Origin of the sequence: Terrabacter sp. Soil810 (assembly GCF_001429645.1) — a bacterium.
In the GTDB taxonomy this organism is placed as follows: domain Bacteria; phylum Actinomycetota; class Actinomycetes; order Actinomycetales; family Dermatophilaceae; genus Terrabacter.
The window spans coordinates 364194-421864 of the sequence record NZ_LMSW01000012.1; the positions used below are offsets into that span (position 1 = coordinate 364194).

The window sequence follows — 57671 nt, forward strand, 5'->3', positions numbered from 1 at the left end:
GGGCGGCATTGCTCGAGCGCGCCGAGCCGGTGGACGACGACGACCTCGGTGCGCGCCGGGACGAACCCGACTGGGACGGCTGGGAGGAGGCCGCGGCACCCCGGCTGCTCCTGTCGCGCCTCGAGCAGGTCTGTCGCCTCACCCCGGCCGCCCATGCCGCGCCCCTGCTCTCGATCGTGGCCCACCTCGCCTGGTGGTGCGGTGACGGGGCACGTGCCGGTGTCGCCGTCGACCACGCGCTCGGGCTCGAGCCGGACCACTCCCTGAGCCGGGCCGTCCGCGACGCTCTCGACCACGGCGTCCGTCCCAGCAGGTGCGCCTGACCACGGGCCATGAGGCCTCGGCGCCGGTGGGTCGGAGTCCATGTCGTGGACCGGCCGATCTCGGCCCGGGGAGGCCTCGCGTATGGTTGGAGCAGGTCATGAGTACCAGCGACAAGCCCCGGCTCGCTGGTCGGCAACCCTCCTTCGCGGTGGGGTGCCCCGGGTGAAGACCTGGCCGCACCCGTCCCGGTGCGTGCAAGCGCGAGGACCGAGGAGTACCCCGATGACCGTCACCCACCGGAAGCAGAGCACGCGCCGGCCGCGGTTCGCGACCGCTGGCACCGGCCAGACAGGCGGCGCCGCAGCGACGCCGGACCATGCCGCGACGAGCCGTGTCGACGACCACACGACATGCGAGCCCCGTCGGCCCGACGGCGCCTGGCGCGACGGGGACCCCGTCGGTCGGCGGCAGTTCGCCGACATCGGCGAGGTCGAGCTCGAGCGCGGGGGCGTGCTGCCCGACGTCCGCATCGCCTACGAGACGTGGGGCCGGCTCAACGACGCGGGCGACAACGTCATCCTCGTCGAGCACGCCTTGACGGGCGACAGCCACGTCATCGGTGAGGCCGGCGACGGACACGCCTCGCCCGGGTGGTGGAACGCCCTCGTCGGTGCGGGTGGCCCGGTCGACCCCGAGCAGTGGTTCGTCATCGCGTCCAACGTCCTCGGGGGCTGTCAGGGAAGCACCGGCCCCGCGAGCAAGGCGCCCGACGGCCTGCCGTGGGGGAGCCGCTTTCCCTACGTCACCGTGCGCGACCAGGTCGCCGTCGAGCGCCGGCTCCTCGACGGGCTGGGCATCCGCCGCCTCGCCGCCGTCGTCGGGGGGTCGATGGGTGGGATGCGGGCGGTCGAGTGGGCGGTGACCTACCCCGACGACGTCGACCGCTGCATCGTGCTCGCCTCGACGGCGTACGCGACGGCTGACCAGATCGCCTGGTGCCAGCCGCAGCTGCTCGCGATCCGCAACGACCCCGACTTCGCCGGCGGGGACTACTACGACGGCCACGCGCGTCCCGACACGGGCCTCGGCCTGGCCCGCCGCATCGCGCACATCACCTACCGCACCGAGACCGAGCTGGGCGAGCGGTTCGGACGCCAGGCCCAGCTCGGCGAGGACCCACTGCGCGCGGGCGACCGCGGCCGCTTCGCCGTCGAGTCCTACCTCGACCATCACGCCGGCAAGCTGGCGCGTCGATTCGACGCGAACTCCTACGTCGTGCTGACCGAGGCGATGAACTCCCACGACGTCGGCCGCGACCGGGGTGGGCTCGAGGTCGCCCTCGAGCTCGTGCGCGCCGACTGCACGATCGTCTCGGTGGACACCGACCGTCTCTACCCACCCCGGCTGTCGGACGAGCTGCACGCCGCTCTGCCGGGTTCACGTCGCGCGCACATCACCTCCGAGTTCGGGCACGACGGCTTCCTCATCGAGGAGGACCAGGTGGGTCGCATCGTCCGGGACGCGCTCGAGCGTCGCCGCGGCTGAACCCGTCTGCGGCCCGGGCGGGTTCGCCGGTGTGTGCCGTCATCGCATGCCTTGGTCGTGCGCCCCGACGGTGACTCGGCGAGACTTCGCGCGGGACGCGCCGGACGCCTCGTTATCGGGTACGGTGCGAGCACTGGTTGTTTCCGTCCCAAGGAGGTCCGGGAAAGTGGCCATCGTCGTTGGTTATGTCGCCACCAAGGAAGGTCGCGCGGCGCTCAAGCGAGCCGCCGAGGAGTGCGTCCTGCGTGGCTCGAAGCTCGTCGTCATCAGCTCCCACCGGGGTGGCAAGGACTTCGACGCGAACGAGGCCAGCCAGTTCGAGAGCGAGCTCAGCCGCGTGCAGACGCTCCTCGAGGAGAAGGGGCTGGAGCACGAGGTGCGCCAGCTCGTCCGGGGCAACGACCCCGCCGAGGACCTCATCTCCGTCGCGGAGGAGGAGAAGGCCGACTTCATCGTCATCGGCCTGCGTCGTCGCAGCCCGGTCGGCAAGCTCATCCTGGGGTCCAACGCCCAGCGCATCCTGCTCGACGCGAGCTGTCCTGTGCTCGCGGTCAAGGGCGACTGACCGCCGTCGGCACGCTCCGGATGGGGTGCGGACCGTGACCTGCGCCTCGTCCGGCACGCGAGTTTGACGTGCGTTCGCTCGAAGGGCGTACGCCGTTTTATAATGTCCGAGTACCGGATCGCACGAGGCGCACCGAGAGATCGAAACAGGGATCGACTCCGACAGGCCAAGCTCTTCCGGCACCAACCCCCATTCTCGTTCGTTGTGATGATGCATGCCCGGATTCGGGTCGGTCATCTGACGAGACCTGTGACGAAAGGCGACTGCATCCGTGCCTAAGGCAACAACCGCTGGAGCTCCCAAGACCCTGCCGAAGGTGTTCCAGCACGAGGCGATCATGCAGCTCCTGGTCAAGGGCAGCACCAGCGGCACCATCACCGGAACGGAGATCGCGCGCGCCCAGGTCGATGCAGGACTCGACCTGAAGCAGATGAAGCCGGTCCTCACGACCCTCGAGGCCCACGACATCGAGATCGTCGTCGACGCGCCGCACTCCAGCACGACGAAGAAGACCCGTACAGGGACCAAGGGAGGCACTGTGGCCACCGCACGCAGCACCACGGCCGCGGCGACGAAGTCCGCGACGCGGACCACGACCGCGACGACGAAGACCGCCGCCAAGAAGACGACGGCCAAGGCAGCCCCGGCCCGAGCCGCCGCTGCCACCGATGACGAGCCCGCCACCGCCCCGAAGGCTGCTGCCGCGCGCACGGCCAAGAAGGCCGCGACCAACGCCGGTGTCGCCAAGGCCGCGGCCAAGCCCGTCGCCAAGAAGGCGGCCACCCGCAAGACGGCGGCCAAGAAGGCCGCGACGTCCGCCGACGGCACCGTCGCCGCCGATGGTGACGCCGACGACGCCGAGCCCGACGACGCCCCGGCCGCCGAGCTCGAGGAGGTCGTCGTCGAGGCCGTCGTCGAGGCCGTCGACGTGGACGACGACGCCGAGGACGGCGACGAGGCCACGCCGGCCGCCGCGGCCAAGCCCGAGGAGACCGAGGAGTCCGGCTTCGTCATCCGTGACGACGACGAGGACGACGCGCCCGCACAGCAGGTCGTCACCGCCGGCGCCACGGCCGACCCGGTCAAGGACTACCTCAAGCAGATCGGCAAGGTCGCCCTCCTCAACGCCGAGCAGGAGGTCGAGCTCGCCAAGCGCATCGAGGCCGGCCTGTTCGCCGAGGAGAAGCTCAACTCCGGCGACAAGATCGACATGAAGCTCAAGCGCGAGCTGTGGTGGATCGCCCAGGACGGCAAGAAGGCCAAGAACCACCTGCTCGAGGCCAACCTGCGACTCGTCGTCTCGCTCGCCAAGCGCTACACCGGTCGCGGCATGCTCTTCCTCGACCTCATCCAGGAGGGCAACCTCGGCCTCATCCGTGCGGTCGAGAAGTTCGACTACACCAAGGGCTACAAGTTCTCGACGTACGCGACGTGGTGGATCCGCCAGGCCATCACCCGCGCGATGGCCGACCAGGCGCGCACCATCCGCATCCCGGTCCACATGGTCGAGGTCATCAACAAGCTGGCCCGCGTGCAGCGCCAGATGCTCCAGGACCTGGGCCGCGAGCCCACCCCGGAGGAGCTCGCCAAGGAGCTCGACATGACCCCCGAGAAGGTCGTCGAGGTCCAGAAGTACGGCCGCGAGCCGATCTCCCTGCACACGCCGCTCGGTGAGGACGGTGACAGCGAGTTCGGCGACCTCATCGAGGACTCCGAGGCCGTCGTCCCGGCCGACGCCGTGAGCTTCACGCTCCTGCAGGAGCAGCTGCACTCGGTCCTCGACACGCTCTCGGAGCGCGAGGCGGGCGTCGTCTCGATGCGTTTCGGACTGACCGACGGCCAGCCGAAGACGCTCGACGAGATCGGCAAGGTCTACGGGGTGACGCGTGAGCGCATCCGCCAGATCGAGTCCAAGACGATGAGCAAGCTGCGTCACCCCAGCCGCAGCCAGGTGCTGCGCGACTACCTGGACTGACGGTTCGGCTCGCTCCACCGCGTGTGCGCAGGTCAGGTGCCCATTGGGCGCCTGACCTGCGGCATGTCCGGTAGCGGCCTCGACCCGTGCGGTGTCGGCCCGCAAGGACGGTGATGCCTCGCCATGTGGTCGAACAGGTGTTCGAGGATGCGCCACACTGGAGCCATGGCTGGCGGATCGGGACGGGGGCACGAGCACCCCATCCCGCCCACACCGCCCAGCCGCCGGCACTGCTGGGTCCGCGGCGGCCCCGACGCCCCCGGCCCACACCCGGGCATCGTGATCGAGTGGCAGCAGCGGGACGGGGTCTGGTTCGCTCTGGTCGCGTACCTCATCGAGACCGACCGCGTCCTGGTGCAGCAGTGGCTCTCGGCCGAGCTGCTCACGCGGATCGGGTGACGAGCGAAGGCCTCGAAGGACCACTGCGATTCAACGGCCAGCTCGGTCTTCATCGGTCATCCGAGCCGGGCGTTCGGGTCCTTCGCGGACGCGGCCATGTCCGTCCTCCGGCGCGCCTGCTAGCCGCCGACAACTCCGAGCACGCCGTCGAACCTCCCAAGGTAGGGCCACATGTAACGCGTACGGCCCGGCGGTTCTCTGGCGCGGGGCGGCTCGGGCGCGGTTTCATGGGGTGCGGGGTTCGACACAGCGACTGCGGAGGGCGACATGAGCACTGAAGGTCGATCATGAGCAAGCCGAACGTGGTGCCGGGGCGCCCCTCCCACGTCTCCGTCGACGCGGGCCGCCTCTGGACGGGTGGCCTCGCCACCGCGGTGGTGGCCGCCCTGACCTCCTGGGTTGGTGTCCTTCTTGCTCAGGGCGTGCTGGACGTCAGCCTGGCGAAGACGGCCGTCGTCCTGCACGTCAGCGACTCGCTCGGCCTCAACTACGCCGTGACCGCCTTCCTGGCCGCGGTCGCCGCGACAGGTGTCGCCCATCTCCTGTCGGTGACGACGCCCAGGCCTCGTTCCTTCTTCTCCTGGATCGTCGGGCTGACGACGGTGGCTGCCATGATTCTCCCGTTCACCCGTGACGGCTCGACTGCGAGCAGGGTCGCCGTCAGCATCATCAACCTCGTCGTCGGACTGTGCATCGGCTCGTTGCTCACGGCGGTGCTCTCGCGCACGGTCGTCGATGCGGAGCGTTCCTGGCAACGGCGCTGACGGCTCGGGAGGGCCCCACGACAGACCGTCGTGGGCTCCTTCGCGTATGCCGTGGGGGTGGAGTCCCGGGAGTGTGTGCCGTTCGCCGGGTCAGCGGCGCCGCGGGAGCAGGCGGTCGGGCAGCGACCGCCAGAACGAGACGGCGGCCCCGGGCCAGAAGAAGGACCGCGCCCGGGTCTGCCAGGCTCGGGTGTGCCCCACCTGGCGGCGGATCGAGCGGATGTCGTGGTGCAGCCGGAAGGCCTCCTGCGGCGTCGTGCGCTCCGGCCGGTCGTAGCGCGACTTCTCGAGCGTGGCCGTGACCCGCCGCATGGCGGTGGCGTTCTCCTCGTCCAGGTGCCCGGCGGAGACGTAGCGCTCCCGCAGCTGGCGCAGGGTCGCGCCCTCGGGCGCACTGAGCCCCAGGTCGCCGAAGTGCGAGGTGAGGTCGTCCCACTCGGCCTCGATGAGGTCCTGCTGGGTCACCGCGGCGCGCCGTCGACGCAGCCGGAGGAGCCAGGCCGTGATCGGCATGGCGAAGGCCGCGAGCAGACCGAGGACGAGCGCAGTCGCGAGGACGACGTTGCGCACGCTGAACACGTGCCCGAGGGAGTCGAGGAAGGACTCCTGGGGCCGCACGGGCGCGGCCGTGGCCGTCGTGCTCGTGCTGCTGGCCGAGGCCCCGCCGCTCGCGGTGTTGGTGTCGCTCACCTCGCGGCCACCACCCGTCGAGCCGGAGTCCGCACCGAGGACGGCATACGGCGGCGGCGTGCCCGAGCGGGCACCCGGGGTCGGCTCGAAGCGGAGCCAGCCGTAGCCCTGGAAGTAGAGCTCGGGCCAGGCGTGGGCGTCGCTCGCCCGGACGATGTAGCGCTCGCCCGAGAGCTGACCGGGCAGGAAGCCGATCGCCATGCGCGCCGGGATGCCTTGTGCGCGCGCCAGCATGATCATCGCCGTTGCAAACTGCACGCAGTAGCCGCGTCGGGCCTCGTAGAAGTTCTGGATCGGCTCGAGGAGGCGTCCCTGGCTGTCGCGAAGCGACTCGCCGAGGTCGAGCGAGTAGGTGTAGCGGCTCGGGTCGCGCAGGTGGTTCTGGATCGCGATCGCCTTGTCGAGCGGGTTGTCCTTGCCCTTGGTGACCTCGGCGGACCACTGCTCGATCAGGTCGCGCGAGCGGTCGGGGATGGTGAGGTCGTCGTCGGTGATGTCAGGGGAGTCCGGGGCGCCGGACTCGCGCAGCTCCGGCGGCGACGGTGCGATGTCGGCGTACGTCACCGTGTAGTTGCTCACCGCGCGGTCGACGCGGACGTCGCGCGTCACGGGGTCGACGCTCCACTGCGTGCCCGCCGCGTTCAGAGCGATGACGGGGTACGGAGCGGCGATGCGCGGTGCGGCGAGGGTGTTGTCCGTCACGGTGATGTCGTACTTGCGCATCTTGTTCGGCGGCGGGAGCGGCGCGGGGTTGTCGGGTCGCTCGCCGGTGGCCCCGGCGACGCTCCACTGCCCGCGCGAGTAGTACGACGTGGCGAGCACGCGCAGGGGAGCGCGGGTGAAGGCGGTGGTGGTGTAGGTCAGGACGGGAGACTGGTCCTGGTTGTTGAGGCTGCGCGAGAGGTCGAGCGTGTCGTTGAACCCGACGGAGCCCTCGCCGCCGCCACCGCCCGACCGGCCGAGCCCCTCGGTGAGGTAGCGCGGGGGGAAGTGTGGGATGACGGCCGGCACGAGGAGCGCGACGACGACGCCGACGGCGCCGAGCTTGAGCGCCCCCGCGGTGAACGAGCGCAGGGCCTCGCGGTCGTGCGCGGCCTCGTCGATCTGGCTCTGGTCCGCCGCGTTGGCGGTGCCCCAGCGGCCGAACTGGGCGCGAGCGGTCGTGTGCAGCATGACGAGCCACAGCACGACGGGCACGACGAAGTAGCGCAGCGCGAGCGCGGCGTCACCATTGGCCGCCGTGATGAGGTAGGCCGTCAGCAGGGGGAGCCCGGCGGCTGCCGGGCTGCGCCACGTCGCCGCCATGGCGTCGACCGCGATCGCGACGAGCGCGACGGCGACGACGAGGCAGAAGGTGATGCCGTCGTTGAGGGGAGCGGGCGCCGAGTAGCGGTTGATCGTCTCGAGGGCCTGCAGCCCGAGGGAGTTGGCGGCTTCGAGCGTGGCGGGTGTCGGCACCAGCAGGGTGAACGTCTCGCCGGTGTAGCGGGCGAGGATGACGTAGGTGGTGACGAGCACCTGGAGGAGCACGACGAGACCGCGGGAGCGGGTGAGCCCCCTCCCGACGAGTCCGAGACCCGCGACGAGGAAGACGATGAAGACCGCCTGCGGCAGCCAGGTCGTCTCGACGAAGAGGCTCGTGATCGGGTAGACCGCGGCCACGGTCGCGAGCGCGGCGAGGAGGGTGATCCTCCAGCGACGGCGGGTCATCGACTGCCTCCCACGGTGGCGGCCGTGAGCACGGCCCAGGCGTGCGCGACGTCCTCGTCGCGGTGGACGGAGACGGCTCGCCAGCCGGCGAGGCGCAGCGAGTCGACGTGTGGCCCGGCCTCGTCGGCGTCGGTCGTGCCGAAGCTGCGTGCGTCGAGGACGAGCGCCAGCCCGGTCGTGCCAGGCTGGCGCAGGCTCGCCACCCGGGACGTGACGTCACGTCCCGACGGACCGACGATGGCGACGAGGAAGCCACCGGCTGCGGCCAGCGCCTGGCCGGCGCGGAGGATCTCGTCCTCGCCCGTGTCGTCGCGAGGTCTCGCCACGGCGAGCACGTCGAGCATCTCCTCGGGTGTCATCGTCTCGGCCGCGCGTGACGTCTCGACCGTCTCGGCGCAGACGAGGTGCACGGCATACCCGGAGTCGCAGAGGTGCACGGCGACCGACGCGGCCGCGGTGATCGCCCACTCGAACGAGCTGCTCACGCCCGTTCCTCCGTGGGCGGAGGGCCGCGGGTCGATGAGGACGACGGCTCGCCGCTGCGCGGGGCGGTCCTCCTGGCGCACCATGAGGTCGCCGGTGCGCGCGGTCGCGGGCCAGTGGATGCGACGCAGGTCGTCGCCGTCGCGGTACTCGCGGATGGTGACGTCGTCCTCGCCGTGCAGCGCGATGAGGTGGGCCTGCTCACCCTCGGAGCCGACGCCCGCACTGGGCTGGCGGTTCGACGACAGCGGGTGCACGGCCGGCAGCACGACGAGGTCGGCGGTGCCCTCGAGCACGGCGTTGCGGTTGGCCAGGCCGAACGGGTCCTGGACCTGGACCCCGAGGGGGCCGAGGTGGTGGCGTCCGCGCAGGTGGGAGCGCACGGCGTAGTCGATCGCCCGCACCCGTCCCGGCGGGATGCGCCCGACGACGAAGCGCGGCCGGTCGCCCAGGACGTAGTCGAGGCGCTCCTCCGCGAGGAAGATCGGCGTCGTGTTGGTCGAGACGTTCTCGAAGGACAGCGTCACGTGGGCGTCCTGCCCGACGCTGATGCGTTCGGGGTGGGTGTGCCGCTCGATGCGCATGCGCGTCTTGCGGGTGCGCACGAGGACGGCGGAGATGAGGGGGAGCGCGACGAGGAGCACCCCGAAGCGGGTGAGGTCGCGGAAGCCGAAGATGACCCCGGCGAGCACGAGGACGGTGCCGGAGCCCATGAAGGCCCGGCCCCTCGTCGTCAGGACGCTGCGCAGCGAGCTCATGGGCGCGTGCCCCGACTCAGCGGGCTGAGGGCGGCACCGGCACCTGGCGCAGCAGGTCGGTGACCACCTCGGCGGTGGTGCGCCGGGCGAGCTGGGTCTCGCTCGACGGCATGAGCCGGTGCGCGAGGACCGGCCCGGCCAGCACCTGCACGTCGTCGGGGATCACGTGGTCGCGACCCTCGAGGGCGGCGTACGCACGGGACGCGCGCAGCAGGTGGAGTGCGGCACGCGGGGACGCGCCGAGCCGCAGCGCGGTCGTGGCCCGGGAGCGGGTCACGAGGTCGACGATGTACTGGCGGATGGCGGGGCTCGCGTGGACCTGGCTGACGGCATGCACGACGCGGTTGATGGTGTCGGCGTCGGTGACCGGTGTCAGGGCGTCGAGCGGCGAGCTCGACCCGTGGCTCTCGAGCAGGTCGAGCTCCGCACTCGGTGCGGGGTAGCCCATCGAGATGCGGGCCATGAAGCGGTCGCGCTGGGCCTCCGGGAGCGGGTAGGTGCCCTCCATCTCGATGGGGTTCTGGGTGGCCATGACGATGAACGGGGCCTGCAGGGTGTAGGTGGTCCCGTCGACGGTGACCTGGCGCTCCTCCATCGACTCGAGCAGGGCGGACTGGGTCTTGGGGGAGGCGCGGTTGATCTCGTCGCCGACGACGACGTTGGCGAAGATGGCGCCCGGCCGGAACTCGAAGCGGCGCGCGTCCTGGTTGAAGATGCTGACACCCGTGACGTCGCTGGGCAGCAGGTCCGGGGTGAACTGGATGCGGCGCACCGTCGCGTCGATCGACCGGGCCAAGGTCTTGGCGAGCATCGTCTTGCCGACACCGGGGACGTCCTCGATGAGCAGGTGGCCGCCCGCGAAGAGCACCGTGATGGTGGTGCGGACGACCTCGGGCTTGCCCTCGATGACACTGGTCATGGCGCCCATGAGCCGCTCGGCCACGTCGTGGATCAGGCCGAGGTCGGCCGCACCCGTGGTGGGGGTCGCACCCGAGCCTGCGCCCGGGCCCGGTGATGCCGTGGTCCCGAGCCCCGTGTCCGTCGTCGTCACGCTGTCCTCCGTCGTCGTCCCCATGTCGTGGCGCAGCCCTGCTCGTGGCGGACTGCGCAACCCGTCAGGTGATCTTCTCCCATGGACCCTCGACACCGGTAGGGCTGCCCCGGTCGTGACCGGATGGAGACCTGGACGAAGGCACGTGGGGGGAGGCCACCCGAGAGCGTCCCTGGCACACCTCCACTTTCCTCCACCTCCAACGTCCCGCGCGGGCGTTCGGTTCGGTTCGGTGCCCCTCGGGCCCTCTCCGAGCCCGCCGCCGAGCACGACTCGTGAGCAGCTCGCGTATGCCGTCCCGCCGGGGTCGGCCGCCGCGTCGGGGCGAGCGCAGGGCTGGGTGGCGCGCAGCGTCTGATCTGCTCCACTTCACTCCACCCCTTCTGACCTGCGAAAACACCGGACTCGCCGGGCCCATAAGGGGCAAGGTTCGTTGACGGTGGAGCAAAGTGGAGTATCGTGGCGCTCCAAGGTAGGGAATGGGGACGCCTTCGGGTCGACAAAGGGGAGGTGGCGGACCATGTTTCTCGGGACGCACACGCCCCGGCTCGACGAGAAGGGTCGGCTCTTCCTGCCCGCGAAGTACCGCGAGCGGATGGCCGGCGGGCTCGTGGTGACGCGCGGCCAGGAACGCAGCCTGTTCATCTACCCGATGGACGAGTTCGTCAAGGTCGCCGACCAGATGCGCCAGGCCCCGACGACGAGCAAGGTCGCCCGCGACTACATGCGCGTCTTCCTCTCCGGCGCGTCCGACGAGATCCCCGACAAGCAGGGCCGGTTCACCATCCCGGCCAACCTGCGCCAGTACGCCGGCCTCGACCGCGAGGTCACGGTCATCGGCGCCGGCGCCCGCCTCGAGGTCTGGGACAGCACGGTCTGGAGCACCTACCTCGAGCAGACCGAGCAGAGCTTCGCCGACACGGCGGAGGAGGTGATCCCCGGGCTCTTCTGAGCTCCGGACGACCACCGCCGCCAACGCCCACCCGCCGACCGACCGACACCGCCGACCGACATCCCCGACCGATCAGCACCTGAGTGCCGGCCTCCAGCCGCTCCACTCCCGGGACGACTTCCCCCGTCCCGGGCGAGGCAGCGGATGGGGACCAGCCCCCAGGTCGACCGCACCGCAGACCAGCACACCGACCGGCAGCCGATCAGCTCCCTCCACCTGATCGCCGCCACCCGGCCGACCGGCCACCACCACCACCACAGCAGCAGACGAGGCGGACCTCTATCCACCGCCAGGTCACATGAGTCACACCAGCCCCGTGCACCACAGGCGCACCAGAACGGGCCCGCAGCACGAGCGTGAGAGGGACGCACCATGAGCGATCGAGGACAGGCGCAGGAGCGCCACGTCCCCGTCATGCGCGACCGGATCCTCGACCTGCTCGCGCCCGCCCTCGAGCGGCCCGGCGCGGTGCACGTCGACGGCACGCTCGGCATGGGCGGCCACGCCGAGGGCGTGCTCGAGCGCTTCCCGGAGTGCGTCGTCGTCGGGATCGACCGCGACCGGGAGGCCCTCGCGCTCGCCGGTGAGCGGCTCGCCCGCTTCGGTGACCGCTTCCGCCCGGTGCACGCCGTCTACGACGACATCAAGGACGTCGTGGCCGACCTCGACGTGTCGGCCGTCGACGGCATCCTCTTCGACCTGGGGGTCAGCTCGCTCCAGCTCGACGAGACGGACCGTGGGTTCGCCTACCGTGTCGACGCTCCCCTCGACATGCGGATGGACCAGTCCACGGGCCAGACCGCCGCCGACGTGCTCAACACCTACTCGGTCGAGGACCTCACCCGCATCCTGCGCGACTACGGCGAGGAGCGCTTCGCCCGGAAGATCGCCAAGGCCGTCGTGCAGGACCGCGCCATCGAGCCGTACACGTCGTCCGGTCGGCTCGTCGACATGCTGCGGCGCGTCATCCCGGCGGCCTCGCAGCGTCAGAGCGGTCACCCGGCCAAGCGCACCTTCCAGGCCCTGCGCATCGAGGTCAACGACGAGCTCGAGGTCTGGCGTCGAGCCATCGACGAGGCGATCGACGTCCTCGCAGTCGGTGGCCGGATCGCCGTCCTGTCCTACCACTCGCTGGAGGACCGGGCGACGAAGCGCGCGTTCGCCGCCGGCGCCACCTCCAGCACCCCCGCAGGTCTGCCGGTCGAGCTCCCCGAGCACGCGGCATACCTCTCCCTCGTCACGCGCGGCGCCGAGGTGCCGAGCGACGACGAGGTCACCACCAACCCACGGGCCGCCTCGGCCCGACTTCGCGTCGCGGAGCGCGTGCGCGACACCTCCACGCACACCTCAGCCAGCAGGACCAGGAAGGGACCCACCCGATGAGCCAGATGACCGCCACGGCCCGGCCGCTCCGCGCCCCGCGGCGCGGCCCCGCCCCCACGCCACTCCGGGTCATCCCGAGCAGCATCACGCGCACCGGAAACGGCACCTTCGCCACGATCTGCATCGCGCTGCTCACCGCCGGGCTCATCGCCCTGCTCCTGCTCAACACCGCGCTCGCCCAGGGCTCGCTCGCGCTCGGCGACCTCCAGCGGGAGTCGGCGCGACTCAGCGACACCGCCGGCAACCTCCAGGAGGACATCGACCGTGCCTCGGCGACCGGCGCCCTCGCCCGTAGCGCCGCCGAGCTCGGCATGGTGCGGATGAACACCCGCGGCTTCATCGACCTCTCCAAGGGCACGGTCACCGGGGAGCCCGAGCCGGCGACGAAGAACAACGCCTTCCCGATCGTCACGAGCCCGACGCCTCCCGCCGTGACGGCCAAGGTCAAGAAGGTGCTCTCGTCCGCGACGAAGGCCAGCAAGGCGGCCTCGGCCAAGCCGGCCCAGGCCGCCACGCCGACGACGCCCGGTGCCAAGCCCGAGACCCCCGGAGCACCCACACTGGGCACGACGCCCGGAGCGTCGACGGGCCGGGCCACGGGCGCGCCCGCGGCGAGCCAGGCGGGGCAGGCGGGGCAGGCCCAGCAGACGACGGTGAGGTGAACCCGTGACGCAGAACCGGTCGACCGATCCACGACGGACCGGCCGCGGCGCTGCGCCCGCAGGGGACCACCGCCGTACGTCGTCCGCCGCGGGCGCGACGCGCACGAGTCAAGGACGCACGAGCCAAGGACGCACGAGCCAAGGACGCACGAGCCAGGGACGCGCGGGCGCAGCTCGAGCGAGCCAGGGCGGCGCCACCCGACAGGGCACCCAGGCGCGCTCACCCGGCCCGAAGGCGGGCTCGAACGCCGGCGCGCGCGCGAGCACGTCGGCACGCGCCACCCCGGCAGGGCGGGCCCCCGCCCCCGCCCGGGCCCGCGGCGGCGCGCCGGCCGGCACCGCACGTGCGGGCGCGCGTACGGGCGCTCCGCGGTCCCAGGCGTCGCCGAGCCGCGGCCGCGGCCCGGCATCCCAGCGCGCGGCCGCAGCACGAGGGCCGCGAGGCCCCCGTGGTCCGCGCGGGCCCCGTCGCCCCCTCAAGATCTCGCGAGCCAACCCGCGCCGTCGCGCGCGCGTCATGTTCGTGGCCATCCTCTTCGTCTTCACGATCTTCGCGGGGCAGCTGCTCCGCATCCAGGCCTTCGACGCGTCGGCGACGCAGGAGGCCGCGCTGTTCAAGCGTTCGGTCAAGACGACGACCCCGGCCATGCGCGGCCAGATCCTCGACACCAACGGCCAGGTGCTCGCCGACTCGGTCGAGCGCTTCACCATCGCGGCCGACCCGAAGATCATCCCGGGCTACACCGTGGCGATCCACGGCGTGCGCCAGGAGGTCGGGGTCACGCGGGCCGCGGCCGACCTCGCACCGCTCCTCGACATGACACCGACCCAGCTGACGAAGCTGTTCACGCGCTCGAACACCCGGTACGTCGTGGTCAAGAAGGAGGTCAACCCGGCGATCTACCGCGAGATCCGGTCGCTCGGCATCCCCGGCATCACCGGTGAGCGCACGGCGCAGCGGATCTACCCGACGTCGATGGCCCTCGGCCAGCTCGTCGGCTTCGTGCGGCCCTCCGACCAGAGCGGCGCGGGCGGCATCGAGCAGATGCTCGACAAGACCCTCAAGGGCACCCCCGGCGTCAGCGTCGCCGAGCGGGCCCGCGACGGCTACATCATCCCCGGCTCCCAGCGCGTCGACACCCCGGTCGTCAACGGGCGCGACGTCAAGCTGACCATCGACGCCGACCTCCAGTGGTACGCCCAGAACGCCCTCGCCAAGCAGGTCACCGCCGTCGGCGCCCAGTCCGGCACCGCGGTGGTCATGGAGGTGGCCACCGGCAAGGTTCGGGCCGCCGCGAGCTACCCGACGTTCGACCCCAACGACCTCGGCGACGCGACCAAGTCCTCGCTCGGCAACTACGCCTTCAACGACGCCTTCGAGCCGGGCTCGACCGGCAAGCTGATGACGATGGCGGCAGCGCTCGAGCAGGGCGTCATCACCCCGGACACCGGCGTCATCGTCCCCCCGCGCCTGCCCCGAGCCGGCACGTCCTTCAAGGACAACGAGCCGCACGGCGTCGAGAACATGACGGCCACCGGCGTGCTAGCGAAGTCGTCCAACATGGGCACCATGCTCATCGGCGAGCGCGTGGCGCCGGCGATCATGGAGGCGTACTACCGCAAGTTCGGCGTCGGCTCCAAGACCCCCGTGGGCTTCCCGGGGGAGTCGGCAGGACTGCTCGCCGGCGCCAAGGACTGGGTCTCGACCCGCCGCTACACGGTCCTCTTCGGCCAGGGCTACGCCGTCACGGCGATCCAGCAGGCCGGCGTCTTCCAGACCATCGCCAACAAGGGCATCCGCGTGCCGCCGTCGCTCGTCGAGGGCACGGTCAACGACAGCGGGACCCTGATCCCGTCGCCGCCGACCACGCCGACCCGGGTCGTGACCGAGGACACCGCGGTCAAGCTGTCGCGGATGATGGAGGAGGTCACGGGCGAGAACGGCACCGCGAGCGCGGCCCGCATCAAGGGCTACCGCGTCGCCGGCAAGACGGGCACGGCCGACCGCTACGACGAGAAGCTGGGGCGCTACAACGGCTTCACGGCCTCGTTCATCGGGTTCGCCCCCGCCGAGGCGCCGAAGTACGTCGTCGCCGTCTTCATCCAGAAGCCGAGCGCCGGCATGTTCGGTGGCGCCCTCGCCGGGCCCGTCTTCAACCAGGTCATGTCCTACCTGCTCGAGCGCACCGGCGCACCGCCCAGCCCGAAGTCGACCCTCGACTACCACGTGTGGGCCGACCAGCCCCTGTCGTCCGACGACCCGGAGGTCATCAGCAATGCGCGGGCGAAGCGGGATGGCCTGTAAGTTGGGATGACGTGTCACCTTCCCCCCTTCGACCCGCTACGTCGGGTGTGCACCTCCGCGACCTGACGACCCGGATCCGGGCCGACGTGGGCTCCGCGGACGCCTCCGACCTCGTCGTGACCGGGGTCACCCTCGACAGCCGCGCCGTGCTCCCCGGGGACCTGTATGCGGCCCTCCCGGGGTTCAACGTGCACGGCGCGCGCTTCGTCGCCGACGCCGTGGCCGCCGGAGCCGTCGCCGTCCTGACCGACGCGGCCGGCCTCGCTGAGGTCGGAGCGCAGCCTGAGGTCACCGTGCCCGTCGTCGTCGCACAGGACCCTCGCGGCGTCCTCGGCGACGTCGCGGCGCAGGTCTACGGACACCCCTCCGACTCCCTGACGATGCTCGGCGTCACCGGGACCAACGGCAAGACGACCACGGCGTACCTCGTCGAGTCGGCGCTGCGGGCGCACGGGCAGCGCACCGGACTCATCGGCACGGTCGAGACGCGCATCGGGGACGAGCGCATCGAGTCGGTGCGCACGACGCCCGAGGCGACCGACCTGCACGCGCTGCTCGGGCTCATGCGCGACCGGGGCATCGACGCCTGCATCATGGAGGTGTCGAGCCACGCCCTCGAGCTGCACCGCGTCGACGGGGTCGTCTACGACGTGGCACTCTTCACGAACCTCTCGCAGGACCACCTCGACTTCCACGCCTCGATGGACGACTACTTCGGCGCCAAGGCCTCCCTGTTCACCCCGCAGCGCTCCCGCTCGGCGGTCGTCTGCGTCGACGACGCGTGGGGCCGGCGCCTCGCGGCCGAGGCGACCGTCCCGACGACGACCCTCGCCACCACGGCCGAGGGCAGCCCGGACGTCGACTGGGGTGTCGAGGAGGGTGACGGGGGCGCGTTCACCCTGCGGGAGCGGACGACGGACCGTGCCCTGGGACTCGTCTCGCACCTGCCCGGCCACTTCAACGTCGCCAACACCGCACTGGCCGCGCTCGCGCTGCTGCGCATCGGCCTCGCGCCGGCCGAGGTCGAGGCAGCCATGTCGGTGGCTCCCGACGTGCCGGGACGCATGGAGGTCGTCGCGCCCGGGGGCGCCGAGGGCCCGCGGTGCGTCGTCGACTTCGCGCACACACCCGACGCCGTCGACGCGGCCCTCGCCGCGCTGCGTGCCTCGACGCCGGGGCGGCTCATCGCCGTCCTCGGTGCCGGGGGCGACCGCGACCGCGGCAAGCGGCCGGCCATGGGTGCCGCCGCCGCCCGTCAGGCCGACGTCGTCGTCGTCACCGACGACAACCCGCGTTCCGAGGACCCGGCCGAGATCCGCTCGGCCGTCGTCGCCGGAGCCCGCGCGGAGGTCCGTGCCGGCTCGGCGCAGGCCACGGAGATCATCGACGGTGGCACGCGTTCGAGCGCCATCGCCGAGGCCATCGCCCTCGCGGTGGTCGGTACGGGGGAGGACCGCCCTGTCGACACCGTCGTGGTGCTCGGCAAGGGACACGAGAAGGGTCAGGAGATCCACGGAGTGAAGCATCCGTTCGACGACCGCGACGCCGTGCGCGCCGCCCTCGCAGCCGTCACCTCGTCGGGGGTGACATCGTGATCGCCTTGTCCCTCAGTGAGATTCGTGACCTCACGGGCGGCGCCGTCCACGGCACCGACTCCCCGGAGGCCGTCGTCGTCGACGGCCCGGTGACCACCGACTCCCGTGACTGCCTCCCGGGCAGCCTCTATGTCGCGCGCATCGGCGAGACCGCCGACGGGCACGACTACGTCGAGGCGGCCGCCGCGGCCGGGGCCGTCGCGGCCCTCACCTCGCGCCCGGTCGCAGGCGTGCCGTGCGTCGTCGTCGAGGACGTCCAGACCGCCTTCGGCCTCGTCGCCCGCGGCGTCGTCGACCGCGCCCCCGAGCTGCGGGTCGTGGGCATCACCGGCTCGTCGGGCAAGACCAGCGTCAAGGACCTGCTCGCGTCCGTGCTGTCGTCCGTCGCCGAGACCGTTGCCCCCGTCAACTCCCTCAACGGCGAGATCGGCGTGCCGCTGACGGTGTGCCGCGTCACCCCGACGACGCGATTCCTCGTGGCCGAGATGGGCGCCCGGGGGATCGGCCACATCGACTACCTCACGCGCATCGCGCCGCCGCAGGTCGCCATCGTGCTCAATGTCGGCACCGCCCACATCGGCGAGTTCGGCTCGCGCGAGAACATCGCCCGCGCCAAGGCCGAGCTGCCGCTGGCCGTCCCCGCCGAGGGTCTGTCGATCCTCAACGCCGACGACCCCGTCGTCGCCGCCATGGCGTCCGGTCTGGCGTCGCGCGTCCAGCTCGTCGGGCTCTCGCCCGAGGCCGACGTACGCGCCGAGGACGTCACCCTCGACGAGCGCGGCAGGGCGGCATACACCCTCGTGTGTCCGCAGGGCACGGCCCGGGTCTCGTTGCAGCAGAGCGGCGCCCACCACGTCGGCAACTCGCTCGCCGTCGCCGCCGCGGCCCTGGAGCTCGGGCTTTCGCTCGACCAGGTCGTCGCCGGGCTCGGCGCCGCGGAGGCGGTGAGCCGCTGGCGGATGGAGATCACCGACCGGGCCGACGGCGTGGTCGTCGTCAACGACGCCTACAACGCCAACCCCGACTCGATGCGTGCCGCACTCGACGCCGTCGCGGCCATGCACGTGGCGGGGGAGCGCTGGGCGGTCCTCGGCGGCATGCTCGAGCTGGGGCCCGACAGCGACGCCGAGCACGCGGCCGTCGGGTCGTATGCCGCGTCGCTCGCCTTCGACCACGTCGTGGCCGTCGGCGAGGGCGCCCGTCCGCTCGCCGAGGCCTTCGCGGGCTCCGAGTGGGTGCCCGACACCGCCGCCGCGCACGACCTGCTCGCCCCGCGGCTGCGCGCCGGCGACGTCGTCCTGCTCAAGTCGAGCCGGGACAGCGGTCTGCGCTGGCTCGGCGACCGCCTGGCGGCCGAAGGTGGCCCGGTCACCGCCACACCCGTCTCCACCACGTCCGGAGAGGCGGTCACGCGGTGAAGGGCGTCCTGCTCGCAGCATCGATCTCGCTGCTCATCTCGTTGTTCGGCACGCCGCTGTTCATCAAGTTCCTCGTCAAGCGCGGCTACGGCCAGTTCATCCGCGACGACGGGCCCACCTCGCACCACACGAAGCGCGGCACGCCCACCATGGGTGGCGCCGTCATCCTCGCGGCCATGCTCGGCGCCTACTTCCTGGCCCACCTGCTGACGCTCAACCCGCCGACGGCCAGTGGGCTGCTCGTGCTCTTCCTGGCCGCAGGGCTCGGCTTCGTCGGCTTCCTCGACGACTTCATCAAGATCAGCAAGCAGCGCAGCCTCGGCCTCCGCTCGAAGGAGAAGCTCCTGGGGCAGGCCCTCGTCGGCATCACCTTCGCCGGGCTCGCGCTGCAGTTCCCCAACGAGCAGTACCGCACGCCGGCGTCGCTGCTCGTGTCGTTCGTCCGTGACACCAACATCAGCCTCGCGCTGGGTGGCAGCACCGTCGTCGGGGTGATCCTCTTCGTCGTCTTCGCGAACGTCATGATCGCGGGGGCGTCCAACGGCGTGAACCTCACCGACGGCCTCGACGGCCTCGCGACCGGCGTCTCGACGATGGTCTTCGGCGCCTACGTCCTCATCAGCATCTGGACCTTCAACCAGAACTGCCAGACCAACCCGGGCATCAAGTGCTACGAGGTGCGCGACTCCCACGACCTCGCGCTCGTCGCCGCCGCAGGCATGGGCGCCTGCTTCGGGTTCCTCTGGTGGAACGCGACGCCCGCGAAGATCTTCATGGGCGACACCGGCTCGCTCGCCCTGGGCGGCGCGCTCGCCGGCCTCGCCATCACGACCCACACCGAGCTGCTCCTCATCATCCTCGGCGGCATGTTCGTCCTCGAGACGCTGTCGGTGGTCGCCCAGGTCGCCTCGTTCAAGACCACCGGTAAACGGGTGCTGAGGATGGCGCCGCTGCACCACCACTTCGAGATGGTCGGCTGGAACGAGGTGACGGTCGTGGTCCGCTTCTGGATCATCGCCGGACTCTTCGTCGCCTTCGGCCTCGGCGTCTTCTACGCAGAGTGGGTGGTGGGGTCCCAGTGAGCTTCGACCCGCTCTACGAGCCCCGCGAGGGACTGACCCACAGCGATGCCGACTGGTCGGGGATCAACGTCCTCGTCGTCGGGCTCGGCGTGTCCGGCTTCGCCGCCGCCGACGCGCTCGCCGACCGCGGCGCCCGCGTCACGGCCGTCTCCCGCGACGTGACCGAGGCGATCCGCGAGCGCGCGACGATCCTCGAGATCCTCGACGTCGACGTCCGCCTCGGCCCCGAGCACGTCGTCGAGCCGCCGCCCGGCACCGAGCTCGTCGTCACGTCGCCCGGGGTCCCCCCGCACGACCCGCTGATGCTCGCCGCGGCCACGGCCGGCATACCCGTGTGGGGAGAGGTCGAGCTCGCCTGGCGCATGCGCGCCCGGGAGGGCGCCGCACCGTGGCTCACCGTCACGGGCACCAACGGCAAGACGACGACCGTCAACATGCTCGCCTCGATCCTGCGCCACGCCGGCCTGCGCGCCACGTCGGCCGGCAACGTCGGCACGCCCCTGCTCGAGGCCGTGCTCCACCCGGAGCCGTACGACGTGCTGGCCGTCGAGCTGTCGAGCTTCCAGCTGCACTGGCAGCGGTCGGTGTCGGCCGTCGCGTCCGCCGTGCTCAACGTCGCGCCCGACCACATCGACTGGCACGGCAGCTACGCCGAGTACCTCCGCGCCAAGGGCAAGATCTACGAGAACACCCACCTCGCCTGCATCTACAACGTCGCCGACATCCAGACCGAGCAGCTCGTGATGGAGGCCAACGTCGTCGAGGGGTGCCGCGCCATCGGCTTCACGACGGGCATCCCGGCCCCCTCGATGGTCGGGGTCGTCGAGGACGTCCTCGCCGACCGCGCCTTCGTCGAGCAGCGCCAGCGCTCGGCCGCCGAGCTCTGCACGATCGCAGACCTGCAGGGCGACGCCCCCTCCATCGCACCGCACTACGTCGCCAACGCCCTCGCGGCCGCGGCGCTGGCTCGCGCGTACGGCGTCGGACCCATCGCGGTCCGCGACGGCCTGCGGGCCTTCCGCCCCGACCGGCACCGCATCGCCGAGCTGGCGACCGTCAAGGGCGTGCGCTTCGTCAACGACTCCAAGGCCACCAACCCCCACGCGGCGGCGGCGGCGATCCGGTCGTTCGACTCCGTCGTGTGGGTCGCGGGCGGCCTGCTCAAGGGCGCCGACGTCGACAGCCTCGTCGAGGAGATGGCCTCGCGGCTGCGCGGCGTCGTCCTCATCGGTGCCGACCGCGACCAGATCGCGCAGGCCCTTTCCCGACACGCGCAGGATGTCCCGGTCGTCGACGTGTCCGACACCGACACTGGGGTCATGGACCGTGTCGTCAGGGAGGCCGCGCGCCTCGCCCAGCCGGGCGACGTCGTGCTGCTCGCGCCTGCCGCCGCGTCGATGGACATGTTCACCAACTACGGAGCCCGCGGCGACGCCTTCGAGGAGGCGGTCCGGCGGCACCTCGAGGCACACGGGGGGCTGGAGTGAGCGCGACGACCGCCGACGAGAAGACGTCGGGCAAGGCCGCCGACCCGTCCTCGACGTCCCGTTCGCTGCCCGTCATCGGCAAGCTCGAGTCACCGCTGACGACCTACTACCTCATCCTCGGTGCGACCTCGACGCTCGTCGTCTTCGGCCTGATCATGGTCTTCTCGGCGTCCAGCGTCGAGGCGCTCCTCGCCGACGAGGCGTCCTACACCGTCTTCCTGCGTCAGCTGCTGTTCGCCGTGCTGGGCGCGGTCGCTGCCGGAGCCGCCAGCCGGCTCGACGTCCGGTGGTGGAAGCGGCTCGCCTTCCCGACGATCATCGTCTCGGTGCTGCTGCTCGCCGCCGTCATCCCGTTCGGCAAGAGCGTCAACGGCAACCGCAACTGGCTCGCGCTCGGCCCGGTCCAGTTCCAGCCGGCCGAGTTCGCCAAGGTCGGGCTCGTGCTCGTCGGAGCCGTGATCTTCGCCAACAAGTCCTCGCGGATGGCCAGCATGCTCCACGTCGTGCTGCCCTATCTCGTCCCGATCGCCACGGTCGTCATCGGCCTCATCCTCGCCGGCCACGACCTCGGCACGGCGATGGTCGTGCTCGTCATCGTCGCATCGGTGCTGCTCGTGGCCGGGGCCCCCAAGCGCGTCTTCGCCCTCGGCGGCGGCCTGGCCCTCGTCGGTGTCGCCCTGATGGTGACCGGCAGCAACAACCGCACGAGCCGCATCTCCAACTGGCTCGACCCGACGTGCCAGGCCGACCCCGACGGCTGGTGCGGCCAGTCGGTGCACGGCCTCTACGCCCTGGCCGACGGCGGCTGGTGGGGTGTCGGGCTCGGGGCCTCGAAGGAGAAGTGGGAGTGGCTCTCGGAGGCGCACAACGACTTCATCTTCGCGATCATCGGCGAGGAGCTCGGCCTGCCGGGCACGCTGATGATCCTGCTGCTCTTCGGCATCCTCGCCTGGGCCTGCTTCCGGCTCGTGAGCCGCACCCAGGACCGGTTCGTCCGCATCGCGGGCTTCGGCATCATGGCGTGGCTGCTCGGTCAGGCCATCATCAACATCGGCGCGGTCATCGGGCTCTTTCCCGTCATCGGTGTCCCGCTCCCGCTCGTGTCCGCCGGCGGGTCGTCGCTCGTGACGACCCTGCTCGCCCTCGGCATCCTGTTGTCCTTCGCGCGCAACGAGCCGGGCTGCAAGGCCCTGCTCGACGCCCGCCCGAGTCTCGTCCGTCGGTCGCTCGCGGTGCTCCCGTCCCGCGTCCGCTCCGTCCCGCAACGTCGCAGAAGCCGGTGATCCCACTGTCCTCGCCCACCTCCGTCCTGCTCGCCGGGGGAGGCAGCGCCGGCCACGTGTCGCCGCTGCTGGCCCTCGCGGACGCCCTGCGTCGCCGCCACCCGGAGATGCGGGTCACGGCGCTCGGCACCGAGGAGGGCCTCGAGGCGCGCCTCGTCCCGGCTCGCGGCTACGACCTGCGCTTCGTGCCCAAGGTGCCGCTGCCGCGTCGCCCGAGCGCCGACCTGCTCCGGCTCCCGGGCCGCCTCAAGGCGGCCGTCGACGCCGCGGGCGCAGCCATCGACGAGACCGGAGCCGAGGTCGTCGTCGGCTTCGGGGGCTACGTCAGCACCCCGGCCTACCTCGCCGCGCGGCGCCGCCACGTGCCGATCGTCGTCCACGAGCAGAACGCGCGGGCCGGTCTGGCCAACCGCCTCGGGGCCCGCTGGGCCAGCGCCGTGGCGACGACGTTCTCGGTCACGTCGCTGCCCCACGCGCAGCGCATCGGCATGCCGCTGCGCCGCGAGGTCGCGACCCTCGACCGTGCGGGCCTGCGCACGCAGGCCCTCGAGCACTTCGGCCTGCAGCCCCAGTGGCCCACCGTCCTCGTCACGGGGGGCTCGCTCGGCGCCCAGCGCCTCAACGACGCCTTCCGTGCGAGGGTCACAGAGCTGAGCCAGGGGGGCGTGCAGGTGCTGCACGTGACCGGACTGGGCAAGGAGTTCGTCCCCGAGCCCCCCGCCGAGGGGGCCCCGTACGTCGTCGTGCCGTACGCCGACCGCATGGAGCTGGCGTATGCCGCCGCCGACCTCGTGGTCGCGCGCTCCGGCGCCAACACGGTGTGCGAGCTGACGGCTGTCGGCCTGCCGGCCGTCTACGTCCCGCTGCCCGTCGGCAACGGTGAGCAGCGCGTCAACGCGGCCGACGTCGTGGCAGCCGGAGGCGGCCTGCTCGTCGACGACGCCGACCTCACCCCCGACTGGATCGACGCCGTGCTGCTCGGTCTCGCCACCGACGGCGACCGGGTGTCACGGATGGCTGCGGCGGCCCTGACGCTCGGCGAGCCCGCCGCCGACGAGAAGCTCGCAGACCTGGTCGACCGGGCCGCAGAAGGCAGGAACCGCACGTGACCCAGACCCCGCGCACCCCCTCCGTCGACGACCCGTTCGCCGCGGCGCGCTTCGACTTCCGGGCCCCCGTGCCCGACGCCGCAGACCTCGGTCGCGTGCACTTCCTCGCGATCGGCGGAGCCGGCATGTCGGGTGTCGCGCGCATCATGCTGGCGCGCGGCATCCGGGTCACCGGCAGCGACGCCAAGGACGTGCCCGTCCTCAAGGCCCTCGAGAGCGAGGGGGCCGGCGTGTGGGTCGGCTTCCACGCGGGGCACCAGGAGCGCGCCGACGCGATCGTCATGAGCTCCTCGATCCGCGACGACAACATCGAGCTCGTCGCCGCCCGTGAGCGGGGGGTGCCGGTGCTGCACCGCGCCCAGGGACTCGCGGCACTCATGCAGGGTCGCCGCCCGGTCGCCGTGGCCGGCGCGAACGGCAAGACGACGACGACCTCCATGCTCACGGTCGCGCTGCAGGGCTGCGGTCTCGACCCGTCGTTCGCGGTCGGTGGCGAGCTGGCCAAGCACGGCACCAACGCCCACGACGGGTCCGACGACGTCTTCGTCGTCGAGGCGGACGAGAGCGACGGCTCGTTCGTCGTCTACCGTCCCGAGGTCGCGATCGTCACCAACGTGCAGCCGGACCACCTCGACTTCTACTCGAACTTCACGGTTGTCCAGGCCGCCTACGACGCCTTCGTGGACACGATCCGGCCCGGTGGACTGCTCGTGACGTGCGCCGACGACGCCGGAGCCGTCGCGCTGGCCGAGCGGGCCAGGGCCACGGGCACGCGCGTCGTCACCTATGGCTTCGACCCCTCCTCCGACGTCGTCCTGGGCGACCACCAGCAGGACGGCGTCACCGCGTCGGTCACGCTGCTCGACGAGGGCACCGAGCGGCGCATGACCCTCGGCGTGCCCGGGCGCCACAACGCGCTCAACGCCGCGGCCGCGTACGCCGCCGCCGTCCACGGGCTCGGCCAGAACCCCGACCGCGTCCTCTCCGGGCTGGCGTCCTTCACGGGGACGCGCCGCCGCTTCGAGCCGAAGGGCGAGGCCCGGGGAGTGGTCGTCGTCGACGACTACGCCCACAACGCGGGCAAGGTCGCAGCCGTCGTCGAGACGGCCAAGTCCCTCGTCGGCGACACCGGCCGGCTCCTCGTCGTCTTCCAGCCCCACCTGTACAGCCGTACGCGTGACTTCGCGGCGGAGCTCGGGGCCGGGCTGTCGCCGGCCGACGTCGTGGTGCTCATGGACGTCTACGCCGCCCGCGAGGACCCCGTGCCCGGTGTGTCCGGGCGTCTCGTCGCCGATGCGGTCACGGCGGCCCGGCCCGAGGTCGAGGTCCACTACGTGCCCTCGTGGTCCGAGGTCGCCGGACGCGTCGCGAGGCTGGCCCGTCCCGGAGACCTCGTGCTCACCGTGGGAGCCGGCGACGTCACGATGATCGGCCCGGAGGTGCTGCGGATCCTCGAAGAAGGGGCGCCATGATGCTCGAGCACAGCACGGCCCGTCGCCGCGTCGCGGGCACGGGGCTCGCGTCGTCACGCACGCGCTTCGAGCGACGCGCCGCGGCTGCTCGCCGCCGCCCCCGCCTCGTCGCGGGCGTCCTCGTCGCCCTCCTGGTGCTGGCGGGGCTCGTCGCCTGGCTGGGGTGGTTCAGCAGCGTCCTCACGGCGTCGCGGGTCGAGGTCCGAGGGGTGAGCGCGTCCGTGTCCGCCCAGGTGCGCAGGTCCGCGGAGGTGCCGCTCGGTGGGCCCCTGATGCGCGTCGACACCGATGCGGTGGCCCAGCGCCTGCTCGCCGACAAGGCCTGGAGCGCCGTCTCGGTCGGCCGCAGCCTGCCGGACACCGTCGTCATCACGTTGACCCCCCGGATCGCCGTGCTCGCGGTCCGTAACCCTCGAGGTGAGGTCGACGTCGTGGATCGGGACGGTGTCACCTTCCGCACCGTCGGCACGGCCCCCGAGGGCGTGCCGCTCGTCAGCTCCGGGGCCGCGCAGGTGACGAAGGAGGGGGTCGACGCAGCGCTGGCGGCCCTCGGGTCGCTCGACCCCTCGTTGCGCGCCGACGTCTCCGGGGTGTCGGTGTCGACGGCCGACCAGGTCTCCTTCACCGTCAAGGCCAAGGGCGAGAAGCGCAAGACGGTCGTCTGGGGTGGCGCGGCCGACGGCGCGCGCAAGGCAGAGCTGGTGAAGATCCTTCTGCCGGAACCGGGTTCGACGATCGACGTCAGCGTCCCGTCGTCGCCCGTAACCCGCTGACGCCCACCGGTCCGAGCCGCCGTCCGGGTCGGGGACCCGGCCGCGTGGCCGCGCGGCGTCCGTGGGAGGGTGAGGCCCGGCGGTCGGGACCCCAGTGTCCGGTGGTGCTGGTGTGGCCCGTGGGGCGCCCCCTTCGGAATTGGGGCAATCCCCGCGACGACACGCCGCGACGTGGGTTGATCGACCCTGTGCCTCGTCATACCGTCAGGGCACTGGTTCGTGACCAAACTGTAACCTTTATGTCTACGTTTAAGGTTTGAGGGCTACACGCTCGGAACGAGCCGCACCACCCGCACCACGCACTGTCCGTCCCCAGACCACCAGCAGCACCGGCACCATCAGTCAGGAAGGCCCACTCTCGTGGCAGCAGCACCGCAGAACTACTTGGCCGTCATCAAGGTCGTCGGCATCGGCGGCGGCGGCGTCAATGCCATCAATCGCATGATCGAGGTCGGCCTCAAGGGTGTCGAGTTCATCGCCATCAACACCGATGCCCAGGCGCTGCTCATGAGCGACGCCGACGTCAAGCTCGACGTCGGCCGCGAGCTGACGCGCGGCCTCGGTGCCGGCGCCGACCCCGAGGTCGGCAAGAAGGCCGCCGAGGACCACGCCGAGGAGATCGAGGAGGTCCTCAAGGGGGCCGACATGGTCTTCGTCACCGCCGGTGAGGGCGGCGGCACGGGCACCGGCGGCGCTCCCGTCGTGGCCCGTATCGCCCGCGAGCTCGGTGCCCTGACGATAGGTGTCGTCACGCGCCCGTTCACCTTCGAGGGTCGCCGTCGCGCCAACCAGGCCGAGTCCGGCATCGGCAGCCTCCGCGAGGAGGTCGACACCCTGATCGTCATCCCCAACGACCGGCTGCTGTCGATCAGCGACCGCAACGTCTCGATGATGGACGCCTTCCGCTCGGCCGACCAGGTCCTGCTCTCCGGTGTCCAGGGCATCACCGACCTCATCACGACGCCCGGACTCATCAACCTCGACTTCGCCGACGTCAAGTCGGTCATGCAGGGTGCCGGCTCGGCACTCATGGGCATCGGCTCCGCGCGCGGCGAGGACCGGGCGGTCCAGGCCGCCGAGCTCGCCATCAGCAGCCCGCTGCTCGAGGCGTCCATCGACGGTGCCCACGGCGTGCTGCTCTCGGTCCAGGGCGGCTCCGACCTCGGACTCTTCGAGATCAACGAGGCCGCCCGCCTCGTCCAGGAGGCTGCGCACCCGGAGGCCAACATCATCTTCGGTGCGGTCATCGACGACGCCCTCGGCGACGAGGTCCGGGTCACGGTCATCGCTGCAGGCTTCGACAGCGGCGGCCCCAGCCAGCGGCACGACGACCGCGCCCTCGGGCAGGTCATGGGTCGCTCGCAGGCGGCCCAGCAGCGTCCGGCCACGCCGGCGCCGCAGCACTCCAACGGTGTGCCGCAGGCGGCGCCGCAGCAGTCGATCCCCCAGCAGGCGCCGGCCGCACCGGTGCACCAGTCACAGCCGGCCCAGCAGCTGCCCACCCAGCAGCCGGCCGCGCCGGCGCCGCAGCAGCCCCAGCACCACGTCCCGGCCCCCGCGGCCCAGCCGGTGCAGCAGCCGCCTCGGCAGGTGACGTTCGACGAGGGCGACGACCTCGACGTGCCCGACTTCCTCAAGTAGGACCGAGGGCCGGCTCCGAGCCGAGATCCGTACCGACGGGCGGGAGATGCGTTCAGCGTCTCCCGCCCGTCGGCGTGCTGACCCGCTCTTGCCGGAACGGGTGCCCCCCGACTCCCCGGGACCGGCGGGATAGGTTTGTCATCGTGTTCTACTGGCGCACCACCATCGCGAGCGACGGCGACTCGTGCGCCGTCGACCTCGGCTTCACGGGCCGGTCGGCGGGCCGGGGGAGCGGGCCGTATGCCGGCCTCAACCTCGGCGGTCACGTCGGCGACGACGCCGCCGACGTCGAGGGCAACCGCACGGCGCTCGCGCACGAGATCAACCTCCCTCGCGAGCGTCTCGTGCTCATGAACCAGGTGCACGGCTCCGACGTCGCGCAGGTCGACGGACCCTGGGGCGCCGAGCCGCCGGCCGTCGACGGGATCGTCACCCGCGCAACGGATCTCGCGCTCGCGGTGCTCGTCGCCGACTGCGTTCCCGTGCTGCTGCACGACGCTGCCGCAGGGGTCGTCGGGGCGGTCCACGCGGGTCGACCGGGGATGCTCGCCGGCATCGTCGGACGGGCCGTCGCAGCGATGCGAGACCTTGGCGCCTCGGCGGTCTCGGCCACCGTCGGGCCGTCCGTCTGCGGCCGGTGCTACGAGGTCCCGGCGGAGATGGCACACAGCGCTGCCGCGGTCTCCCCGGCAGCTGCGGCGCGGTCGTGGACCGGTACCGCCGCCATCGACGTGGCAGCCGGGGTCGTCGAGCAGCTCGCAGCGGCCGACGTTGCCGTGCAATGGGTTCCGGGGTGCACCCGGGAGAGCGGTGACCTCTACTCCTACCGTCGGGACGGCCGCACCGGCCGCTTTGCGGGTGTCGTCGCGCTGCGGCCGGCAGTCGCATGAGCCGTATGCCGTCGGGCGACGACCGGGCCCGCCGTGAACAGCTGGGCGAAGGTCTCGCGACCGTGCGCGAGCGCATCGAGCGCGGATGCGCCGAAGCCGGCCGCGATCCCGACGACATCACCCTCGTCGTCGTCACGAAGTTCTTCCCGGCGTCCGACGTCCTGCTGCTTCACGACCTCGGCGTCGGACACTTCGGCGAGAACCGCGACCAGGAGGCCGCAGAGAAGTTCCGTGAGGTCCGACACGTCCTCTCGGAGGGCGGCGCCCCGGCGCTGACCCTCCACTTCATCGGCCGGCTCCAGAGCAACAAGGCGGCGCACGTCGCGGGCTACGCCGACGTCATCCAGTCGGTCGACCGCACGAAGCTCGTGGGAGCTCTCGCGAAGGGCGCGCACACCTCCGACCGGACCGTCCAGGTGCTCCTCCAGGTGAGCCTCGACGGCGACACGTCGCGTGGCGGGGTCCTGCCCGGCGACGTCGACGCCCTCGCGGATGCCGTTGCGGCACAACAGCTCCTGGACCTGCGCGGCGTCATGGCCGTGGCCCCCCTGGGTGCCGACCCGGATGTGTCGTTCGCGCGTCTTCGGGACGTCGCGGACGGCATACGTGCTCGGCACCCGCGGGCCGACTGGGTCTCCGCGGGCATGAGCGGTGACCTCGAGGCCGGCCTGCGGCACGGTGCGACACACCTGCGTGTCGGCACGGCAATCCTCGGTTCACGCCCGTCACTTCTGTAACGTCGTCAACGATCACAATCCGACGTTTTGGGAGTTGGCCATGGCAGGGGCACTGCGCAAGACGATGGTGTACCTCGGACTGAGCGAGGAGGACCAGCGTCACGACCGTTACGACGACTACGACGCCTACGACGAGTCCGACCGCTACGACGACGAGACCGAGCACACCGCTGCCGTGACGCAGCTGCCCACGAAGCGACCGGTGGCCGCCGTCGTGCGCGACGTCGAGGTCGGGTCGCTCAACCGGATCACGACGATCCACCCGCGCACCTACAACGAGGCCAAGAACATCGGCGAGTGGTTCCGCGACCAGGTCCCCGTCATCATGAACCTCAGCGACATGGACGACGCCGACGCCAAGCGCCTCGTCGACTTCGCCGCCGGGCTCGTCTTCGGTCTGCACGGCACCATCGAGCGGGTCACCTCCAAGGTGTTCCTGCTCTCGCCCGCCCATGTCGAGATCTCCGCCGACGAGCCCGAGGCCCCGGCGGCCGCCACGCGCGGATTCTTCAACCAGAGCTGAGCCACCGACCCTCGGCCATGAGCGCAAACCGGGGTCGCAGGCGCAACGACCTGGGCCCCGGTTCACACTCCTGCCCCGACATCAGGGACACTGACCGACATGGACGCGTTCTGGACGATCTACGGGGTGGTGGTCTTCACCTTCTTCATCGCCCTCATCGGCCGCTTCGTCATCGACTGGGTGCAGGTGCTGGCCCGGTCCTGGCGACCCACCGGGGTCGTCCTGGTCCTGGCCGAGGCCGTCTACACCGTGACCGACCCGCCCCTGCGCGCCCTGCGCAAGGTCATCCCGTCACCGAGCCTCGGTGGCGTCCGACTCGACCTCAGCTTCCTCGTCCTGATGTTGCTGACCTCTCTCGCTCTCAACGTGCCGAGCTTCTTCTGACCGACCGGCCTTCACCCGTCCCGCAGCGCGGGTCAGGGGTCTCCACACGCCGATCGGTGAGCATGGCTTTGGTTCGTGACCGGAACGTTAGATACCGTTGACCCGAACCATTACGTCTGTATCGAGGTGACACATGGCGCTTACGCCTGAACAGGTGCTCAACAAGCACTTCCAGACCACGCAGTTCCGTCGTGGCTACGAGGAGCGGGACGTTGACGACTTCCTGGACGAGATCGTGGCGGAGATGCGTTCGCTCATCGAGCAGCGTGACGACTATCTGAAGCAGCTCAACGACTGCCGCGCGAGCAAGAACCAGTCGGCCGTCCGCGCCGACGGCGCGACGGCGGCCATGCCGGCCGTCGGACGCCCCGGTGACGACGCCAAGCTCGGCGGCCTCACCGCGAAGATCCAGGACGCGGAGCGCGCCTTCAAGGCCGCCACCGACCGTGCGGCCAAGGCCAAGGCCGACGCCGACAACGCCGAACGGGCCGCCAAGGAGCGCATCGACCGCGCCAAGGCCGAGGCCGAGCGAGCCGAGGCGGCCGCCAAGTCGGCCGTCGACTCCCAGGCCCTCAACGACGCCCAGGCCAAGCTCAACGGCCTCAACTCGCAGGTCGCCGACGCCGAGGGCAAGCTCGCCAAGGCGCAGGAGAACGCCCGCGCCGCCGATGAGCGTGCCGCCAAGGCGCAGTCCGATGCCGAGGCCGCGGCGGCCAACGCGGCACGCCTGCGCGAGGAGGCCGCCAAGGCCCCGCCGCCCGCCGCGGCTGCAGCAGCCGCTCCGGCCGCCGCCGGCAACGTCGACGCCGCAGGCGTCATCGCACTCGCGCAGCGCCTGCACGACGAGCACGTGGCCGCCGGCGAGACCCGCCGCAACGAGCTCATCTCGGAGGCCGAGAACCGCCACCGCGAGCTGCTCGCTGCGGCCCAGGCCCGCCACGACGACCTCATCAACACCGGGCAGAGCCGCCACGACCAGGCCACCCAGCAGGCCGAGCAGATCTCAGCCGCAGCCACGGCCCAGCGTGACCAGATGATCGCCGAGGCCACCTCGCAGCGCGACCAGATGATCGCCGAGGCCACGTCCAAGCGCGACGAGATGCTCACCGAGGCGCGCGAGCGTGCCACCGGGATGGTCGCGGAGGCCCAGCAGAAGAAGGCTGCTCTCCTCGAGGAGCTCGACAAGCAGAAGGGCCTGCTCGACCGCAAGATCGCCGAGCTGCGCGGCTTCGAGAAGAACTACCGCACCAACCTCAAGTCCTACATCGAGGGTCAGCTCCACGACCTCGACTCGAGCGTCCAGGAGCCGGCCCACGCCGGCGCCGGCGACGGCAACCAGGGCTGAGTCCCACCTCGAACAGACGCACGGCAGGCCGTCCGGGAACATCCCGGACGGCCTGTGGTGTATCCGAGGGGCGAACACTTCGCCCGCATAAGCGTTTCGCGTTTGTGCGCGACCCGTGCGGGGCTTATTGTCAGCCCCACTTGTCAGCGTCGACGGCGTGACCGACGGAGGGTCTGATGGCGGCGAAGAAGACGGCGGCGGCGACAGCCGCGGCCAAGCGGTCCACCGCGAGCAGGACGACGGGCGCAGCCACGAAGGCGGCGCCTGCGAGGAAGACTGTCACGAAGGCCGCGCCGGTGAGGAAGGCCGCGACGAAGGCCGCGGTCAAGACGACGGCGACGAAGGCTGCGCCGGCCACGAGGACGGCGACCAGGTCCGCGACCAAGGCCGCCCCGGTCAAGAAGACGGTGACGAAGGCCGCCGCCGCGAAGAAGGCCACGACCAAGGCCGCGCCGCCCGCGAGGACGGCGACGAAGGCGACCCCCGTCAAGAAGGCCGCCACCAAGTCCGCGACCAAAGCCACGAGCAAGGCCACGAGCAAGGCCGCGCCCGCCAAGAGGGCAGTGACGAAGACGGCTCCCGCGAAGAAGGCCGCGACCAAGGCCGCGCCGGCCACGAGGACGGCGACCAAGGCGACCCCCGTCAAGAAGACCGCGACCGCAGCCAAGGCCGCGACGGCCACGAAGACGGCGACCAAGGCGACCCCCGCGAAGAAGGCCGCTCCGGCGGCTCGCGGCACGACCCGGTCGACGGCGGCGAAGAAGCCGACCCCCACGACGTCCACCCGAGCAGGTGCCGCGAGCGCGAAGCCCGCCGCCAAGGCACCGGCTACCCGAACCAAGAAGGCACCAGTGACGACGAGCTCCACGGCAGGACCCCGCGCGGCGACCAAGAAGGCCGCGAGCAGCACCACGACCCGGACCAACGCGCGCAAGATCGCCGAGCGCCTCCGGGTCAAGGACGACGAGAGCCCGTGGAGCGAGGACGAGATCGGCGAGGTGCGCGGCGTCCTGCTCGAGGAGATCGACCAGCACCGCGTCGAGCTCAAGCTCGCCGAGGACGAGCTCGACGACCTGCTCCGCGCTTCGGGCGACGGGTCCGGCGACGACCAGGCGGACGCCGGGGCCAAGACGGCAGAGCGCGAGCACGAGATCTCCGTCGCGGCCAACGCCCGCGCGAGCCTGCGTCAGGCGGAGCACGCGCTCGAGCAGCTCGAGGCCGGCACGTACGGCATCTGCGAGAACTGCGGCAACCCGATCGGCAAGCTTCGACTTCAGGCCCGTCCTCGTGCGACCCTGTGCATGACATGCCAGGAGAAGCAAGACCGCCACTGACGCCCACGCACGCCACGTCGACCCCCCGCGCGGGGGTCGACGGCGTGTCCACCACTACATCGACCACATCGACCGAGACCGTGAGTTCGACGCCTGCCGACGAGACCCGACCGACAACTGACCGGCGCACCCGGATGTTCGTCGTCCTCGGGGCCGTCGCCGTCCTCGCCTACGTCAGTGACCAGCTGACGAAGGTGGTCGCGCTCGACGTGCTCGCCGACGGGGAGTCGCGTCCCTTCGTCGGAGAGTTCATCCGTTTCAAGCTCATCGGCAACCCCGGTGCGGCCCTGTCGCTCGGCGCGGGCAACACGTGGGTCATGACGGGCATCGCCCTCGCCGTGCTGATCGCGATCATCGTCGTCGCCCGCCAGCTCGGGTCATGGGCCTGGGCGATCGCGCTCGGGCTGCTGCTCGGCGCCGCGATCGGCAACCTCACGGACCGGTTCGTCCGCCCGCCCGGCGGCGGCCAGGGGCACGTCGTGGACTTCATCGACTACAACCGCTGGTTCATCGGCAACGTCGCCGACATCTGGATCGTCTCGGCCGCGGCGCTCGTCGTCATCCTGGCGCTGCTCGGGATCGGCGTCGACGGTCGCCGTGACCACGGCCGTCCCGCCACCCGCACCGTCGCGTCCGAGCCCAGCGCCGGCGACGGAGAGACCACGTCCGATAGCCCAGCGAACGGCGAGACCGACATGACGCAGCAGCCCGGCGGGTCGGCCGTGTCGACCGAGACGCCCGACCCGACCGAGACGCGCGAGAAACACGCCGTGCGGCGTCAGGGGGACGACCATGCCTGACGTGCGCACCGTGCTCGTGCCGGACGGCCTCGAGGGCGAACGCGTCGACGCGGGCGTCGCGCGGCTCTTCGGGGTGTCCCGCACCAAGGCCGCCGACCTCGCGGCAGACGGCGCCGTCGTGCTCGACGGCAAGGCCGTCGCGAAGTCCGAGCGGCTCTCGGCCGGCTCGATGCTCGAGGTGTCGCTGCCGCGTGCCGAGGAGGGCCCGAGCCTGAGGGTCGTCGCACAGCCCGTGCCGGGCATGTCGATCATCCACGACGACGACGACATCGTGGTCGTCGACAAGCCGGTGGGCGTCGCCGCGCACCCCAGCGTCGGCTGGAGCGGGCCCGACGTCGTGTCCGGGCTCGCCGCGGCGGGCTACCGCATCTCGACCTCCGGCGCCCCGGAGCGCCAGGGGATCGTCAGCCGGCTCGACGTCGGCACGTCCGGTCTCATGGTGGTCGCGAAGAGCGAGAACGCCTACTCGCGTCTCAAGCAGGCGTTCCGCAGCCGCACGGTCGACAAGACGTACCACGCCCTCGTCCAGGGCCTACCCGACCCGGTCGTCGGCACCGTCGACGCCCCGATCGGTCGCCACCCGGGCCACGACTACAAGTTCGCGGTGATGAAGAGCGGCAAGCCGTCGGTGACGCACTACGAGGTCCTCGAGGCGTTCCGCTACGCGAGCCTGCTCGACATCCATCTCGAGACCGGGCGCACCCACCAGATCCGCGTCCACTTCGCGGCGTTGCACCACCCGTGCTGCGGCGACCCGACCTACGGGGCGGACCCGAAGCTCGCGGCACGCCTCAAGCTGGATCGTCAGTGGCTGCACGCCGTGGGACTCGGCTTCGAGCACCCGGGCACGGGGGAGTACGTCCGCTTCGAGAGCCCCTATCCGGAGGACCTCCAGCGCGCACTCGACATCATCGCGACCTTGTGACCTTCACCCTCGACGCGAGGGTGAAGGTCACGGCGAGCCATTCCGTATGCCGCCTGGCGGCGTGGGGTCGGTGCTGAACCCGACCGGGGCGGTGCGTTCCGGGCCGAGCGGCCGCGTGTCAGTGGCGGTTCCGGCGCCGGAGTCTGCTCGTGGCCGCCGTCCGAGGGCGATCCCCAGCCCGAGGGCGACCACCGCGGCGACGGTCCTCGCCCACCACGGCACTCCACCCGGGGGCACGGCGTCACCGGTGCCGCGCGTCACCGGCGCCGCGACCGGGGCAGCTGCCGCAGGTCGTGCGACCGGCGGGGTCGTCGACGTCCTCGCCGGCTTCGCGTCGCCGTAGACGCCGAGGGAGGTCAGCGTCGCGAGGAGCAGCGCGGCGTCCTTGGGTCGGTGCAGCACGGCGGGCGCCTGGAAGAGGTCCTTGCCGTCGGCGAGGTTCATCGACGTCTCGACCCAGACGTCGTCGCCGTCGACGAGGACGGCGTCGACGCGCCACGGCGTGACGTCGTGGATCAGCCACGTCAGCCGGACCTGCGAGTCCATGAACGAGGCCGCGGGCATCGCGTCACCGGTGGGGGTGTTGTACGCGTCGAGGGCCTTCTCGAGGTTCGCGTAGGCCGTGCCTCCGGTCAGGGCGGCCGCGGCGCGAGACCCGCTGTAGTTGACGGCGAGGACCGAGGTCGGGCCTCCGGCGGAGGCCTGCGGGGCGACGGCGACGAGCAGGGCCGCGGCGACGGCTGCGGCGGCGGCGAGGGGGGCGAGTCTGCGCATGTTCTCCTCCGTGGGCGAGTGGGCCGGCGCACGGGCCGACGACACCTCAACACCGCTGCGGAAGTGGAGGTTCGCGGTCAGCCGGCGGACCGGGCCACGCGCAGCGCCTCGGTGAGGGTGTCCACACCCTCGAGGCGGTAGGTCACGTCGCCGGCCGGGGACGGGACGACCCAGACGAGGGTCGGCCCGGCGAGGCGCGGCGGCTCGGAGTGCGTGCCGCCGACCCGGTCCACCCACTCGACGAGGTGCGGCGACCCGAGCCACACCGCCTCGTGGTCGGCCACCGTGGTCGGCGTGACCGCCTCCCACACCGTCTTGAGGTAGCCCCACGACAACGAGCCGACGAACACGTCGAGACGCGTCGTGCCGGCGCCCGGCCCCCACACCAGCTCGGCGACGCGCCCGTCGTGCGTGACGGTGACGGACGTCGGCGGGCCGAGCGCCGTGGGCGCCCCGATGTCCGCGCCGACGAGGTGCTCTGCCTGCCCCAGCGTCACGGGCGTCGCCGGAGCACCACTGGTGCTCGTGCCGGTCGCCCGAGACGTCGTCGAGGGAGTCGGGGCCGGTGTGGGCACCTCCCGCACCACGATGCCGCCGATGCGGAGCAGCTCGACGACCGCGGCACGGACCGGCGGGACGAGAGCGAGCACGAGCACGACGACGGCGGCCGCTGCCCACCCGAGTCGGTGGGTCATGACGCGCGTCGGGCGTGGGGCGGCGGGGACCGGCGCCACGGCCTCACGCTGCGGCACGGGTGGCGGCTCGGCGTCCAGGCGGGCGAGCACGAGCGTCGCGAGATCCGCTCCGGGCGGCTCGGTCACAAGCGTGCGGCCGAGGGCGACGAGCTCGTCCTCGAGGTCGAGGTGGTCAGGCATCGGCCATCACCTCCCGGAGCGAGCCGAGGGCGCGATGGAGCCGGGACTTGACCGTGCCCGCCGGGATGTCGAGCGTCCCGGCGGTCTCGGCCTCCGACAGCTCGAGCAGGTAGCGGCAGGTCACTACGTCGCGCAGGTCGTCGGGCAGCCCCTCGACCGCGTCGATGAGCCCGTCGAGCCGGTCGCGCGAGACCGCGGCGTCCGCCGGGTCCGGGACGGCGTGCGTCACGGCCCTCTCCGCGGCCACCCGGAGCTCGCGCAGGGCGCGCCGTGACCGCCCGCGCTGCAGGTTGCGTGTCTCGTTGACGACGATCCGCAGCAGCCACGGACGGAAACCCGCGCCCTCGTGGAAGCGCGGCAGTGCCTGGTATGCCTTCACGAACGCCTCCTGCACGACGTCGTCGGCCTCGCTCCCGGCGCCGGAGAGCACCGCGAGCCGTTTGGCGATCGGGGCGTGGAGCGTGACGAGCACCGCGTACGCCGACGCGTCCCCCGCGCGTACGCGCGCCAGTGCTGCCGCCTCCTCGGACGTGTCGATCGCTGCCTCCGTCCCACCGACGACCATGCCTCGGCACCATCGTGCCGTCCCGACGCCCCCTCAACACCGCTCGCGCCGGATCGGTTCGCGCGGACCCCGCGACACCCGCACCGACACGCCGAGGAGTGTCCTCGCGGAGGCTTAGACTCGTCCACGATGTCGACCGAAGCCGCCCCGAGAAACGACCCGAACTTCGTGCACCTCCACGTGCACACGGAGTACTCCATGCTCGACGGGGCGGCGCGCATCGGCGACCTCTTCAGCGAGGCGGCGCGGATGGGCATGCCGGCCCTCGCGACGACCGACCACGGCTACGTGTTCGGCGCCTACGAGTTCTGGAAGAAGGCGCAGGGCACGGGCGTCAAGCCGATCATCGGCGTCGAGGCCTACATCACGCCGGGCACGCACCGCACCGACCGCACCAAGGTCAGCTGGGGCGACGGCGGCCGCGACGACATCTCGGGCAGCGGCGCCTACACCCACATGACGATGCTCGCCGAGAACAACCAGGGCATGCACAACCTGTTCCGGATGAGCTCCATCGCGAGCCTCGACCAGGTGTACACCAAGTGGCCGCGCATCGACCGCGACCTGCTCTCGACCTACGGCAAGGGCCTCATCGTCACGACGGGCTGCCCGTCGAGCGAGATCCAGACCAAGCTGCGCTTCGGGATGTACGACGAGGCGCGCGAGGTCGCCGGCGAGCTGCGCGACATCTTCGGCAACGACAACGTCTACGTCGAGCTCATGGACCATGGCCTCGACATCGAGCGCCGCACGCAGAAGGACCTCATCCGGCTCGCGCGCGACCTCAAGCTCCCGCTCGTGGCCACCAACGACCTGCACTACACCCGCGCCGAGGACGCCAAGGCCCACGCGGCGCTGCTCTGTGTCCAGTCCGGCTCGACCCTGATGGACCCCAACCGGTTCAAGTTCGACGCCGACGACTTCTACCTCAAGTCCGCCCAGGAGATGCGCCACCTGTGGCGCGAGCTGCCCGAGGCGTGCGACAACACCCTGCTCATCGCCGAGCGCTGCGAGGTGTCCTTCACCGAGGGCGAGGGGCGCTTCATGCCGCGCTTCCCGGTGCCCGAGGGCGAGGACGAGACGTCGTGGTTCATCAAGGAGGTCGAGACCGGCCTCTCGCGTCGCTTCCCCGAAGGGGTGCCCGACTACGCCCGCAAGCAGGCGGCCTTCGAGGAGGACGTCATCGTCTCCAAGGGCTACCCGGGCTACTTCCTCGTCGTCGCCGACTTCATCAACTGGGCCAAGCGCAACGGCATCCGCGTCGGCCCCGGCCGAGGCTCGGGTGCCGGCTCGATGTGCGCCTACGCCATGGGCATCACCGACCTCGACCCCATCCCGCACGGCCTCATCTTCGAGCGGTTCCTGAACCCCGAGCGAATGTCGATGCCCGACTTCGACGTCGACTTCGACGAGCGCCGGCGCGGTGAGGTGATCCGCTACGTCACCGAGAAGTACGGCGAGGAGCGCGTCGCCCAGATCGTCACCTACGGCACGATCAAGGCCAAGCAGGCCCTCAAGGACGCGAGCCGCGTCCTCGGCCACCCCTTCGCGATGGGCGAGAAGCTCACCAAGGCGATGCCGCCCGACGTCATGGGGAAGGGCATGCCGCTCGCCGACGTCTTCAAGCCCGACTCCAAGCGCTACAACGAGGCGGGCGACTTCCGCGTCGTCCACGACGAGGACCCGCAGGCGCAGGAGGTCGTCGCCACGGCGCTCGGCCTCGAGGGCCTGAAGCGCCAGTGGGGCGTGCACGCGGCCGGCGTCATCATGTCCAGCGAACCGCTCGTCGACGTCATCCCGATCATGCGCCGCCTGCAGGACGGCCAGATCATCACGCAGTTCGACTACCCCAGCTGCGAGTCGCTGGGCCTGGTCAAGATGGACTTCCTCGGCCTGCGCAACCTGACGATCCTCGACGACGCCATCGAGAACATCAAGCTCAACCGCGACGAGGACATCGACCTCGACGAGCTGTCCAAGACCCTCGACGACCGGGCCACCTACGACCTGCTCGGTCGCGGCGACACCCTCGGTGTCTTCCAGCTCGACGGCGGCGGCATGCGCTCGCTGCTGCGCCTCATGCAGCCCGACAACTTCGAGGACATCTCGGCCGCCCTCGCGCTCTACCGACCGGGCCCGATGGGCGTCAACGCCCACACGAACTTCGCGCTGCGCAAGAACGGCAAGCAGGAGGTCGTCCCGCTCGACCCCCAGCTCAAGGGCAAGCTCCAGCAGGAGATGATCGACGCCCTCGACCCGATCCTCGGGATGACCTACGGCCTGGTCATCTACCAGGAGCAGGTCATGGAGATCGCTCAGAAGCTCGCCGGCTACACACTCGGCAACGCCGACCTGCTCCGCCGCGCCATGGGCAAGAAGAAGAAGGAGGTCCTCGACGCCGAGTACGTCCCCTTCTCCGAGGGCATGAAGTCCCAGGGCTTCAACGAGGCCTCCATCGCGGCGCTGTGGGGCGTCCTCGTCCCCTTCTCGGACTACGCGTTCAACAAGGCGCACACGGCGGCATACGGCCTCGTGTCGTACTGGACGGGCTACCTCAAGGCCAACTACCCCGCCGAGTACATGGCGGCGCTACTGACGAGCGTGCGCGACGACAAGGACAAGTCGGCGCTCTACCTCAACGAGTGCCGGCACATGGGCATCAAGGTGCTGCCGCCCGACGTCAACGAGTCGATCGCCAACTTCGCCGCCGTCGGCACCGACATCCGCTTCGGCCTCGCGGCGATCCGCAACGTCGGGCTGCCCGTCGTGCAGGCCGTCATCAAGGCCCGCGAGGAGAAGGGCGCCTTCGCCTCGTTCAAGGACTTCCTCTCGAAGGTGCCGGCCGTCGTGTGCAACAAGCGCACCATCGAGTCGCTCATCAAGGGTGGCGCCTTCGACTCGCTCGGCGAGAGCCGCCGCGGCATGGTCGAGGTGCACGAGCGCTACATCGACGCCCTCGTCGAGGTGAAGAAGCAGGAGGCCATCGGCCAGGACAGCCTCTTCGGCAGCTTCGGTGACGACACCGGCGACGCTGGCAGCGCTGACGGGCCGGGCGCGTTCGACGGGCTGCCGCCGGTGCCGACGCTCGAGTGGGACAAGGCCAGCCTGCTCTCCTTCGAGCGCGAGATGCTCGGCCTCTACGTCAGCGACCACCCGCTCTTCGGCATCGAGCACATCCTCGCCACGCACGCCGACACCTCGATCGCCTCGCTCATGGGCGACGACCCCAAGGCCGACGGCACCCCGGTCACGGTGGCCGGCCTCATCACGAGCCTGCAGCTCAAGCGCACGAAGAAGGGTGACCTCTGGGCCATCGCGACCGTCGAGGACCTCGACGGCGCCATCGAGTGCCTCTTCTTCCCCTCGGCCTACATGACCTACTCGACGATGCTGGCCCAGGACACCGTCTGTGCCGTCAAGGGCCGCATCAGTGCCCGCGACGACTCGATCTCGATCTTCGCCCAGGAGCTGACGATCCCCGACATCAAGGAGGGCCCGCGCGGCCCGGTCGTGCTGACGCTCCCGCTCGGTCGGGCGACGCCGGCCGTGGCCGAGAGCCTCAAGCGCGTGCTGGGGGAGCACCCGGGGGCGACCGAGGTGCAGGTCAAGCTGACCCAGCCGGGGCGTTCGGTCCTGATGTCCCTCGACGACTCGCTCCGGGTCAACGCCACCTCCGCGCTCTTCGGAGACCTCAAGGCCCTGCTGGGTCCGGCCTGCCTCAGCTGATGCGCGAAGCCGACCGCCGGCGGCTGAGTCGGGCGCGGATGGCCGCGCTCGGCCTGACGCCCGCGCTCAGCAGCGACGGACCCGTGTCGGCGCTCGGGGTCGCCCGTGAGCTCGGCGCGTTGCAGGCCCAGGACTACGGGAGCGGGGTGTGGTCCCTCGGGGTGCGCTCGGGCCTCACGCTCGAGCAGGTCGAGCAGGCCGTGCGGGGCCGCGAGGTCGTGCGCACGTGGCCGATGCGCGGGACGATCCACTGGGTGCCGGCCGAGGACGCCCGCTGGATGTGCGAGCTGCTTGCGGCCCCCCGCAGCACGACCCTCGCCACGCGGTTCGCCCAGCTGGGCCTCACCGAGGCCGACGTCGAGCTGTCCGGCCGGCTCTTCGAGGAGCACCTGCGCGAGCCGATGAGCCGACCCGAGGTCGCGGCTCTGCTCGTCGAGCACGGCATCGACCCGACCGACCAGCGCAACTACCACCTCATCGGCCACCACTGCATGAGCGGCCTCATCTGCCAGGGCCCGGTCATCGGCAAGCAGCCGAGCTTCGTCCTCATCGACTCGTGGGTTCCTCACTCCCGCAGGCTTTCCCGCGAGGAGGGCCTCGCGACGGTTGCGGAGCGCTACGTCCGCAGCCACGGACCGGTGACGGAGAAGGACCTCGCCGGCTGGCTCCTCAAGCCGCTCGGGCTCACGAGGGAGGCGCTCGCCCTCGTCGGCGACCGGCTCGTGCGCGAGGACGTCGACGACCAGACCTGGCTGACGCACGCCGAGGCCCGGCCCGCCCCGGACGGTCCGGGCGGCGTGCACCTGCTGCCCCAGTGGGACGAGTTCCTGCTCGGCTACAAGTCGCGTGACGTGACCCTCCCACCCGAGCACTTCGTCAAGGTCGTGCCCGGCCGCAACATGGTCTTCAAGCCGACACTCGTCGTCGACGGCGAGGTCGCGGGCACGTGGCGTCGGGTCCAGAAGCGGTCGCACGTCCTCCTCGAGGTGCAGCCGTTCGTCCCGCTGTCCGCGAGCCGGTGGCGCGAGGTGGAGCGGGCCGCGAACGCCTACGGCACGTTCCTCGGCACCGACACCGAGGTCGTACGCGTCGGGCCGGCCGACGGGACCGCCTGAGGTGGCGCGTGGGTCGGTCCCGCCGTCGCCGCTGCCGCCACGCCACGGTGTCGACGCCCAGCGCTTCCGGATGCCGCAGGACGGGTCCTGGTCATCACTGCGTGACCATCTCGTCGAACGGCTCTCGCCGGGGCTGACGGCCGCCGAGGTGGACCGGATGCTGGCCGCAGGTGAGTTCGTCGACGCCTCCGGAGCGCCCGTGCCGGCGGACGCGCCGTTCGTGCCACAGTCGGCCGTCTGGGCCCACCGCGACCTGCCGCTGGAGGTCGCACACCCCGAGGAGGTCGTCGTGCTGCACCGCGACGAGCGGATCGTCGTCGTCGACAAGCCCCACGACATGGCGACGATGCCCCGTGGACGGCACGTCGTACAGAGCGCCCTCGCCCGCACCCGCGTCCTGACGGGCGAGCACCGCCTCACCCCGGCGCACCGCCTCGACCGGCCGACGGCAGGTGTCCTGATGTTCACGACCGAGCAGCGCTGGCGCGGCGCGTACCAACGCGTCTTCGCCGAGGGCCTCGCCCACAAGCAGTACCTCGCCGTCGCGCCGGTCCGGGACGGGCTCGAGCTGCCGCTCGTGCGGCGGACGCACCTCGTCAAGGAGCACGGCATCCACCAGGCGCACGAGGTCCCGGGAGCCGAGCCCAACGCCGAGACGCTCGTCGAGCTCCTCGACAGGTCGACCGGTGCCGGGCGGGCGGGGGAGGACCTCGGGCTCTACCTCCTGACGCCGCGCACCGGCCGCACCCACCAGCTGCGCTGCCAGCTCGACGGGCTGGGCATCCCCATCGTCGACGACCCGCTCTACCCGGTCGAGCGGGACGTGCCGGCGGGCGACTTCAGCGTGCCGCTGCAGCTGCTGGCGGCGGTCCTGGCCTTCGAGGACCCCGTCGACGGCACCCCGCGGCGCTTCGTCACCCGCCGCCGGCTGGGCCGGTGGCCAGGTCGCTGGCCGATCCTCTGAGGCCGTGCCCGGGTGTGACGACGCGATGTCATCGGGCGTTCAGCAACCCGTGGGCATCTCGCCGCGCGAGACCGGGGAGCGCGGTCTAGGGTGACCCGCAGACCGCGCGGAAGAGCCGGTCCCAGGGAGGAAATCCATGCGTCAATCTCGTCCTGCCCTGCGCCGGGTCGCCGCGGTCACCACCGCCGCGCTCGCCGCGGGCATCACCCCGTTCGTCATGGCCGCACCGGCCTCGGCGGCCCCGACGGAGCTGTTCATCAGCGAGTACGTCGAGGGCTCGAGCAACAACAAAGCGCTCGAGATCTACAACGGCACCGGCGCGACGGTCGATCTCGCGGCTGCCAAGTACAACGTCCAGGTCTTCGCCAACGGTGCCGCTACCACCACGAACACCATCGCTCTGAGCGGCAACCTTGCCTCGGGCGACGTCTTCGTCCTCGCCAACACCTCGGCGGGTTCGGGAATCACCGGGCAGGCCGACCTGCTGAGTGGGAGCGCCAACTGGAACGGCGACGACGCCGTCGTCCTGCGCAAGGACGGGGTCGTCGTCGACGCCTTCGGCCAGGTCGGCCTCCGCCCCGTCAACGAGTGGGGCACCGGCCTCACCTCGACCATGGACAACACCCTCCGACGCAAGTCGTCCGTCACGGCGGGCGACGCCAACGGCGCCGACGTGTTCGACCCCTCCGTCCAATGGGACGGGTTCGCCATCGACACCTTCGACGGTCTCGGCGCCCACACCGTCGACGGTGGTCCGGCGACCGATGTCGCTCCGGGCGTCACCGCCACGACCCCGACCGACGGTTCGTCGAACGTCGCCGTCGGCGCGAGCCCGACGGTCACCTTCTCCGAGCCGGTGAACGTCGCCGCCGGAGCCTTCACCGTCGCGTGCTCCCTCTCGGGCACCAAGATCCTCGCCGTCTCCGGCGGTCCGACGACCTTCACGCTCGACCCGTCGGCCGACTTCACCCTCGGCGACGCCTGCACCCTGACGGTCACGGCATCCGCCGTCACCGACCAGGACGCCATCGACCCGCCGGACTCACCGGCGAGCGACGTCGTCGTGCGCTTCTCGGTCCCGGCCGCCAACCCGTGCGAGGTGACCGCGACCCCGATCCCGGCCATCCAGGGCAGCGGCGACACCGCTGCGGTCACCGGCAGCGTCACGACCCGTGGCGTCGTCGTCGGCGACTACGAGGGCCCCTCACCGGCCCTGCGCGGCTTCTTCCTGCAGGACCCGTCCGGTGACGGCGACCCTGCGACGTCCGACGGCATCTTCGTGTTCGAGGGCAGCAACGCCAACTCCGTCAAGATCGGTGACCTCGTCACCGTGACGGGCAACGCGGGCGAGAACCAGGGTCAGACCCAGGTCAGCGCCGGCACGGTCACGGTCTGCGGCGCCGGCACGGTCGCCCCGACCGAGGTGCGTTTCCCCGTGGCCAGCGGCACCGCCCTCGAGCGCTACGAGGGCATGCTCGTCACGCTCCCGCAGGACATGTCGGTGACCGAGCACTTCCAGCTCGGCCGCTTCGGCCAGGTCACCCTCTCGCAGGGAGGCCGCCTCGAGCAGCCCACCAACGTCGTCGCCCCGGGAGACCCCGCCGCCGCGCTTCAGGCGTCGAACGACCTGCGCAAGATCATCCTCGACGACACGACGCAGGCCCAGAACGTCGACCCGATCGTGTTCGGTCGCGGCGGCCAGCCGCTCACCGCTGCCAACACGCTCCGCGGTGGCGACACCGTCACCGACCTGACCGGGGTGCTCAACTACACGTGGGGTGGCAACGCGGCCAGCGCCAACGCGTACCGCATCCGCCCGGTGAACCCGTCCGCGACGGTCGACTTCCAGCCGACCAACCCGCGTCCGACGAGCCCGCCCGCCGTCGGTGGCGACACCCGCGTCGTCGGGATGAACCTGCTCAACTTCTTCAACACGCTCGACACGTCCGGCAACAACTGCCGCGGTGGCCTCACCGGGGCGGTCATGGACTGCCGCGGCGCCAACACCGCCGCCGAGTTCGACCGCCAGTGGCACAAGACGCTGGCCGCCGTCTCGGGCACCCAGGCCGACGTCGTCGCCTTCATGGAGATGGAGAACGACGGCTACGGCCCGGACAGCGCCGAGCAGTTCCTCGTCGGCAAGCTCAACGAGCAGGACGGTGCCGGCACGTGGGCGTTCATCGACGCCGACGCCCGCACCGGGCAGGTCGACGCCCTCGGCAACGACGCCATCAAGGTCGGCATGCTCTACAAGCCGGCCGCGGTGACGCCGGTGGGGGCGACCGCCGCGCTCAACTCCGACGGCTTCGTCACCGGTGGCGACTCCGGCCCGCGCAACCGTCCGTCGCTCGCCCAGGCGTTCCGCGACAACACCAGCGGTGGCACCTTCGTCGCCGTGGCGAACCACCTGAAGAGCAAGGGCAGCGCGTGCGACAAACCCGACGCCGGCGACGGCCAGGGCAACTGCTCGAAGGTCCGCGTCGTCTCGGCAGACCTGCTCGCCTCGTGGCTGGCCGGCGACCCGACGGGCACCGGTGACCCCGACGTCCTCATCCTCGGCGACATGAACTCCTACGCCAAGGAGGACCCGATCACGACGCTCGAGAAGGCTGGCTTCACCAACCTCATCGAGCAGCGCAACGGGCGCGAGGCGTACTCCTACGCGTTCGACGGGCAGTGGGGCTACCTCGACCACGCGCTCGGCTCGGCGTCGATGAGCAGCCAGGTGACGGGAGTCGGCGACTGGCACGTCAACGCCGACGAGCCCTCGATCCTCGACTACAACACCGAGTTCAAGACGCCGGCGCAGGTCACGAGCCTCTACGCTCCCGACCAGTTCCGGATCTCGGACCACGACCCCGTCGTCGTCGGACTCGACCTGACGAACGCCGACCCGGTCGTCGGCACGGTCACCGGTCCGTCGGCTGCCGTCTCGGTCGGCGCCCCGGCGGGTGTGAGTGCGACGTTCACCGACGCGGACCCGCTCGACACCCACACGGCGACCGTCGCGTGGGGTGACGGGCAGTCCTCGGCCGGCACCGTGACCGGTGGCACCGTCAGTGGCAGCCACGTCTACACGGCCGCGGGCATCTACACCGTGACCGTCACCGTCACGGACCAGTGGGGCAACGCCGACAGCGGCACGACGACCGTCGTCGTCTACGACCGCGCGGCAGGCTTCGCCACGGGGGGCGGCACCATCGCGTCGCCCGTCGGGGCGCTGGCCTCCGACCCGTCGCACCGCGGCAAGGGCAGCCTGCAGCTGTCCGTGGCGTACCCGAGCGGGGCCACCGTCCCGACCGGCTCGTTCACGTACAGCCTCGCGGGCACGACGTTCGCCGTCGCCACCACGACGTTCGACTGGCTCGTCGTGACGGGCACCACGGCGACGTTCTCGGCACCCGTGACGGTGAACGGCCAGGCGGGCTACCGCGCGGTCGTCACCGTGACTGACCAGGGGAAGAACGACACGTTCCGCCTCGTCGTGACAGGTGCCGGCGGCTCCGTGACGTACGACTCCGGCACGCAGGCCGTCAAGGGTCAGGTCGTCGTCCACTGACGTCGCACTGACCGCGTTCCACGACGCGTTCGGCCCGGGATCGACCGATCCCGGGCCGAACGCGTCTCCGTCGGCCCGTCAGGGCGGCGCACCCGGATACGGTGACGCCATGAGGCGAGCACTGTTCGTACGGGTCAACCGGGTCGCGAACGTCGTCGTGCGGCGGCTCGGGCTGCGGCGCTTCCGAGGCGGCGACCTGCTGATGCTGACCACGACGGGTCGCCGGAGCGGGCAGCGGCGCAGGACGCCGCTCCTCCACCTCGCGCGCGACGGCGGCTGGCTGGTCGTCGCCTCCAACGGGGGTGCCGACTGGGAGCCGGGCTGGTGGCTCAACCTGCGGGCGGGGTCGCCCGCGACCGTCGAGGTCGGGGGGCGCTCGGTGCCCGTGCGCGGCGAGGAGGTCACGGGCCAGGAGCGTGAGCAGCTCTGGACCGAGCTCAACCACGCCGTCTTCGACTTCGACTCCTACCAGTCGAAGGTGAGCCGGCGTATCGCCGTCGTGCGGCTGACGCCGACCACCGGCTGACCGCTCCCTCGGTGCAGACACCGCCCGACGGTCCGCGGTGGGCCGCGACCTAGACTGCGCGGATGCAGCACCCCCCGACCGCCCGGCGCGACCCCGTCGCCCGCGAGCACCACGGCGACCGCTTCGACGACCCGTATGCGTGGATGGCCGACCGCGACTCGAACGAGCTGCGCGATCTCCTCGTAGCCGAGAACGCCCACGCCACCGAGCGCACCGAGCACCTGCGTCCGCTCGCCGACCAGGTCTTCGAGGAGTTCCGCTCCCGCATCGAGGAGACCGACCTGTCGGTCCCCGTGCGCCACGACCGCTGGTGGTACTACTCGCGGACGGTCGAGGGGGAGCAGTATGCCGTCGAGGCGCGGGTGCTCGTCGCCGACCACCCGCAGCGGCCCACGCTCGACGACGGCCGTCCCCCGGTCGGCGAGCAGGTGCTCCTCGACCAGAACGAGGAGGGGCGCGACCGTGAGTTCTTCGCCGTCGGGGTGAGCGAGGTGTCGCCGGCCGGCGACCTGCTGGCGTATGCCGTCGACGTCGTCGGCGACGAACGCTACGACGTGTGCGTGCGCCGGATCGAGGACGGCGTGGTGCTCGACGACGTCGTGCGCCGGACCGGTGGGTCCTTCGCGTGGTCGCTCGACGCCCGGCACTTCTTCTACACGCGGGTCGACGACGCGTGGCGGCCGCACCAGGTGTGGCGCCACGAGCTCGGCACGCCCGCAACGGACGACGTGCTCGTGCACGAGGAGACCGACGAGCGCTTCTTCGTCGGCGTGGGCACCTCGCGAGACGACCGTCTCGTCATCATCGCCATCGGGTCCAAGACGACGAGCGAGTTCCGCCTGCTCGACGCCGACGACGCCCTCGGCACGCCCCGCCTGGTGGCCGGGCGTCGTCAGGGCGTCGAGTACGACATCGAGCCGTTCGGCGACCAGCTGCTCGTGACGCACAACGCGAACCGGGTCAACTTCGAGCTCGCCACGGCCCCCGTCACGAGCACGTCGGCCGACGACTGGGTGCCGCTCGAGGTGACGACCGGCGACGAGTACGTCACGGGCGCCGAGGGGTTCGACGACTTCATCGCGGTGTCCCTGCGTCGTGAGGGCGGCACGGGCGTGCGCGTCGTGCTGCGCGACCCGGCCGCGCCCAACGGACTGGGCGAGGCGCACGACATCGTCGTCGGCGAGCCCATCGGAACCCTGCACGTCGGGGTCAACCCCGAGGCGTCGACCCCGACGCTGCAGGTGGTCCACGAGTCACTCGTCACGCCCCGCACGGTCGAGGACTACGACGTGCGCTCCCGCACCTTCACCCTGCTCAAGCAGCAGCACGTGCGCGGCGACGTCGACCTGGCTCAGTACCGCCAGCGGCGCGAGTGGGCCACCGCCCCCGACGGCACCCGCATCCCGATCTCCGTCGTGCACCGCCGCGACGTCCCGGCCGACGGCACGGCGCCCGGTCTGCTCAACGCGTACGGCGCCTACGGCATCTCGAGCGACCCGTGGTTCTCCGTGCTTCGGCTCTCGCTGCTCGACCGGGGCTGGGTCTTCGCCATCGCGCACGTGCGCGGAGGGTCGGAGATGGGGCGGTCGTGGTACGACGACGGCAAGCTCGAGGCAAAGCCCAACACGTTCACCGACTTCGTCGCGTGCGCCGACCACCTCGTCGCCACCGGGATCGTCGCGGCGGACCGCCTTGCCGCAGAGGGCGGCTCGGCGGGTGGCCTGCTCATGGGCGCCGTCGTCAACCTCGCACCCGACCGCTTCCGCTTCGTCCATGCGCAGGTGCCCTTCGTCGACGCCCTGACGACGGTGCTCGACCCCAGTCTGCCGCTCACCGTGGCCGAGTGGGAGGAGTGGGGCAACCCGCTCGAGGACCCGGCGGCATACGCCCTCATGAAGTCGTACGCCCCCTACGAGAACGTCCGCCCGACCCGCCACCCGAGCCTGCTCGTGACGGCAGGGCTCGACGACACACGCGTCTACGTCACCGAGCCGGCCAAGTGGGTCGCTGCCCTGCGCCACGCCGACCTCGAGGTCGACGACCCCGCGCAGATCCTCTTCCGCACCGAGATGGCGGCCGGCCACGGTGGTCGGTCGGGTCGCTACGACCTCTGGCGCGAATGGGCTTGGGAGACGGCCGTGCTCATCGACCAGACGTCGTGAGCACGGCCGCCGCCGAGGGAGTCAGGAAGGCTCAGGAGCCGTAGATCGCGGTGACCCACTCCGGGTGGTCGATGAACGGGTTCCGGTTGTGCTGCCACGTGTCGAAGATGACTTGGTTGCGGCGCTTCTCGAACGCGTCGGGCGGGTCCTGCAGGTTCCACTGCCTGAGCACCGACATCTTGCCGATGTGCGGGGCGGTGCCGTTGCCGACGAGGTTGTTCGGCTCGAGGTCGGCGAAGCCGTCACCGCCGTCCCAGCGCGCCGCCATGTAGAAGATCATCCGGGCCACGTCGCCCTTGACCGCGTTGCGCGGCTCGAAGGAGTCGCCGTCCCTCAGGCAGCCGGTGCACTGCGCCACCGCCGAGCCGCCGAGGTCGAAGTCGAGGTTGCCGCGCGTGGAGTTGACCGTGACGTCCTCCGGACGAAGGTGGTGCACGTCGGTGCCGGGGCCGCTGACCGTGCCGAAGTCGCCGTGGCTCTTGGCCCAGACGTGCTCGCGGTTCCACTGGTCGACGCCGCCGCCGTTGTCGGACTTGGCGATCGAGCGGCCCGAGTAGATCTCGACGACGTTGTTGGTGTTGCCCGGGTCCTGGTCGCTGTCCTTGAGCGCCGTCCAGACCTGGTCGTAGGTGAGCGTCGTGACACCGCTCGAGATGATGCGGTGCAGCTCGGTGTGCAGCGCCGGGCCGGTCCTGCCGATCGCGGACGCGTAGTAGGTCGAGTCGTAGGGGCTGGTCGTGCCGGTCGGGCTCGGGCTCGTGGTCGTGCTCGTCGGGCTGGTCGTGGTCGTCGACGAGCCGCTGAACGCGAAGGCGCTCGTCGACGTCATGCCCGGGTGCGAGAAGTACGCCGACAGGGCGCCGGTGACGTCGAGCTGGCGGCCCATGAGGGAGGGGTTGCTCTGCAGGCCCCACGAGGACCGGAAGGCCGAGGGGATCTGGACGTAGAGCATCCGGCTCGTCGACGTCTCGGACGCGGAGTCAGCGATCGCGAGCGCGTAGTCGCTGGGGAAGCTCGACCGCACGACGGTGCTCGTCGCGGTCGGCTGGCCCACGACGTAGCCGCGGACGGTGGCGCTCTGGCCGGTCTGCGAGCCGATGGCCTGCGACACCGTGAGGGGTGCCGCTGCGACGAGTGCCGGCGCGGCAGCGGCACGGGGGAGCGCAATCGTGGTGGCGGGCGAGCCGGCCGCGCTCGTGAGCGCGAGGCTGGGCGGGACGAGGGCGACGGCGATGCCGGTGACGACGGCTGCGATGCGACGCCGGGGGATGACGACGGGCACGGGTTCTCCTGTCGGGCGGGGGAGTCGGGTGGATGACGCACCCCCGGCCCGGTCGGGCGGCGGCCTCACGAGCGTGGCGGATCGGCCGTGAACGCCGGGTCAGTCGTTGGTCTGCCCTTCGTCAGACCCGGTCCAAGATTCGGCAGCCCGCACTGCGCCCGTACGGCGTCAGCGCCGCCTCGGCACCGCCTCGGCACCGCCTCGGCACCGCCTCGGCACCGCCTCGGCACCGCGTACGGGCGTCCTGGCATGCTCCGCACGCTGAGACCGTGGTCCTCGCCCCCGGCACCGCCTTCTAGACTGGTGAACCATGATGTCCTCCCTCGACCTGCGCGGACGCACGCTAGACGTGCGCTTCCTGCGCCGGGCCCTGCCCCGAGCCGAGTTCGACGTCACGGCCGCCCTCGAGCAGGTGCGGCCGATCTGCGAGGACGTCGAGCATCGGGGGGCCGCCGCGCTGCGCGACCTCGGCGAGCGGTTCGACGGGGTGCGGCCGACGCACCTGCGAGTGCCGCGGGCCGTCCTCCAGTCCGCCCTCGCTGCTCTCGACCCCGACCTGCGCGCCGCGCTCGAGGAGTCGATCCGACGCGCCCGCATCGTCCACGCCGACCAGCGCCGCACCGACACGACGACCCAGGTCGTCCCCGGTGGCACGGTGACCGAGCGGTGGGTCCCCGTCGACCGCGTGGGCCTCTACGTGCCCGGAGGCCTGGCGGTCTACCCGAGCAGCGTCATCATGAACGTCGTCCCCGCCCAGCTCGCCGGGGTCAGCTCGCTGGCGGTCGCGTCCCCGCCGCAGCGCGAGAACGTCGGCGAGTTCGCCGGCTACCCCAACCCCACGATCCTCGCGGCGTGCGCGCTGCTCGGTGTCGACGAGGTGTATGCCGTCGGCGGCGCCCAGGCGGTCGCGATGTTCGCGCACGGCTTCGTCGACGACGACCCCGAGTGGGCCGTGGTCGACGGCGTGCCGGTCGTGTGCGACCCCGTGTCGCTCGTCACCGGCCCGGGCAACATCTGGGTCGTCGCGGCCAAGCGGCTGCTCAAGGGCCTGATCGGCATCGACGCCGAGGCCGGGCCCACCGAGATCGCGATCCTCGCCGACGACTCGGCCGACCCCGACCACGTGGCGGCCGACCTCGTGAGCCAGGCCGAGCACGACCCGCTCGCGGCCTCGGTGCTCGTCACCGACAGCCAGGAGCTCGCCGAGAAGACCGTGCGGGCCCTGGCCCGGCGCGTCCCCGCCACGAAGCACTCGGAACGTGTCACCGAGGCGCTCGAGGGCACGCAGTCGCGCATCGTCCTCGTCGACGACGTCGACGCGGGTCTCGACGTCGTCAACGCGTATGCCGCCGAGCACCTCGAGATCCAGACCCGCGACGCTGCGGGAGTCGCCGCCCGCGTGCGCAACGCGGGTGCCGTCTTCGTCGGTCCGCACAGCCCGGTCAGCCTCGGTGACTACGCCGCCGGCTCCAACCACGTGCTGCCCACCGCCGGGTGCGCATGCCACTCGAGCGGCCTGTCGGTGCAGTCCTTCCTGCGCGGCATCCACGTCGTCGACTACGACGAGCCGGCCCTGCGCGGGGTCGCCCGCCACGTCGTGACGCTCGCCCAGGCCGAGGACCTCCCGGCCCACGGTGAGGCCGTGACGGCGCGCTTCGGCGACGAGGTGCCCCGGTGACCGAGGGCCCCACGGCTGCCGACGAGGTCCAGCGGCTCCTGCGGCCGGACCTGCGTGGCCGCACGCCCTACGGCGCCCCGCAGCTCGACGTGCCGGTGCGGCTCAACACCAACGAGAACTCCTACCCGGTGCCGCAGGTCGTCGTCGACGCCGTGGTCGCGGCGCTCGCCGACGACGTGGCGTCGCTCAACCGCTACCCCGACCGCGAGTTCACCGACCTGCGCAAGGCGCTGACGGCATACCTCGAGAAGCAGTCGGGGGTGTCGGTGACGCCTGAGCAGGTGTGGGCGGGCAACGGCTCCAACGAGGTGCTCTCGCACATCGTCCAGGCCTTCGGCGGCCACGGGCGCGTGGCGCTCGGGTTCACCCCGAGCTACTCGATGCACCCGATCATCAGCGAGACGCACGGCACCACGTGGGTCGACGGGCTCCGTTCTGCCGCAACGGATTCCGACGCCTTCGACCTGACCGCGGAGTCGGCAGCGCAGCAGGCGCGGGCGCACGACCCGTCCATCGTCTTCCTCTGCTCGCCCAACAACCCGACCGGCACGGCGCTGCCGTTCGAGGTCATCGGTGCCGTGCTCGAGGCGGCCCCGAACGCCATTGTCGTCGTCGACGAGGCCTACGCCGAGTTCGCCCGTCCCGGCACGCGGTCCGCGCTGACGCTGCTCGCCGAGCACCCCCGGCTCGTCGTGACGCGCACCATGAGCAAGGCGTTCGCCTTCGCGGGCGGTCGTCTCGGCTACCTCGTGGCGGCACCCGAGCTCGTCGACGCGCTCCGTCTCGTGCGCCTGCCCTACCACCTGAGCAGCCCGACGCAGACGATCGCCCGGATCGCCCTCGAGCACGCCGACATCATGCTCGGCACGGTCGAGGTCATCAAGCACCAGCGCGACCGCATCGTCGACCGCCTCTCCGAGCTCGGCGCGCGCCCCGTCGCCAGCGACAGCAACTTCGTCCTGTTCGGCGGCCTCCGCGACGAGAAGGCCACGTGGAACGCCCTGCTCGACGAGGGGGTCCTGGTCCGCGACATGGGCATCGCCCACCACCTGCGCGTCACGGCGGGCGACCCCCACGAGACGACCGCGTTCCTCGAGGCGATGACCCGTCTCGCCCCGGCCCACGTCCTCCCCAGCAGCGCCGACCGGCAGGAGCCGCCCGCATGAGCCCCACCAGCCGCACCGCGACGATCAGCCGTGCGACGTCCGAGTCGTCCGTCGAGCTCTGGCTCGACCTCGACGGCACCGGCACGTCCGACATCTCGACCGGCGTCCCGTTCTACGACCACATGCTCCACTCGCTGAGCAAGCACTCGCTCATCGACCTCACCGTCAAGGCCACCGGAGACGTCGACGTCGACGTGCACCACACGGTCGAGGACACCGCGATCGTCCTCGGCCAGGCCCTGCGCGAGGCCCTGGGCGACAAGGCCGGCATCTCCCGCTTCGGCGACGCCACGGTCCCGCTCGACGAGGCCCTGTGCCACGCCGTCGTCGACGTGGCCGGCCGTCCCTACGTCGTGCACGAGGGCGAGCCCGAGGGGCAGCAGTACGCCCTCATCGGCGGACACTTCACCGGCTCGATGACCCGCCACGTCCTCGAGTCCTTCGCCTACAACGCCGGACTGTGCCTGCACGTCCGCGTCCTCGCCGGTCGCGACCCCCACCACATCGTCGAGGCGCAGTTCAAGGCGGTCGCCCGGGCGCTTCGCGCCGCGATCGCGCCCGACCCCCGCGTCGTGGGCATCCCGAGCGCCAAGGGAGCGCTCTGACGATGGTGGTTCGTCGATGAGTGCCGAGGTCGTCGTCCTCGACTACGGCAGCGGCAACGTCCGGTCGGCCGTGCGCGCCCTCGAGCGCGTCGGCGCCACGGTCACCCTGACGTCCGACCCCGTCCGCGCCCTCGAGGCCGACGGCCTCTTCGTGCCGGGCGTCGGCAACTTCCACGCCTGCATCGCAGGTCTCGCGGCCGCGCACGGACCCCGCATCATCGGTCGACGGATCAGCGGGGGCCGGGCGGTCCTCGGCGTCTGCGTCGGCATGCAGGCGCTCTTCGACGGCTCGACCGAGCCGTCCGACCACCCCCTCGAGGGGCTCGCGGAGTGGCCCGGCACCGTCGAGCGCCTCCCGGCCGACGTCGTGCCGCACATGGGCTGGTCCGAGGTCGAGGTCGCCGAGGGCTCGCGCCTCTTCGCCGGCGTCGAGCACGAGCGCTTCTACTTCGTCCACTCCTATGCGGTGCAGCAGTGGACGCTCGAGGCCACTGGCGCCTTCGCCCGGGTCGCACCTGCGGTCACGTGGGCGCGTCACGGTGCGAAGTTCGTCGCGGCGGTCGAGAATGGGCCCCTGAGCGCGACCCAGTTCCACCCCGAGAAGTCCGGCGACGCCGGGCTGCACCTGCTCGAGAACTGGGTCCGCAACCTGTGACCGGGTTGCCGTCCGTCGACTGACCGGCGGGCGGGGCCTCGACGAGGAGTGGATCGTGGCGACGAGGAAGACGGCGAGCAGCTCCAGCAGTTCGAGCAGGAAGCGCACGACCAGGACGACCACGAGAGCGACGAAGAGCACGACCGGGCGGACCGTGGCGTCGACGCGCCGGTCCTCGTCCGGCGCGCTCTACCCGCGGCGCCGGAGCAGCCGCCCGGGCCTGCCGACGGCGGTGGGCACGGCACTCGGCACGCTCGTCGTGACGACCCTGCTCGACCTTTCGTGGCCGGCGCGCATCGTCCTCGTCGTCGTGGTCGTCGTCGCCGGGCTGGGATACGTCCTCTGGCGTCACCGGGCCGAGCTCGCCGCCGGGGGAGGCGTCGACACCACTCCGGACGGCCCGTCCGCTCCGGAGGTGGTTCCCGCGCCGGGCGGGGGCGAGCCGACCGCACCGGCCACCGCGCCGGCATCGGAGACGCCGGCTCCCACCGCCCCGCCCGCCACGCCGGGGCCGTGACACCGTTCAGCGCAAGCGGTCTCGGTCGACGACGCCCGGGTCGACGCCCCAGAGCCGTGCGACGTGAGAGGCGTCGGTGCCACAGCACCCTCCGACGACCGTGACACCCGGGAGCCGTCCGACCACCCGGTCGTGTCCCGCCGAGATCGTGTCGAGGTCGCCCGCGTCCAGGTCGTCGGCGTCGTCAAGCTCCGCATGGCTGCGCGTCGACGCGTTGTAGCGCAGCCCGAGCAGCCTGCTGCGCCAACCGCTCACGTCGAGGTCGGCGTCCAGCCCTGCGAGCACGTGCTGCGGGTGGGCACAGTTGACGAGGTAGTAGTCCGGCGCCGCCCGGTCGTCGACCTCGGAGATCGTCCCGGCGAGCGTCGTCCCGTCGGGGAGCCGCCCGTCCACCTCGACTGTGAACGAGATCGCCACGGGCAGCCCGCGCTCCCGGCATGACTGGACGACCCCGATCGCCTCGCCGGCGGTGGTGAGGGTGTAGGCCGTGACCACGTCCACGCCCGCCTCGGCGAACGTCGTCACCTGAGCGAGGTGGTAGTCGGCGGCCTCGGCCGGGCTCGGCGCGCCGGCACTGCGGTAGCCGTCGCCACGCGGGCCCACCGCCCCGACGACGACGACGTCGCGCATCCCGAGCTCGGCGGCATACCTGACACGCAGCGACGCCAGCAGGTCGACGGCGTCCGAGTTGGCACGGGCCAGGTCGGCCGTCGAGTGCCCGAGCCGCGCGCCCCAGTCCGGGTTGGCACGCCACGTGGGTGACTCGAGGAGCAGGCCTGCCCCGGCCCGGGCGGCGATGGAGGCGTAGGCGTCGTAGTAGCCCGTGAGCAGCGCGCGGCCGGCCGGGTCGCCGAGCAACGGGTAGGCGGCGAACTCCTCGAGCGCGACCCCGTGGTTGAAGATGAGGTCGGTCTCCAGGCCACCGTCCGTCACCATCGGCCGACCGGCCAGCTGTGGCAGGTGATCCATGTCGGCTCCCGTGCGTCGCGAGGTTCGGGTCCCTCCGGTGTACCAGACGCCACCACATGGCACGCGCAGAACGTGGGGAGGGCGACCGCGCCGTGGTGGGCCTGCGATCCACGGACCGACACGTCGGGAGCGGCGCCGCGGGCACACGGCATACTCGGTGGTCGCACGTCCGGGGTCCCGAGCCCCGGGCACACCTGACACCGACCACGACCCACCGACCACGACCGCGACGGTCGTGACCGACCCGAGGAGCCGACCCGATGACCGGCCAGCACCACGACGCCCAGCCCCACCTCGAGCTGCTCCCCGCCGTCGACATCGCGGGCGGCCGTGCCGTCCAGCTGGTCCAGGGCGTCGCCGGCACCGGCGGCGAGTTCGGCGAGCCGTGGGAGGCGGCCCTGCGCTGGCAGGAGCAGGGAGCCGAGTGGATCCACCTCGTCGACCTCGACGCCGCCTTCGGTCGCGGCACCAACCGCGACCTCATCGCCTCGATCGTCGGGCGACTCGACCTGCAGGTCGAGCTCTCGGGCGGCATCCGAGACACCGACTCGCTCGACGCGGCGCTCGCGACCGGCTGTCGCCGCGTCAACATCGGCACCGCGGCCCTGGAGGACCCGGAGTGGACGGCCTCGGTCATCGCCGCCCACGGTGACCGGGTCGCGATCGGCCTCGACGTGCGGGGCACGACGCTCGCGGCCCGCGGGTGGACCCGCGAGGGCGGTGACCTCTGGGAGACGCTCGCGCGCCTCGACGCCGAGGGCTGCGCGCGCTACGTCGTCACCGACGTCAACAAGGACGGCATGCTCCAGGGACCCAACGTCCAGCTGCTGCGAGACGTGTGCGCCCGCACCGACCGTCCGGTGATCGCGAGCGGAGGCGTCTCGACCCTCGGGGACATCGCGACGATCCGCGAGCTCGTCGGCGAGGGCGTCGAGGGGGCCATCGTCGGATCGGCCCTCTACCGTGGCGCGTTCACCCTGCCCGAGGCCCTTGGCGTCGCCGGGCACCCGGGCTCATGACCGGCGCGACCCCCGCCTCGGGACGTCACGACGAGCAGGGGAGACCGGCCGACTCCGCCGGCCAGGCCTGGGAGGGCAAGGCGATCCCCTCACACGGCTTCGCGGGGGACACGGGAGCGGCCGACGCCGAGCTCGTCGCGGCACTGGTCGCGGCGCACGACGTGCCGGGCGACGACGCGGAGACGGCTGTCATGGAACGCGTCGCGCCGGCACGCTGGCTCGTCCCGGTGGTCGCCGTGGCGTCCGAGGTGGACGAGTCCGGGCCACACGCCGTCGACACGCGCAGCGACATGGCCGCCGTCACCCTGACGTCCCCCGACGGGTCACGGGCGCTGCCGATGTTCACCTCCCTCGAGAGCCTCGCCGCGTGGGACCCGAGTGCCCGGCCCGTGCCGGTGCGCGCGGCCGCCGCGGCGCAGGCGGCGATCAGCGAGGAGTGCCACGTGCTGCTCGTCGACGTCGCCTCGTCCCACGCGACCGTCCTGCGGCCGAGCATGCTGTGGGCGCTCGCGCAGGAGCGGCCGTGGGAGCCGAGCCATCGCGACGCGCACGTGGCGGCGGCGGTGCGAGCGGCCGTCGAGGCCGAACCGCAGGTGTCGGGCCACCGGGTGGAGGCCGGTGAGCCGGCCGGAGCCGGCGTGCTGCGGGTCGTGCTGACCCTGGCGCCCGGCCTCGACGCCGACCTCGTCGGCGCGATCGCGACACGGATCGGGGAGCGGATCGCGACCGACGGCGAGACCCGTGCGAGGATCGATGCTCTGACCTTCGCGCTCGAAGCGGCGCGCTGAGCACATCACCCGTGGAGGTGCCGGACGTGGACACCACACCCCAGGCGACTCGGGAGCGCGACCCCGAGGTCCCTCCCGAGACGCGCGCTGCCGGGAAGCCGACGCCCGCCCGGCACAGCGGCCCCGGCGGCGGCCCGAGCGGGCCCCTCGGCTTCATCGTCGACCCCGCCCTCGACGCACAGCGCCGACGCGACCTTCGGCGGATGCGGCTCGTCGCCACCGGGCTCCTCGTGTTCGCTGCTGTCGTCTACGTCCTGACGCGGGGGCACGACGACGGCCTCCTCGGTTTCGTCAACGCCGGCGCCGAGGCCTCGATGGTCGGCGCCTGCGCCGACTGGTTCGCCGTCACCGCGATCTTCCGGCACCCGCTGGGCCTGCCCATCCCGCACACGGCACTCATCCCGCGCAAGAAGGAGATGATC

50 protein-coding genes and 1 riboswitch (1 of these 51 only partly in view) are annotated in these 57671 nt (G+C 71.7%); of the genes, 41 read left to right on the forward strand and 9 right to left on the reverse strand.

What is annotated here, in order from left to right:
* The 6 genes from ASG96_RS16480 to ASG96_RS16500 all read left to right on the forward strand — a co-directional run.
* The coding region (locus ASG96_RS16480; RefSeq protein ID WP_162262047.1) for a DUF4192 family protein at positions 1-323 on the forward strand (323 nt) is incomplete at its 5' end.
* A gap of 94 nt (positions 324-417) precedes the next feature.
* Positions 418-531, forward strand: a riboswitch (SAM riboswitch).
* Positions 532-546: 15 nt separating this feature from the next.
* Positions 547-1809 (forward strand): homoserine O-acetyltransferase, encoded by a 1263-nt coding sequence (locus tag ASG96_RS16485; protein WP_057588628.1) that lies wholly within the window; start codon positions 547-549, stop codon positions 1807-1809.
* A gap of 166 nt (positions 1810-1975) precedes the next feature.
* Positions 1976-2374, forward strand: a complete 399-nt coding sequence (locus ASG96_RS16490) for a universal stress protein (protein WP_056759133.1) — start codon at positions 1976-1978, stop codon at positions 2372-2374.
* 337 nt (positions 2375-2711) lie between these two features.
* Positions 2712-4349, forward strand: a complete 1638-nt coding sequence (locus ASG96_RS16495) for an RNA polymerase sigma factor (RefSeq protein WP_200958654.1) — start codon at positions 2712-2714, stop codon at positions 4347-4349.
* A gap of 165 nt (positions 4350-4514) precedes the next feature.
* The gene (locus ASG96_RS23345; RefSeq protein WP_157610941.1) at positions 4515-4748 is read left to right on the forward strand and encodes a hypothetical protein; all 234 of its coding nucleotides are present in this window, start codon (positions 4515-4517) and stop codon (positions 4746-4748) included.
* A 287-nt stretch (positions 4749-5035) separates the two neighbouring features.
* Positions 5036-5512 carry a DUF6069 family protein gene (locus ASG96_RS16500; RefSeq protein WP_057588629.1) on the forward strand — a complete coding sequence of 159 codons (477 nt, stop codon included), beginning with the start codon at positions 5036-5038 and terminating at the stop codon, positions 5510-5512.
* A gap of 90 nt (positions 5513-5602) precedes the next feature.
* Here ASG96_RS16500 and ASG96_RS16505 read toward each other — a convergent pair whose 3' ends face one another.
* Genes ASG96_RS16505 through ASG96_RS16515 form a run of 3 tightly spaced genes read right to left on the reverse strand, consistent with a single transcriptional unit; the run spans position 5603 to position 10228 of the window.
* On the reverse strand, positions 5603-7912 hold the full coding sequence (locus tag ASG96_RS16505) for a transglutaminase domain-containing protein (RefSeq protein ID WP_057588630.1): 2310 nt from the start codon (positions 7910-7912) through the stop codon (positions 5603-5605).
* The gene (locus ASG96_RS16510) at positions 7909-9153 is read right to left on the reverse strand and encodes a DUF58 domain-containing protein (RefSeq protein ID WP_056759126.1); all 1245 of its coding nucleotides are present in this window, start codon (positions 9151-9153) and stop codon (positions 7909-7911) included. Before ASG96_RS16510 ends, ASG96_RS16505 begins: the two co-directional genes overlap by 4 nt.
* A gap of 16 nt (positions 9154-9169) precedes the next feature.
* The gene (locus tag ASG96_RS16515; RefSeq protein WP_056759125.1) at positions 9170-10228 is read right to left on the reverse strand and encodes a MoxR family ATPase; all 1059 of its coding nucleotides are present in this window, start codon (positions 10226-10228) and stop codon (positions 9170-9172) included.
* 496 nt (positions 10229-10724) lie between these two features.
* Between ASG96_RS16515 and mraZ the strand changes: the two genes are divergently transcribed.
* The 18 genes from mraZ (at position 10725) to ASG96_RS16605 (ending at position 31245) form a co-directional block, all read left to right on the forward strand.
* On the forward strand, positions 10725-11156 hold the full coding sequence (gene mraZ, locus ASG96_RS16520; RefSeq protein ID WP_056759123.1) for a division/cell wall cluster transcriptional repressor MraZ: 432 nt from the start codon (positions 10725-10727) through the stop codon (positions 11154-11156).
* A 372-nt stretch (positions 11157-11528) separates the two neighbouring features.
* Entirely contained in the window at positions 11529-12539 is a 1011-nt protein-coding gene (gene rsmH / locus ASG96_RS16525) for a 16S rRNA (cytosine(1402)-N(4))-methyltransferase RsmH (protein ID WP_057588631.1), read from the forward strand.
* A complete protein-coding gene (locus tag ASG96_RS16530) occupies positions 12536-13201 on the forward strand; it encodes a hypothetical protein (protein ID WP_057588632.1) in 666 nt (221 codons plus the stop codon). The genes rsmH and ASG96_RS16530 overlap by 4 nt, the downstream gene beginning before the upstream one ends.
* 517 nt (positions 13202-13718) lie before the next feature.
* Entirely contained in the window at positions 13719-15506 is a 1788-nt protein-coding gene (locus ASG96_RS16535; protein WP_057588633.1) for a penicillin-binding protein 2, read from the forward strand.
* A gap of 11 nt (positions 15507-15517) precedes the next feature.
* Complete coding sequence (locus ASG96_RS16540; protein WP_057588634.1) at positions 15518-17101, forward strand: UDP-N-acetylmuramoyl-L-alanyl-D-glutamate--2,6-diaminopimelate ligase; 1584 nt, start codon at positions 15518-15520, stop codon at positions 17099-17101.
* A complete protein-coding gene (murF, locus tag ASG96_RS16545) occupies positions 17098-18519 on the forward strand; it encodes a UDP-N-acetylmuramoyl-tripeptide--D-alanyl-D-alanine ligase (RefSeq protein ID WP_057588635.1) in 1422 nt (473 codons plus the stop codon). The genes ASG96_RS16540 and murF overlap by 4 nt, the downstream gene beginning before the upstream one ends.
* On the forward strand, positions 18516-19601 hold the full coding sequence (gene mraY, locus ASG96_RS16550) for a phospho-N-acetylmuramoyl-pentapeptide-transferase (RefSeq protein ID WP_057588636.1): 1086 nt from the start codon (positions 18516-18518) through the stop codon (positions 19599-19601). Before murF ends, mraY begins: the two co-directional genes overlap by 4 nt.
* Positions 19598-21088 carry a UDP-N-acetylmuramoyl-L-alanine--D-glutamate ligase gene (gene murD / locus ASG96_RS16555; RefSeq protein ID WP_056759108.1) on the forward strand — a complete coding sequence of 497 codons (1491 nt, stop codon included), beginning with the start codon at positions 19598-19600 and terminating at the stop codon, positions 21086-21088. The genes mraY and murD overlap by 4 nt, the downstream gene beginning before the upstream one ends.
* On the forward strand, positions 21085-22371 hold the full coding sequence (ftsW, locus tag ASG96_RS16560) for a putative lipid II flippase FtsW (RefSeq protein ID WP_056759106.1): 1287 nt from the start codon (positions 21085-21087) through the stop codon (positions 22369-22371). The genes murD and ftsW overlap by 4 nt, the downstream gene beginning before the upstream one ends.
* Positions 22368-23480, forward strand: a complete 1113-nt coding sequence (gene murG, locus ASG96_RS16565) for an undecaprenyldiphospho-muramoylpentapeptide beta-N-acetylglucosaminyltransferase (RefSeq protein ID WP_057588637.1) — start codon at positions 22368-22370, stop codon at positions 23478-23480. The genes ftsW and murG overlap by 4 nt, the downstream gene beginning before the upstream one ends.
* A complete protein-coding gene (murC, locus tag ASG96_RS16570) occupies positions 23477-24952 on the forward strand; it encodes a UDP-N-acetylmuramate--L-alanine ligase (protein WP_056759102.1) in 1476 nt (491 codons plus the stop codon). The genes murG and murC overlap by 4 nt, the downstream gene beginning before the upstream one ends.
* On the forward strand, positions 24949-25725 hold the full coding sequence (locus ASG96_RS16575) for a cell division protein FtsQ/DivIB (protein WP_056759099.1): 777 nt from the start codon (positions 24949-24951) through the stop codon (positions 25723-25725). The genes murC and ASG96_RS16575 overlap by 4 nt, the downstream gene beginning before the upstream one ends.
* A 360-nt stretch (positions 25726-26085) precedes the next feature.
* Entirely contained in the window at positions 26086-27366 is a 1281-nt protein-coding gene (gene ftsZ, locus ASG96_RS16580; RefSeq protein WP_056759097.1) for a cell division protein FtsZ, read from the forward strand.
* A gap of 143 nt (positions 27367-27509) precedes the next feature.
* The gene (pgeF, locus tag ASG96_RS16585; protein WP_056759095.1) at positions 27510-28256 is read left to right on the forward strand and encodes a peptidoglycan editing factor PgeF; all 747 of its coding nucleotides are present in this window, start codon (positions 27510-27512) and stop codon (positions 28254-28256) included.
* A gap of 5 nt (positions 28257-28261) precedes the next feature.
* Positions 28262-28993, forward strand: a complete 732-nt coding sequence (locus tag ASG96_RS16590) for a YggS family pyridoxal phosphate-dependent enzyme (RefSeq protein WP_200958653.1) — start codon at positions 28262-28264, stop codon at positions 28991-28993.
* A 40-nt stretch (positions 28994-29033) separates the two neighbouring features.
* On the forward strand, positions 29034-29516 hold the full coding sequence (locus tag ASG96_RS16595) for a cell division protein SepF (protein WP_026864635.1): 483 nt from the start codon (positions 29034-29036) through the stop codon (positions 29514-29516).
* A 99-nt stretch (positions 29517-29615) separates the two neighbouring features.
* Positions 29616-29900 carry a YggT family protein gene (locus ASG96_RS16600; RefSeq protein ID WP_020144665.1) on the forward strand — a complete coding sequence of 95 codons (285 nt, stop codon included), beginning with the start codon at positions 29616-29618 and terminating at the stop codon, positions 29898-29900.
* Positions 29901-30033: 133 nt separating this feature from the next.
* Positions 30034-31245, forward strand: a complete 1212-nt coding sequence (locus ASG96_RS16605; protein ID WP_057588638.1) for a DivIVA domain-containing protein — start codon at positions 30034-30036, stop codon at positions 31243-31245.
* A gap of 130 nt (positions 31246-31375) precedes the next feature.
* Here ASG96_RS16605 and ASG96_RS23350 read toward each other — a convergent pair whose 3' ends face one another.
* On the reverse strand, positions 31376-32113 hold the full coding sequence (locus tag ASG96_RS23350; RefSeq protein WP_057588639.1) for a hypothetical protein: 738 nt from the start codon (positions 32111-32113) through the stop codon (positions 31376-31378).
* On the opposite strand from ASG96_RS23350, the gene ASG96_RS16615 reads away from it, so the two are divergent.
* The 3 genes from ASG96_RS16615 (at position 32097) to ASG96_RS16625 (ending at position 34304) form a co-directional block, all read left to right on the forward strand.
* Positions 32097-32579 (forward strand): TraR/DksA C4-type zinc finger protein, encoded by a 483-nt coding sequence (locus ASG96_RS16615; RefSeq protein WP_056759086.1) that lies wholly within the window; start codon positions 32097-32099, stop codon positions 32577-32579. The genes ASG96_RS23350 and ASG96_RS16615 overlap by 17 nt on opposite strands.
* Positions 32580-32659: 80 nt before the next feature.
* Positions 32660-33379 (forward strand): signal peptidase II, encoded by a 720-nt coding sequence (gene lspA / locus ASG96_RS16620; RefSeq protein ID WP_235506726.1) that lies wholly within the window; start codon positions 32660-32662, stop codon positions 33377-33379.
* Positions 33372-34304 carry an RluA family pseudouridine synthase gene (locus ASG96_RS16625; RefSeq protein WP_056759078.1) on the forward strand — a complete coding sequence of 311 codons (933 nt, stop codon included), beginning with the start codon at positions 33372-33374 and terminating at the stop codon, positions 34302-34304. Before lspA ends, ASG96_RS16625 begins: the two co-directional genes overlap by 8 nt.
* A 27-nt stretch (positions 34305-34331) precedes the next feature.
* Here ASG96_RS16625 and ASG96_RS23355 read toward each other — a convergent pair whose 3' ends face one another.
* From ASG96_RS23355 to ASG96_RS16640, 3 genes are all read right to left on the reverse strand, one after another.
* Complete coding sequence (locus ASG96_RS23355) at positions 34332-35078, reverse strand: hypothetical protein (protein WP_157610943.1); 747 nt, start codon at positions 35076-35078, stop codon at positions 34332-34334.
* A 77-nt stretch (positions 35079-35155) separates the two neighbouring features.
* Positions 35156-35953: a hypothetical protein gene (locus ASG96_RS16635; RefSeq protein WP_056759074.1), complete on the reverse strand. Its 798-nt coding sequence runs from the start codon at positions 35951-35953 to the stop codon at positions 35156-35158.
* On the reverse strand, positions 35946-36518 hold the full coding sequence (locus ASG96_RS16640; protein WP_056759072.1) for an RNA polymerase sigma factor: 573 nt from the start codon (positions 36516-36518) through the stop codon (positions 35946-35948). Before ASG96_RS16640 ends, ASG96_RS16635 begins: the two co-directional genes overlap by 8 nt.
* 129 nt (positions 36519-36647) lie before the next feature.
* On the opposite strand from ASG96_RS16640, the gene dnaE reads away from it, so the two are divergent.
* The 6 genes from dnaE to ASG96_RS16670 all read left to right on the forward strand — a co-directional run bounded on the left by dnaE (position 36648) and on the right by ASG96_RS16670 (position 48570).
* Positions 36648-40244, forward strand: coding sequence for a DNA polymerase III subunit alpha (gene dnaE / locus ASG96_RS16645; protein WP_057588641.1), 3597 nt, complete (start codon positions 36648-36650; stop codon positions 40242-40244).
* Complete coding sequence (locus ASG96_RS16650) at positions 40244-41359, forward strand: winged helix DNA-binding domain-containing protein (protein ID WP_235509197.1); 1116 nt, start codon at positions 40244-40246, stop codon at positions 41357-41359. Before dnaE ends, ASG96_RS16650 begins: the two co-directional genes overlap by 1 nt.
* 1 nt (position 41360) lies before the next feature.
* Complete coding sequence (locus ASG96_RS16655) at positions 41361-42323, forward strand: pseudouridine synthase (protein ID WP_057588643.1); 963 nt, start codon at positions 41361-41363, stop codon at positions 42321-42323.
* 136 nt (positions 42324-42459) lie between these two features.
* Positions 42460-45882: an ExeM/NucH family extracellular endonuclease gene (locus tag ASG96_RS16660; RefSeq protein ID WP_057588644.1), complete on the forward strand. Its 3423-nt coding sequence runs from the start codon at positions 42460-42462 to the stop codon at positions 45880-45882.
* Between the two features lie 109 nt (positions 45883-45991).
* The gene (locus ASG96_RS16665) at positions 45992-46408 is read left to right on the forward strand and encodes a nitroreductase/quinone reductase family protein (protein WP_057588645.1); all 417 of its coding nucleotides are present in this window, start codon (positions 45992-45994) and stop codon (positions 46406-46408) included.
* A gap of 62 nt (positions 46409-46470) precedes the next feature.
* Positions 46471-48570 carry a S9 family peptidase gene (locus tag ASG96_RS16670; protein WP_057588646.1) on the forward strand — a complete coding sequence of 700 codons (2100 nt, stop codon included), beginning with the start codon at positions 46471-46473 and terminating at the stop codon, positions 48568-48570.
* A 31-nt stretch (positions 48571-48601) separates the two neighbouring features.
* On the opposite strand, the gene ASG96_RS16675 is transcribed toward ASG96_RS16670, so the two are convergent.
* On the reverse strand, positions 48602-49852 hold the full coding sequence (locus ASG96_RS16675) for an endonuclease (protein WP_057588647.1): 1251 nt from the start codon (positions 49850-49852) through the stop codon (positions 48602-48604).
* A gap of 310 nt (positions 49853-50162) precedes the next feature.
* Here ASG96_RS16675 and hisD point away from each other — a divergent pair, with 310 nt between their 5' ends.
* The 5 genes from hisD to ASG96_RS16700 are packed head-to-tail and all read left to right on the forward strand — an operon-like array spanning position 50163 to position 54473.
* A complete protein-coding gene (gene hisD / locus ASG96_RS16680) occupies positions 50163-51530 on the forward strand; it encodes a histidinol dehydrogenase (protein ID WP_057588648.1) in 1368 nt (455 codons plus the stop codon).
* Positions 51527-52696 (forward strand): histidinol-phosphate transaminase, encoded by a 1170-nt coding sequence (locus ASG96_RS16685; RefSeq protein ID WP_057588649.1) that lies wholly within the window; start codon positions 51527-51529, stop codon positions 52694-52696. Before hisD ends, ASG96_RS16685 begins: the two co-directional genes overlap by 4 nt.
* Entirely contained in the window at positions 52693-53301 is a 609-nt protein-coding gene (gene hisB / locus ASG96_RS16690) for an imidazoleglycerol-phosphate dehydratase HisB (protein ID WP_057588650.1), read from the forward strand. The genes ASG96_RS16685 and hisB overlap by 4 nt, the downstream gene beginning before the upstream one ends.
* Before the next feature lie 16 nt (positions 53302-53317).
* On the forward strand, positions 53318-53956 hold the full coding sequence (hisH, locus tag ASG96_RS16695) for an imidazole glycerol phosphate synthase subunit HisH (RefSeq protein ID WP_057588651.1): 639 nt from the start codon (positions 53318-53320) through the stop codon (positions 53954-53956).
* A gap of 55 nt (positions 53957-54011) precedes the next feature.
* Positions 54012-54473, forward strand: coding sequence for a hypothetical protein (locus ASG96_RS16700; RefSeq protein ID WP_057588652.1), 462 nt, complete (start codon positions 54012-54014; stop codon positions 54471-54473).
* A gap of 6 nt (positions 54474-54479) precedes the next feature.
* Here the strand turns inward: ASG96_RS16700 and ASG96_RS16705 are convergent, their stop codons facing one another.
* Positions 54480-55442, reverse strand: coding sequence for a homocysteine S-methyltransferase family protein (locus ASG96_RS16705; RefSeq protein WP_057588653.1), 963 nt, complete (start codon positions 55440-55442; stop codon positions 54480-54482).
* 260 nt (positions 55443-55702) lie between these two features.
* Here ASG96_RS16705 and priA point away from each other — a divergent pair, with 260 nt between their 5' ends.
* The 3 genes in view from priA to ASG96_RS16720 are tightly spaced (at most 26 nt apart) and all read left to right on the forward strand, a layout consistent with a single transcriptional unit that may run on beyond the window.
* Positions 55703-56461, forward strand: a complete 759-nt coding sequence (gene priA, locus ASG96_RS16710) for a bifunctional 1-(5-phosphoribosyl)-5-((5-phosphoribosylamino)methylideneamino)imidazole-4-carboxamide isomerase/phosphoribosylanthranilate isomerase PriA (protein WP_057588654.1) — start codon at positions 55703-55705, stop codon at positions 56459-56461.
* Positions 56458-57249, forward strand: a complete 792-nt coding sequence (locus ASG96_RS16715) for an SseB family protein (protein ID WP_057588655.1) — start codon at positions 56458-56460, stop codon at positions 57247-57249. Before priA ends, ASG96_RS16715 begins: the two co-directional genes overlap by 4 nt.
* 26 nt (positions 57250-57275) lie before the next feature.
* A protein-coding gene (locus tag ASG96_RS16720; protein ID WP_082591849.1) for a DUF445 domain-containing protein crosses the window boundary here: on the forward strand, positions 57276-57671 show its start. The gene runs 981 nt beyond the window's last position; only the first 396 of its 1377 coding nucleotides appear in the window; it begins with the start codon at positions 57276-57278; its stop codon lies off the right edge, out of view.

Bases quoted from the DNA above. Each gene is read 5' to 3' on its own strand.
- ASG96_RS16500 (WP_057588629.1), top strand. From the start codon at position 5,036: ATGAGCAAGCCGAACGTGGTGCCGGGGCGCCCCTCCCACGTCTCCGTC.
- ASG96_RS16705 (WP_057588653.1), bottom strand. From the start codon at position 55,442: ATGGATCACCTGCCACAGCTGGCCGGTCGGCCGATGGTGACGGACGGT.
- ASG96_RS16590 (WP_200958653.1), top strand. From the start codon at position 28,262: ATGCCGTCGGGCGACGACCGGGCCCGCCGTGAACAGCTGGGCGAAGGT.
- ASG96_RS16535 (WP_057588633.1), top strand. From the start codon at position 13,719: ATGTTCGTGGCCATCCTCTTCGTCTTCACGATCTTCGCGGGGCAGCTG.
- ASG96_RS16495 (WP_200958654.1), top strand. From the start codon at position 2,712: ATGCAGCTCCTGGTCAAGGGCAGCACCAGCGGCACCATCACCGGAACG.
- ASG96_RS16660 (WP_057588644.1), top strand. From the start codon at position 42,460: ATGCGTCAATCTCGTCCTGCCCTGCGCCGGGTCGCCGCGGTCACCACC.
- ASG96_RS16595 (WP_026864635.1), top strand. From the start codon at position 29,034: ATGGCAGGGGCACTGCGCAAGACGATGGTGTACCTCGGACTGAGCGAG.
- priA (WP_057588654.1), top strand. From the start codon at position 55,703: ATGACCGGCCAGCACCACGACGCCCAGCCCCACCTCGAGCTGCTCCCC.
- ASG96_RS16670 (WP_057588646.1), top strand. From the start codon at position 46,471: ATGCAGCACCCCCCGACCGCCCGGCGCGACCCCGTCGCCCGCGAGCAC.
- ASG96_RS16635 (WP_056759074.1), bottom strand. From the start codon at position 35,953: ATGCCTGACCACCTCGACCTCGAGGACGAGCTCGTCGCCCTCGGCCGC.
- ASG96_RS16650 (WP_235509197.1), top strand. From the start codon at position 40,244: ATGCGCGAAGCCGACCGCCGGCGGCTGAGTCGGGCGCGGATGGCCGCG.
- ASG96_RS16665 (WP_057588645.1), top strand. From the start codon at position 45,992: ATGAGGCGAGCACTGTTCGTACGGGTCAACCGGGTCGCGAACGTCGTC.
- ASG96_RS16625 (WP_056759078.1), top strand. From the start codon at position 33,372: ATGCCTGACGTGCGCACCGTGCTCGTGCCGGACGGCCTCGAGGGCGAA.
- dnaE (WP_057588641.1), top strand. From the start codon at position 36,648: ATGTCGACCGAAGCCGCCCCGAGAAACGACCCGAACTTCGTGCACCTC.
- mraZ (WP_056759123.1), top strand. From the start codon at position 10,725: ATGTTTCTCGGGACGCACACGCCCCGGCTCGACGAGAAGGGTCGGCTC.
- ASG96_RS16485 (WP_057588628.1), top strand. From the start codon at position 547: ATGACCGTCACCCACCGGAAGCAGAGCACGCGCCGGCCGCGGTTCGCG.
- ASG96_RS16530 (WP_057588632.1), top strand. From the start codon at position 12,536: ATGAGCCAGATGACCGCCACGGCCCGGCCGCTCCGCGCCCCGCGGCGC.
- ASG96_RS16510 (WP_056759126.1), bottom strand. From the start codon at position 9,153: ATGAGCTCGCTGCGCAGCGTCCTGACGACGAGGGGCCGGGCCTTCATG.
- ASG96_RS16640 (WP_056759072.1), bottom strand. From the start codon at position 36,518: ATGGTCGTCGGTGGGACGGAGGCAGCGATCGACACGTCCGAGGAGGCG.
- ASG96_RS16505 (WP_057588630.1), bottom strand. From the start codon at position 7,912: ATGACCCGCCGTCGCTGGAGGATCACCCTCCTCGCCGCGCTCGCGACC.
- ASG96_RS23345 (WP_157610941.1), top strand. From the start codon at position 4,515: ATGGCTGGCGGATCGGGACGGGGGCACGAGCACCCCATCCCGCCCACA.
- hisB (WP_057588650.1), top strand. From the start codon at position 52,693: ATGAGCCCCACCAGCCGCACCGCGACGATCAGCCGTGCGACGTCCGAG.
- ASG96_RS16600 (WP_020144665.1), top strand. From the start codon at position 29,616: ATGGACGCGTTCTGGACGATCTACGGGGTGGTGGTCTTCACCTTCTTC.
- ASG96_RS16715 (WP_057588655.1), top strand. From the start codon at position 56,458: ATGACCGGCGCGACCCCCGCCTCGGGACGTCACGACGAGCAGGGGAGA.
- hisH (WP_057588651.1), top strand. From the start codon at position 53,318: ATGAGTGCCGAGGTCGTCGTCCTCGACTACGGCAGCGGCAACGTCCGG.
- rsmH (WP_057588631.1), top strand. From the start codon at position 11,529: ATGAGCGATCGAGGACAGGCGCAGGAGCGCCACGTCCCCGTCATGCGC.
- ASG96_RS16605 (WP_057588638.1), top strand. From the start codon at position 30,034: ATGGCGCTTACGCCTGAACAGGTGCTCAACAAGCACTTCCAGACCACG.
- ASG96_RS23355 (WP_157610943.1), bottom strand. From the start codon at position 35,078: ATGCGCAGACTCGCCCCCCTCGCCGCCGCCGCAGCCGTCGCCGCGGCC.
- ASG96_RS16515 (WP_056759125.1), bottom strand. From the start codon at position 10,228: ATGGGGACGACGACGGAGGACAGCGTGACGACGACGGACACGGGGCTC.
- ASG96_RS16575 (WP_056759099.1), top strand. From the start codon at position 24,949: ATGATGCTCGAGCACAGCACGGCCCGTCGCCGCGTCGCGGGCACGGGG.
- hisD (WP_057588648.1), top strand. From the start codon at position 50,163: ATGATGTCCTCCCTCGACCTGCGCGGACGCACGCTAGACGTGCGCTTC.